Annotated in this window: 52 protein-coding genes, 1 pseudogene and 1 other annotated feature (1 of these 54 only partly in view); of the genes and pseudogenes, 12 read left to right on the top strand and 41 right to left on the bottom strand. The window is 59.3% G+C overall.

Annotated elements, in window-relative coordinates; translation table 11 throughout:
* Positions 1-430: 430 nt before the first annotated feature.
* The 28 genes and pseudogenes from ACK3SD_RS07090 to flhD form a co-directional block, all read right to left on the bottom strand.
* Entirely contained in the window at positions 431-898 is a 468-nt protein-coding gene (locus ACK3SD_RS07090; RefSeq protein ID WP_481127258.1) for a DUF6392 family protein, read from the bottom strand.
* Positions 895-1,332: a hypothetical protein gene (locus ACK3SD_RS07085; protein ID WP_481127257.1), complete on the bottom strand. Its 438-nt coding sequence runs from the start codon at positions 1,330-1,332 to the stop codon at positions 895-897. Before ACK3SD_RS07085 ends, ACK3SD_RS07090 begins: the two co-directional genes overlap by 4 nt.
* 94 nt (positions 1,333-1,426) lie before the next feature.
* A complete protein-coding gene (locus ACK3SD_RS07080; RefSeq protein ID WP_481127256.1) occupies positions 1,427-1,891 on the bottom strand; it encodes a DUF6392 family protein in 465 nt (154 codons plus the stop codon).
* Positions 1,888-2,337, bottom strand: coding sequence for a hypothetical protein (locus ACK3SD_RS07075; RefSeq protein ID WP_481127255.1), 450 nt, complete (start codon positions 2,335-2,337; stop codon positions 1,888-1,890). Before ACK3SD_RS07075 ends, ACK3SD_RS07080 begins: the two co-directional genes overlap by 4 nt.
* Before the next feature lie 91 nt (positions 2,338-2,428).
* Positions 2,429-2,680 carry a DUF7683 domain-containing protein gene (locus ACK3SD_RS07070; protein ID WP_481127254.1) on the bottom strand — a complete coding sequence of 84 codons (252 nt, stop codon included), beginning with the start codon at positions 2,678-2,680 and terminating at the stop codon, positions 2,429-2,431.
* Positions 2,680-4,305, bottom strand: a complete 1,626-nt coding sequence (locus ACK3SD_RS07065) for a colicin E3/pyocin S6 family cytotoxin (protein ID WP_481127253.1) — start codon at positions 4,303-4,305, stop codon at positions 2,680-2,682. Before ACK3SD_RS07065 ends, ACK3SD_RS07070 begins: the two co-directional genes overlap by 1 nt.
* Before the next feature lie 1,194 nt (positions 4,306-5,499).
* On the bottom strand, positions 5,500-5,967 hold the full coding sequence (locus ACK3SD_RS07060; RefSeq protein ID WP_481127252.1) for a DUF6392 family protein: 468 nt from the start codon (positions 5,965-5,967) through the stop codon (positions 5,500-5,502).
* A complete protein-coding gene (locus ACK3SD_RS07055; RefSeq protein ID WP_481127251.1) occupies positions 5,964-7,121 on the bottom strand; it encodes an S-type pyocin domain-containing protein in 1,158 nt (385 codons plus the stop codon). The genes ACK3SD_RS07060 and ACK3SD_RS07055 overlap by 4 nt, the downstream gene beginning before the upstream one ends.
* The gene (locus ACK3SD_RS07050; RefSeq protein ID WP_481127250.1) at positions 7,087-7,719 is read right to left on the bottom strand and encodes a PAAR domain-containing protein; all 633 of its coding nucleotides are present in this window, start codon (positions 7,717-7,719) and stop codon (positions 7,087-7,089) included. Before ACK3SD_RS07050 ends, ACK3SD_RS07055 begins: the two co-directional genes overlap by 35 nt.
* A 2,421-nt stretch (positions 7,720-10,140) precedes the next feature.
* Entirely contained in the window at positions 10,141-10,491 is a 351-nt protein-coding gene (locus ACK3SD_RS07045) for a flagellar protein FlhE (protein ID WP_481127249.1), read from the bottom strand.
* Entirely contained in the window at positions 10,491-12,569 is a 2,079-nt protein-coding gene (flhA, locus tag ACK3SD_RS07040; RefSeq protein WP_481127248.1) for a flagellar biosynthesis protein FlhA, read from the bottom strand. Before flhA ends, ACK3SD_RS07045 begins: the two co-directional genes overlap by 1 nt.
* On the bottom strand, positions 12,562-13,707 hold the full coding sequence (flhB, locus tag ACK3SD_RS07035) for a flagellar biosynthesis protein FlhB (RefSeq protein ID WP_481127247.1): 1,146 nt from the start codon (positions 13,705-13,707) through the stop codon (positions 12,562-12,564). The genes flhA and flhB overlap by 8 nt, the downstream gene beginning before the upstream one ends.
* A gap of 207 nt (positions 13,708-13,914) precedes the next feature.
* Positions 13,915-14,562, bottom strand: a complete 648-nt coding sequence (gene cheZ, locus ACK3SD_RS07030) for a protein phosphatase CheZ (RefSeq protein WP_137762881.1) — start codon at positions 14,560-14,562, stop codon at positions 13,915-13,917.
* 9 nt (positions 14,563-14,571) lie between these two features.
* A complete protein-coding gene (cheY, locus tag ACK3SD_RS07025) occupies positions 14,572-14,961 on the bottom strand; it encodes a chemotaxis response regulator CheY (RefSeq protein ID WP_137762880.1) in 390 nt (129 codons plus the stop codon).
* 60 nt (positions 14,962-15,021) lie between these two features.
* Positions 15,022-16,074: a protein-glutamate methylesterase/protein-glutamine glutaminase gene (locus ACK3SD_RS07020; protein ID WP_137762879.1), complete on the bottom strand. Its 1,053-nt coding sequence runs from the start codon at positions 16,072-16,074 to the stop codon at positions 15,022-15,024.
* A complete protein-coding gene (cheR, locus tag ACK3SD_RS07015; RefSeq protein ID WP_481127511.1) occupies positions 16,074-16,892 on the bottom strand; it encodes a protein-glutamate O-methyltransferase CheR in 819 nt (272 codons plus the stop codon). Before cheR ends, ACK3SD_RS07020 begins: the two co-directional genes overlap by 1 nt.
* A gap of 160 nt (positions 16,893-17,052) precedes the next feature.
* Entirely contained in the window at positions 17,053-18,729 is a 1,677-nt protein-coding gene (locus ACK3SD_RS07010; protein ID WP_481127246.1) for a methyl-accepting chemotaxis protein, read from the bottom strand.
* A gap of 119 nt (positions 18,730-18,848) precedes the next feature.
* Positions 18,849-19,886: a fimbrial protein gene (locus ACK3SD_RS07005; RefSeq protein WP_481127245.1), complete on the bottom strand. Its 1,038-nt coding sequence runs from the start codon at positions 19,884-19,886 to the stop codon at positions 18,849-18,851.
* 4 nt (positions 19,887-19,890) lie between these two features.
* Positions 19,891-20,616, bottom strand: coding sequence for a fimbrial biogenesis chaperone (locus ACK3SD_RS07000; protein ID WP_481127244.1), 726 nt, complete (start codon positions 20,614-20,616; stop codon positions 19,891-19,893).
* Between the two features lie 41 nt (positions 20,617-20,657).
* Positions 20,658-22,877, bottom strand: coding sequence for a fimbria/pilus outer membrane usher protein (locus ACK3SD_RS06995; protein ID WP_481127243.1), 2,220 nt, complete (start codon positions 22,875-22,877; stop codon positions 20,658-20,660).
* A 41-nt stretch (positions 22,878-22,918) separates the two neighbouring features.
* Positions 22,919-23,074 carry a hypothetical protein gene (locus ACK3SD_RS06990; protein ID WP_481127242.1) on the bottom strand — a complete coding sequence of 52 codons (156 nt, stop codon included), beginning with the start codon at positions 23,072-23,074 and terminating at the stop codon, positions 22,919-22,921.
* Between the two features lie 121 nt (positions 23,075-23,195).
* Positions 23,196-23,756: a fimbrial protein gene (locus ACK3SD_RS06985; protein WP_481127241.1), complete on the bottom strand. Its 561-nt coding sequence runs from the start codon at positions 23,754-23,756 to the stop codon at positions 23,196-23,198.
* Between the two features lie 272 nt (positions 23,757-24,028).
* Entirely contained in the window at positions 24,029-24,526 is a 498-nt protein-coding gene (cheW, locus tag ACK3SD_RS06980; RefSeq protein WP_137762872.1) for a chemotaxis protein CheW, read from the bottom strand.
* Between the two features lie 40 nt (positions 24,527-24,566).
* Positions 24,567-26,527 (bottom strand): annotated as a pseudogene (gene cheA / locus ACK3SD_RS06975) (chemotaxis protein CheA).
* A 2-nt stretch (positions 26,528-26,529) separates the two neighbouring features.
* Positions 26,530-27,582, bottom strand: a complete 1,053-nt coding sequence (gene motB, locus ACK3SD_RS06970) for a flagellar motor protein MotB (RefSeq protein WP_481127240.1) — start codon at positions 27,580-27,582, stop codon at positions 26,530-26,532.
* Positions 27,579-28,451 carry a flagellar motor stator protein MotA gene (gene motA, locus ACK3SD_RS06965; RefSeq protein WP_481127239.1) on the bottom strand — a complete coding sequence of 291 codons (873 nt, stop codon included), beginning with the start codon at positions 28,449-28,451 and terminating at the stop codon, positions 27,579-27,581. Before motA ends, motB begins: the two co-directional genes overlap by 4 nt.
* Before the next feature lie 149 nt (positions 28,452-28,600).
* The gene (gene flhC, locus ACK3SD_RS06960; RefSeq protein ID WP_137762868.1) at positions 28,601-29,182 is read right to left on the bottom strand and encodes a flagellar transcriptional regulator FlhC; all 582 of its coding nucleotides are present in this window, start codon (positions 29,180-29,182) and stop codon (positions 28,601-28,603) included.
* Entirely contained in the window at positions 29,182-29,535 is a 354-nt protein-coding gene (flhD, locus tag ACK3SD_RS06955; RefSeq protein WP_481127238.1) for a flagellar transcriptional regulator FlhD, read from the bottom strand. Before flhD ends, flhC begins: the two co-directional genes overlap by 1 nt.
* Positions 29,536-30,683: 1,148 nt before the next feature.
* Between flhD and rhaT the strand changes: the two genes are divergently transcribed.
* Entirely contained in the window at positions 30,684-31,718 is a 1,035-nt protein-coding gene (rhaT, locus tag ACK3SD_RS06950; RefSeq protein WP_481127237.1) for an L-rhamnose/proton symporter RhaT, read from the top strand.
* A 46-nt stretch (positions 31,719-31,764) separates the two neighbouring features.
* Here rhaT and ACK3SD_RS06945 read toward each other — a convergent pair whose 3' ends face one another.
* Complete coding sequence (locus ACK3SD_RS06945) at positions 31,765-32,598, bottom strand: SDR family oxidoreductase (protein ID WP_481127236.1); 834 nt, start codon at positions 32,596-32,598, stop codon at positions 31,765-31,767.
* 172 nt (positions 32,599-32,770) lie between these two features.
* On the opposite strand from ACK3SD_RS06945, the gene hisL reads away from it, so the two are divergent.
* From hisL to hisIE, 9 genes are all read left to right on the top strand, one after another.
* A complete protein-coding gene (gene hisL / locus ACK3SD_RS06940; RefSeq protein WP_481127510.1) occupies positions 32,771-32,848 on the top strand; it encodes a his operon leader peptide in 78 nt (25 codons plus the stop codon).
* Positions 32,824-32,949, top strand: a sequence feature (His leader region). It overlaps the preceding gene by 25 nt.
* 56 nt (positions 32,950-33,005) lie before the next feature.
* On the top strand, positions 33,006-33,905 hold the full coding sequence (gene hisG / locus ACK3SD_RS06935) for an ATP phosphoribosyltransferase (RefSeq protein WP_137762864.1): 900 nt from the start codon (positions 33,006-33,008) through the stop codon (positions 33,903-33,905).
* A 3-nt stretch (positions 33,906-33,908) separates the two neighbouring features.
* A complete protein-coding gene (gene hisD, locus ACK3SD_RS06930) occupies positions 33,909-35,219 on the top strand; it encodes a histidinol dehydrogenase (protein WP_481127235.1) in 1,311 nt (436 codons plus the stop codon).
* Positions 35,216-36,325 carry a histidinol-phosphate transaminase gene (gene hisC / locus ACK3SD_RS06925; protein ID WP_481127234.1) on the top strand — a complete coding sequence of 370 codons (1,110 nt, stop codon included), beginning with the start codon at positions 35,216-35,218 and terminating at the stop codon, positions 36,323-36,325. The genes hisD and hisC overlap by 4 nt, the downstream gene beginning before the upstream one ends.
* Positions 36,322-37,389, top strand: a complete 1,068-nt coding sequence (hisB, locus tag ACK3SD_RS06920) for a bifunctional histidinol-phosphatase/imidazoleglycerol-phosphate dehydratase HisB (protein ID WP_481127233.1) — start codon at positions 36,322-36,324, stop codon at positions 37,387-37,389. The genes hisC and hisB overlap by 4 nt, the downstream gene beginning before the upstream one ends.
* The gene (hisH, locus tag ACK3SD_RS06915; RefSeq protein ID WP_481127232.1) at positions 37,390-37,980 is read left to right on the top strand and encodes an imidazole glycerol phosphate synthase subunit HisH; all 591 of its coding nucleotides are present in this window, start codon (positions 37,390-37,392) and stop codon (positions 37,978-37,980) included.
* Positions 37,981-37,983: 3 nt separating this feature from the next.
* Complete coding sequence (gene hisA / locus ACK3SD_RS06910; protein ID WP_481127231.1) at positions 37,984-38,721, top strand: 1-(5-phosphoribosyl)-5-[(5-phosphoribosylamino)methylideneamino]imidazole-4-carboxamide isomerase; 738 nt, start codon at positions 37,984-37,986, stop codon at positions 38,719-38,721.
* A complete protein-coding gene (hisF, locus tag ACK3SD_RS06905; protein WP_137762859.1) occupies positions 38,703-39,479 on the top strand; it encodes an imidazole glycerol phosphate synthase subunit HisF in 777 nt (258 codons plus the stop codon). Before hisA ends, hisF begins: the two co-directional genes overlap by 19 nt.
* Positions 39,473-40,084, top strand: a complete 612-nt coding sequence (hisIE, locus tag ACK3SD_RS06900; RefSeq protein WP_481127230.1) for a bifunctional phosphoribosyl-AMP cyclohydrolase/phosphoribosyl-ATP diphosphatase HisIE — start codon at positions 39,473-39,475, stop codon at positions 40,082-40,084. Before hisF ends, hisIE begins: the two co-directional genes overlap by 7 nt.
* Positions 40,085-40,169: 85 nt before the next feature.
* Here the strand turns inward: hisIE and gndA are convergent, their stop codons facing one another.
* From gndA to rfbC, 8 genes are all read right to left on the bottom strand, one after another.
* Positions 40,170-41,576: an NADP-dependent phosphogluconate dehydrogenase gene (gene gndA, locus ACK3SD_RS06895; RefSeq protein WP_137762857.1), complete on the bottom strand. Its 1,407-nt coding sequence runs from the start codon at positions 41,574-41,576 to the stop codon at positions 40,170-40,172.
* 313 nt (positions 41,577-41,889) lie between these two features.
* The gene (locus tag ACK3SD_RS06890) at positions 41,890-42,702 is read right to left on the bottom strand and encodes a glycosyltransferase (protein ID WP_137762856.1); all 813 of its coding nucleotides are present in this window, start codon (positions 42,700-42,702) and stop codon (positions 41,890-41,892) included.
* A 13-nt stretch (positions 42,703-42,715) separates the two neighbouring features.
* The gene (locus tag ACK3SD_RS06885; protein ID WP_481127229.1) at positions 42,716-43,675 is read right to left on the bottom strand and encodes a glycosyltransferase family 2 protein; all 960 of its coding nucleotides are present in this window, start codon (positions 43,673-43,675) and stop codon (positions 42,716-42,718) included.
* 50 nt (positions 43,676-43,725) lie between these two features.
* Positions 43,726-47,736, bottom strand: coding sequence for a glycosyltransferase (locus ACK3SD_RS06880; RefSeq protein WP_481127228.1), 4,011 nt, complete (start codon positions 47,734-47,736; stop codon positions 43,726-43,728).
* A complete protein-coding gene (locus ACK3SD_RS06875) occupies positions 47,723-49,105 on the bottom strand; it encodes an ABC transporter ATP-binding protein (RefSeq protein WP_481127227.1) in 1,383 nt (460 codons plus the stop codon). The genes ACK3SD_RS06880 and ACK3SD_RS06875 overlap by 14 nt, the downstream gene beginning before the upstream one ends.
* Complete coding sequence (locus tag ACK3SD_RS06870) at positions 49,095-49,928, bottom strand: ABC transporter permease (protein ID WP_481127226.1); 834 nt, start codon at positions 49,926-49,928, stop codon at positions 49,095-49,097. The genes ACK3SD_RS06875 and ACK3SD_RS06870 overlap by 11 nt, the downstream gene beginning before the upstream one ends.
* An 86-nt stretch (positions 49,929-50,014) precedes the next feature.
* Entirely contained in the window at positions 50,015-50,887 is an 873-nt protein-coding gene (rfbD, locus tag ACK3SD_RS06865; protein ID WP_481127225.1) for a dTDP-4-dehydrorhamnose reductase, read from the bottom strand.
* Positions 50,888-50,988: 101 nt separating this feature from the next.
* Positions 50,989-51,522 carry a dTDP-4-dehydrorhamnose 3,5-epimerase gene (gene rfbC / locus ACK3SD_RS06860; RefSeq protein ID WP_481127224.1) on the bottom strand — a complete coding sequence of 178 codons (534 nt, stop codon included), beginning with the start codon at positions 51,520-51,522 and terminating at the stop codon, positions 50,989-50,991.
* 747 nt (positions 51,523-52,269) lie between these two features.
* On the opposite strand from rfbC, the gene rffG reads away from it, so the two are divergent.
* Both rffG and rfbA read left to right on the top strand, forming a co-directional pair.
* Positions 52,270-53,334 carry a dTDP-glucose 4,6-dehydratase gene (rffG, locus tag ACK3SD_RS06855; RefSeq protein WP_481127223.1) on the top strand — a complete coding sequence of 355 codons (1,065 nt, stop codon included), beginning with the start codon at positions 52,270-52,272 and terminating at the stop codon, positions 53,332-53,334.
* A 19-nt stretch (positions 53,335-53,353) separates the two neighbouring features.
* Complete coding sequence (rfbA, locus tag ACK3SD_RS06850; RefSeq protein ID WP_481127222.1) at positions 53,354-54,220, top strand: glucose-1-phosphate thymidylyltransferase RfbA; 867 nt, start codon at positions 53,354-53,356, stop codon at positions 54,218-54,220.
* Between the two features lie 53 nt (positions 54,221-54,273).
* Here rfbA and galU read toward each other — a convergent pair whose 3' ends face one another.
* The 4 genes from galU to ACK3SD_RS06830 form a co-directional block, all read right to left on the bottom strand.
* The gene (gene galU / locus ACK3SD_RS06845; protein WP_481127221.1) at positions 54,274-55,161 is read right to left on the bottom strand and encodes a UTP--glucose-1-phosphate uridylyltransferase GalU; all 888 of its coding nucleotides are present in this window, start codon (positions 55,159-55,161) and stop codon (positions 54,274-54,276) included.
* A 231-nt stretch (positions 55,162-55,392) separates the two neighbouring features.
* Positions 55,393-56,412, bottom strand: a complete 1,020-nt coding sequence (gene galE / locus ACK3SD_RS06840) for a UDP-glucose 4-epimerase GalE (RefSeq protein ID WP_137762846.1) — start codon at positions 56,410-56,412, stop codon at positions 55,393-55,395.
* 120 nt (positions 56,413-56,532) lie between these two features.
* Positions 56,533-57,513 carry a glycosyltransferase family 2 protein gene (locus ACK3SD_RS06835; RefSeq protein WP_481127220.1) on the bottom strand — a complete coding sequence of 327 codons (981 nt, stop codon included), beginning with the start codon at positions 57,511-57,513 and terminating at the stop codon, positions 56,533-56,535.
* Between the two features lie 7 nt (positions 57,514-57,520).
* On the bottom strand, positions 57,521-57,671 hold the 3' end of the coding sequence (locus ACK3SD_RS06830; RefSeq protein WP_481127219.1) for a polysaccharide pyruvyl transferase family protein. The gene runs 809 nt beyond the window's last position; the window shows 151 of its 960 coding nt (coding positions 810-960); its start codon lies beyond the right edge, outside the window; its stop codon occupies positions 57,521-57,523.

Genomic DNA, 57,671 nt, shown 5'->3' with positions numbered 1-57,671 from the left:
TCCACCCGCGCGCTCTGGGTGTCCCGGCTAATTATTGCCCGCTACCGCGGGTTCCCTCCGTCAGCTTCCGGCCTGTCGGGCTGTGTGCAAGACCCCCTGTTCAGCCCGACTGCTGCGCCCATCCGGTAACTATCGTCTTGAGTCCAACCCGGACGGACACACAAAACGCCACTGGCAGCAGCCACTGGTAACTGGAAGTTTGCGGGAATAGATCTTTGAAGAGGTCTTGATGTAGTGGCCTGACTGCGGCGACACTGAAAGAACAGTTTTGGTATCTGCGGTCTCGTATACCCAGTTACCTCGGTTCAGAAGAGTTACAGCTCAACTGATCCATCGAAAAGGCCGCCTTACCGGGTGGCTTTTTCGTTTACAGGACAAGAAATTACTCGCGATAAAAAAGGATTTCAAGAAGATCCTTTTTTATTATCAATCACCATCTCAGTTTTGATGTTGGAATAAAGCTTACAGTCTTAACCATATTTTCCATGTCAAATAGCACAATCATAGTAATTGGGATATGGAAATCCTCGATGGTAAACCGATCTCTCCATCCAAAGCTTCTTTTAAAAATAACTTCAGGGAGAATGCTTTTATCTGGCTCACCAAAAGTCTCATGAACCCAACTACGGGACATATTAGGCTGTAATGGTGTGGGTAGCTCATTCGGGAAAACCCAGTCTTTTTTATCTGTTTTAATACGTAGAGTTATGTCACTTAGTGATTTATCGTTGTCGTTATCAAACGATAAAAAAACACCTTCATTTTTCATATCTAATGTCAGAAAAGGATCACATTGTGTTCCCTGTGGCGGGGTTTTATACGTAATAATCCCTGCATCCCGGATAGCTTGATAGGGCTTTTCCAAGCTGTGCATCAATGCTTCAATATTCACCGTCATTTGTATAACCCCAGTTCAGTATTAATCCTGTGCATCTCTTTCCTTGCCGCTTCCAGGTGGGCGTCTTCCGCACCATATTCCTGCATCAGAACCGGCTTGATTTGATCAAAGTCCTTATCGATGGCAGCCCGCAGATTCTGTGAGTCTGGCCCCATCTGCGAGCGGTTTCGTCCGCCATAGGTTGCGCTGTCCTGACAGTGCACTTTCTCAGGGACCACAATAGCAGCCACATCATCAGCAATAGCTTTAACTTCTTCTGGTAGCAAGTAAGGTCTTTCACGCCGCAAAGCTTGCCGTGAAGGCATATGATCAACCTCATAGAGTCCCTGCCGCAAACGCCTGTTAAAGTCCCGGTACGGTGCCACTTCCAGCAGTTCGACAGGCGGCTTGCTCAGATAGATATATTCAGAAGAGTTAGCGCTCAACTGATCCATCGAAAAAGCCACCTTAGCGGATGGTTTTTTCGTTTACAGGGCTGGAGATTACGCCCGAAAAAAGGATCTCAAGAAGATCCTTTTTTATTTCAACTTACCACCTCAATTTAGCAGTCGGCAGAAACGTTACAGCTTCGACCAGTTCATCCATATCGTAATAAATACACATCGTCAGCGGAATATGAAAACCCTCGACAGTAAAACGCTCTATCCAGCCAATTTTTGTATTTAAAACTACTTTTGGCGGTTCGCTTTTATCAGGCTCACCAAAGTTATCATGCACCCATTGACGAGACATTTCAGCCTTCAGTGGAGTAGGAAGCTCATTCGGATATGCACCTTTCCTGCCAGATTTCAATTCCAGTGAAATTTCGCTCAAAGCCTGTAGGGAGTCATTGTCAAAAGAAAGGAAAATGCCTTCTTTTTTCATATCTAATGTCAGAGAAGGATCACATTGTGTCCCCTGTGGCGGGGTTTTATACGTAATAATCCCTGCATTCCGGATAGCCTGATAGGGCTTTCCCAGGCTGCGCATCAGCGCTTCAATATTCACCGTCATTTGTATAACCCCAGTTCAGTATTAATCCTGTGCATCTCTTTCCTTGCCGCTTCCAGCTGGGCGTCTTCCGCACCATATTCCTGCATCAGAACCGGCTTGATTTGATCAAAGTCCTTGTCGATGGCAGCCCGCAGATTCTGTGAGTCTGGCCCCATCTGCGAGCGGTTTCGCCCGCCATAGGTTGCGCTGTCCTGACGGTGCACTTTCTCAGGGATCGCAATAGCAGCTACTTGGTCAGCCATGTCTTTAACTTGTTTTTCACGTAAATTTGGATATTCACGTTTCAAATACAACACCACAGCCTGTCGTGACGGCATGTGATCTACATGGTAACGCCCCTGCCGCAAACGCCCGTTAAAATCCCGGAACGGTGCCATTTCCAGCAGTTCCACAGGCAGCTTGCTCAGATAGATATATTCAGAAGAGTTAGCGCTCAACTGATCCATCGAAATGCCACTTTACAGGGTGGCTTTTTCGTTTACAGAGCAGGAGATTACGCGCGATGAAAAAGGATCTCAAGAAGATCCTTTCCGGGAATTAGATTTCACCACCTGCAATCTGAATGATCATGCCCTCAGCATAAAATTTAATTCCTAATACGTTTTCCAAGGACAAGGCTTGTTCTTTCGTTACATTAAATCCACCTATTCCGCGAAAAAATGAAGTTTTTTCCAAAGTATTCCATTCCATTATTTCAGAAATGCTCTCTAGCTTCGATTTTGGTATTTCCACTTTGCGAATCAACTCTTCACTCGAAGAATCGAATAATTCAATATTATAAATAATCATTATTTTTCTACCCTTCTAGTTGGATCGGCCGGTTTCGTTTGTTCCCCTGTAACAGGATCAAATTCTCCTAAATGATTTCGCCCTGTTTGCCCATAAACTTCGACAGTTCCATGCTGCGAATCCCACTCATAAATCTTTCCTTTTGGGTCTTTCCATCTTGCTCGCAATCCTCCACCACCTTTTATCGGTGTTTTTCTCGGGGCCGGTTTAGCATCGGGGAAAGCTGGAAGCGGAGGGACAGTCTGAGGAGGACTATGATATTTATGGTTACTGCTCAGGTAGATATAAATTGGCGGATGCACATTCCCCGGAAACACCAGAATGTAGTCCCGGAAGTCCTTCTCCTCCGGCATCGGCAATGTAGTCACTCTGACGTCACCCACATCCGGATACTCCAGCCCGGGTATCGTCACCATGCCGGACTGCTGCACCTCATTGCCCGTATGCCACCCACCTGCGCCACTGCTGCCGGGGGCATCTTCCGGCGTCCAGGTGATCTGTATCTTCCCTCCCGGAGCATCGCCCCAGAACCGGTATTTCCCGTCAAACCGCTTCTCCATCAGCCCGACTTTCACCTGGTCACGCCCGCTTTCCGGCCCCGTGTGATAGCCTACCGCTTTCAGCCGTCCGCTTTCCGGGTCCTCCACCCAGTTGTAACGCACCCGCGTTGGCACCGTGCCGCCGCTCTGCGCTACGGCCATCAGCCTGTCAGCCGTCAGTAAGTCACTCTTCTCAGCTTTCAGCATCGAGTGCAGCACGGCCCCCATCATCACGAACGGCAGGTTCATTTCAAACCGGTTTTCCCAGACCTCCGGCCCTGACAGTCGTTTCATCCGGTACGTCAGCGCCTTCGCCGCGTCCTGATTCAGTTTCGCCGTGGCACCGCCCGCAGACGCCGCCATACCGGCTTCGGCCCCTCCGCCCAGCACCACCGGGGGCGGTGGCAGCGGCATCGCTTCTGCCTCGCCGAAGAAAAAGCCTGTAACTTTATCGAACAGTGTACGTTTTTTCTCCGGCGCGACCACCCCCGACTTTTCGACATCGGGCTTTTTCTTCTTCGCCGTCTGCGCATGCTGTTCAGGTTCGCTGTTGCCTGCCGGAGTTGAGGGCGCCGCGGAAGGGGGTACAGGCTGCGACTGGTAAAAACTCATCGTGGCAAAGTTTTCCTGCGGCTCCTCTGCCGTACCCGCGTCGTTACATCCAGCTCCGCGCAGGCAGGATTTTGCAAAAACCGGAACGGGTGCGGGGATCATCTCATCAGGCTTCTCCCTTTTTTCCGTCTGCTTTGCCGCTCTCTCCCTCTCTGCCACGCGCCCGGCGTTGCAGTCACTGTCATAGGTATGCGAGAGGACTGACGGAATAAACCGGGCGCGACAGGGGCAGGAGCTGTAGCTGTCCAGCGAACCCGCCCACTCTTTCAGCTCTCCGCCCACCTGGTAGGTATCCCCCATGCCGCCGCAGACGCGGAAGCGTCCTTCATGCTTCCCACAGGTCACCGGGTCACCCTCCCTGACCTGCTGCCTCACAATGCCGCCTATTTCGTAGGTGTCATCAGAGGCACCGGCAAGAATGCGTCCCCCGCAGGTCGTTTTATCCAGGTGATATAGAAAAAATCCCGTCGCCATAATCCCTCATGAATAACGTGGTTATAAAGTCAGCGCATCATACACCCGGCACGACATAACCCGCCAGGATCGCGCTGAGAGATTCTTACGGGCATGGATGGCTATGCACCGGACTGACTGCCAGACGGTTTCGCAGCTTTTTCTGCCCCGGAGGCTTCTTTTCGCGCCTTCCGGTATCGCTTCCCAGTCAGCCTCACCCGCGTCCATTCCCGGTCAGCTTCCGTCGTTTCGTCCGCAGGCTCTCCGGCCAGGCTGAACCTTTCAAGACCCTCCGACATCGCCAGAACGTAGCCATATAATCAGTGATCCCAATCGTCAGCGGTTTTGGCGCGATGAAGCTGAACGCATCAGGCCAGAATCCCTCCAGAAGCGCCCGGGCCTCCCGCTGGTGCTGCTGTTTTTCTTCCTGTGTCGCTATGCGGACTCCCTGCAAAAATTTTTTCGCAGTCTGACAGAAGTGTCGGTAACGGTGAATGGGGCGCAATTTATTGTGCAGCCGTGAGGCGTTGGACAAGCGACAGCGCGGCTGCCACTTTCGCGCACATCCCTGTGCGCTCATCCGGCCCGGAATCCTCCGTCGGCAATAATTGAACGCCCCCACCTCCTCTGCAAATGCTTGGCTGTGTGAGGGGGATAATTTAGCCATCGTGGGTGCCTGTGGGCGCGCTTAGGCCGGAGCAGGGTTTCGGTTGTTTGGGTTCCTCTTTCTACCTGTACGCCTGCGCCTCAACCGAGCAGGGCCTGCCGGCGCGCCGGCCCTCCACCCGCGCGCTTTGGGTGCCACGGCTAATTATTGCCCGCTACCGCGGGTTCCCTCCGTCAGCTTCCGGCCTGTCGGGCTGTGTACAAGCCCCCCGTTCAGCCCGACTGCTGCGCCCATCCGGTAACTATCGTCTTGAGTCCAACCCGGACGGACACGCAAAAACGCCACTGGCAGCAGCCACTGGTAACTGGAAGTTTGCGGGAATAGATCTTTGAAGAGGTCTTGAAGTAATGGCCTGACTGCGGCGACACTGAAAGAACAATTTTGGTAACTGTTCCCGCGAAGAATCCAGTTACCTTTGAAATAAAGAGTTGGTAGCTCTGAACTCCGGCAAACACACCACCGTTGGTAGCGGTGGTTTGTTTGTTTACAGGGCAGAAGATTACGCGCAGAAAAAATGATCTCAAGAAGATCCTTTGTTTAATAGCGAATTACCACCTCAGCCGATGAGAGGGGAGAAACGTTACCGTCTCAACCTTTTCATCCATGTCGTAATAAACACACATCGTCAGAGGTATATGAAAACCCTCGATAGTAAAACGCTCAATCCAGCCAATTTTCATTTTCATAAAAACTTCTGGCGGCGTGCTCTTATCTGGTTCACCAAAAGTTTCATGCACCCACTGACGGGACATATTTTGTTGAAGAGGTGAAGGTAATTCATTAGGAAATACCCAGCCTTTTTTGTCGGTATGTATATTCAAAAGTATTTCACTGAGGGATTTATCTGCATCATTATCGAACGTTAAAGATACCCCCTCGTTCTTCATTTTAAGTGTCAGAACTGGATCACTCCGCGTCCCCTGCGGCGGGGTTTTGTACGCAATAATTCCCGCATCGCGGATCGCCTGATAGGGCTTATCCAGATTACGAATCAGCGCTTCAATGTTTATTGTCATTTGTACAATCCCAGATCCGTATTGATTTTGTGCATTTCCGTCCGTTTAGACTCCAGTTCGGCCTTTGTCATACCACGTTTCTCCATCAGTGCAGACTCCACCGTATCAAAGTTTCTGTCCGTTGCTTCCCGCAGACTCCGGGAATCGGGTTCTTTCTGCGAGTGATTTCTGCCAGCATACGTCATGCTGTCTTTACGATGAATATCCTTCGGTATCACCATCGCTGCGACTTGATCAGCTATATAATCAATTTGGTCTTGGTTTAAATTTGGCCGTTCACGCCGCAAATACAACACCACTGCCTGTCGTGACGGCATGTGATCTACATGGTAAAGCCCCTGCCGCGAACGTCCGTTAAAGTCCCGGTACGGTGCCACCTCCAGCATCTCTACCGGCGGCTTGCTCAGGTAGATATAAATTGGCGGATGCACGTTCCCCGGAAACACCAGAATGTAGTCCCGGAAGTCCTTCTCCTCAGGTACTGGCAACGTAGTCACTCTGACGTCACCCACATCCGGATACTCTAGCCCCGGTATTGTCACCATGCCGGACTGCTGCACCTCATTGCCCGTATGCCACCCACCTGCGCCACTGCTGCCGGGCACATCTTCCGGCGTCCAGGTGATCTGTATCTTCCCTCCCGGAGCATCGCCCCAGAACCGGTATTTCCCGTCAAACCGCTTCTCCATCAGCCTGACTTTCACCTGGTCACGCCCGCTTTCCGGTCCCGTGTGATAGCCCACCGCTTTCAGCCGTCCGCTTTCCGGGTCCTCCACCCAGTTGTAACGCACCCGCGTTGGCACCGTGCCGCCGCTCTGCGCTACGGCCATCAGCCTGTCAGCCGTCAGTAAGTCACTCTTCTCAGCTTTCAGCATCGAGTGCAGCACGGCCCCCATCACCACGAACGGCAGGTTCATTTCAAACCGGCTTTCCCAGACCTCCGGCCCTGACAGTCGTTTCATCCGGTACGTCAGCGCCTTCGCCGCGTCCTGATTCAGTTTCGCCGTGGCACCGCCCGCAGACGCCGCCATACCGGCTTCGGCCCCTCCGCCCAGCACCACCGGGGGCGGTGGCAGCGGCATCGCTTCTGCCTCGCCGAAGAAAAAGCCTGTAACTTTATCAAACAGTGTACGTTTTTTCTCCGGCGCGACCACCCCGACTTTTCGACATCGGGCTTTTTCTTCTTCGCCGTCTGCGCATGCTGTTCAGGTTCGCTGTTGCCTGCCGGAGTTGAGGGCGCCGCGGAAGGGGTACAGGCTGCGACTGGTAAAAACTCATCGTGGCAAAGTTTTCCTGCGGCTCCTCTGCCGTACCCGCGTCGTTACATCCGGCTCCGCGCAGGCAGGATTTTGCAAAAACCGGAACGGGTGCGGGGATCATCTCATCAGGCTTCTCCCTTTTTTCCGTCTGCTTTGCCGCTCTCTCCCTCTCTGCCACGCGCCCGGCGTTGCAGTCACTGTCATAGGTATGCGAGAGGACTGACGGAATAAACCGGGCGCGACAGGGGCAGGAGCTGTAGCTGTCCAGCGAACCCGCCCACTCTTTCAGCTCTCCGCCCACCTGGTAGGTATCCCCCATGCCGCCGCAGACGCGGAACCGCCCTTCATGCTTCCCACAGGTTACCGGGTCACCCTCCCTGACCTGCTGCCTCACAATGCCGCCTATTTCGTAGGTGTCGTCAGAGGCACCGGCAAGAATGCGTCCCCCGCAGGTGGTTTTATCCAGGTGATATAGAAAAAATCCCGTCGCCATAATCCCTCATGAATAACGTGGTTATAAAGTCAGCGCATCATACACCCGGCTCGATATAATCCCAACTTCCCGCTACAGCTCCAGTGACGGTCCTGTATAGTTGTTTGGGTTCCCTTGTCTGCCTGTGCTTCAGAGCCTCAACCAAGCAGGGCCTGCCGGCGCGGGCGTGTTAACCTTCGGTTTGTTCATGTCTTTTTCTGCTTTGGCTTTCGTGGTTATTTTTGGCCTCGCTGAGGCCGGAGCAGGGTTTCGGTTGTTTGGGTTCCTTTTTCTACCTGAGCCTTGGAGCCTCAACCGAGCAGGGCCTGCCGGCGCGCCGGCCCTGCACCCGCGCGCTCTGGGTGCCTCGGCTAATTATTGCCCGCTACCGCGGGTTCCCTCCGTCAGCTTCCGGCCTGTCGGGCCGCGGCAGACGCGCTCCCAGCGCGACTGCCACTTTCGCGCACATCCCTGTGCGCTCACCCGGCCCGGAATCTTCCGTCGGCAATAATTGAACGCCCCCACCGTTTCTGCAAATTCTTGGCTATGTGAGGAAAGAGTTGGGGGGATTTTTATTTGTGGGGTGTTGTGGGTGGGCATGGCGGGTGCCTGTAGCCGCGCTAGGCCAGAGACGGGTTTCGGTTATTTGAGTTCCTTTTTCTGCTTTGGCTTCTTTGTTGTGTGCGGCCTCGCTTAGGCCGGAGCAGGGTTTCGGTTGTTTGGGTTCCTCTTTCTACCTGAGCCTCGCAGCCTCAACCGAGCAGGGCCTGCCAGCGCGCCGGCCCTGCACCCGCGCGCTCTGGGTGCCTCGGCTAATTATTGCCCGCTACCGCGGGTTCCCTCCGTCAGCTTCCGGCCTGTCGGGCCGCGGCAGACGCGCTCCCAGCGCGACTGCCACTTTCGCGCACATCCCTGTGCGCTCACCCGGCCCGGAATCTTCCCTCGGCAATAATTGAACGCCCCCACCGTTTCTGCAAATTCTTGGCTATGTGAGGAAAGAATTGGGGCGGAATATGGGGAAATTATTTCTGTTTAAAGGGTTCTGGGTTTTGTGCGGCCGGGTATGTGAAATTGGTCAGCCATATTTAGAAATTAAATACAATCAGCTCCACAGCCAATCCATTCCACCTTCCAATATAAAAACTCCCCCCAACTATTTCCTCACATACTTACAGCGCGCAGAGGAGGTAGGGGCGTTAATCATTGCCGAGTGAAGTCGCAGGGCCGGGTGAGCGGGCAGGACGCCCGCGAAAGGGCCAGCCGCGCCGGGAGCGCGTCTGGGCCGGCCCGCAAGCCCGGAGACGCAGCGAGGGTCACCCGCGAGAGCGGGCAATGATTAGCCATTCCCCCAACGCGCGCGGGTGCAGGGCCGGCGCGCCGGCAGGCCCTGCTCGGTTGAGGCGCAGGCGTACAGGTAAACAAAGGAACCCGAACAACCGAAACCCCTCTCCGGCCCTGACGAGACCACAGGCAATAATAATACTCCCGCGATACTCCACATATATAACGAACTCCCCTATTCCTTCCTCGCATAGCCAAGCATTTGCAGAAACGGTGGGGGCGTTAATCATTGCCGAGTGGAGGCGCAGGGCCGGGTGAGCGGGCAGGACGCCCGCGAAAGGGCCAGCCGCGCCGGGAGCGCGTCTGGGCCGGCCCGCAAGCCCGGAGACGCAGCGAGGGTCACCCGCGAGAGCGGGCAATGATTAGCCATTCCCCCAAAGCGCGCGGGTGCAGGGCCGGCGCGCCGGCAGGCCCTGCTCGGTTGAGGCTCCGAGGCTCAGGTAGACAAAGGAACTCGAACAACCGAAACCCTGCTCCGGCCTGACGAGACCACAGGCAATAATAATGCTCCCGCGACACTCCACATATATAACGAACTCCCCTATTCCTTCCTCACATAGCCAAGCATTTGCACAATGGTGAGGGCGTTAATCATTGCCGAGTGAAGTCGCAGGGCCGGGTGAGCGGGCAGGACGCCCGCGAAAGGGCCAGCCGCGCCGGGAGCGCGTCTGGGCCGGCCCGACAGCCCGGAGACGCAGCGAGGGAACCCGCGAGAGCGGGCAATGATTAGCCACTTCACCCAAAAGCGCGCGGGTGCAGGGCCGGCGCGCCGGCAGGCCCTGCTCGGTTGAGGCTCCGAGGCTCAGGTAGAAAGAGGAACTCAAACAACCGAAACCCTTCTCCGACCTAAGCGAGGTCGCAAATCATCAAAGAAGCCAAAGCAAAAAATACTAAAAAGATAAACCGAAGGTTAAACCGCCCGCGTGGTGCAGGGCCGGCAGGCCCTGCTCGGTTGAGGCTCGGGAGCACAGGTAGAAAGAGGAACCCAAACAACCGAAACCCCTCTCCGCCCCCAGCGCGCCCACAGGCATCCGCCATGCCTACCCCCTCATCACCAATAATTCACCCCCACCTCCTGCCGCACCACCCGCACGGGTGGATTCAGCACCCCTTGCCGCGCACGCGGAACACCAGCCGCAGGGGCTGGGTGGCGGGCTCGCCGCGCAGGGCGTGGGTGACGCCGCTCTGCCCCTCAATGGCCGTGCAACGCTGTGGCGTGCAGAGTGACACCAGCAGCCCAGCGGGCGGCGGGGAGAGCAAGCGGTAGCGCCAGCTTATGGAGACTACCAGCCCGCTGCCGATGGGGGCGGCAGCGGGTGGGTGCAGCAGCGGCGTGCTGCGGGACTGGTTGCGCAAGGGCAGCGTCACGCCCTCACTGGCGGCGTGCCAGGTGCCAGCGGCGGCGCAGAGGCCGGGAAGCAGCCCGGCCAGCCACAGCATGGTGCGCAGCATTACTGACCGCCGATGGTGGCGGTCATGCGGATCTGGCGGTTGTCGCTCAGCTCCAGGTTGGAGAGCACCACCATCGTCGGCAGCGTGCGGCGCAGGAAGCGCGCCAGCAGCGGACGCAGTGCGGCATTCACCAACAGCACCGGCGGCGCGCCCAGCATCTCCTGACGCTGCAACGCCTGCCGGGCCTGCTCGAGCAGGCGATCCGCCAGCCCCGGCTCCAGCCCGCCGCCCCCCTGCAACGCCTGCAACAGCAACCGCTCCAGCGGCGTGTCCAGCCCGATGATCTGGATCTCGCCATCGCCCGGATACCACTGCTGGGTAATCGCCCGGCCCAAGGCCACCCGCACCACGGTGGTCAGCTCCTGCGCGTCGCTCTGCGCCGGTGCGTGCTCCGCCAGCGTCTCCAGAATGGTGCGCATGTCACGGATAGATACCCGCTCCGCCAGCAAATTCTGCAACACCTTATGCAGGGTGGTCAGGGTAATCACGCCGGGGATCATATCCTCCGTCAGCTTCGGCATCTCCTGCGTGACGCGATCCAGCAACTGCTGCGCCTCCTGCCGACCAAACAGCTCGTTGGCGAACTGGCTGATCACATGGTTGAGGTGCGTCGCCACCACGGTGCTCGACTCCACCACCGTAAAGCCCTGAATCTGCGCCTGCTCGCGCAGCGCTGGCTCAATCCACACTGCTGGCAGCCCGAAGGCTGGGTCTTGCGTCATCTCGCCCGGCAGCGTGCCAGCGGCATTGCCGGGGTTGATCGCCAACCAGCGGCCCGGCTGCGCCTCGCCCCGCCCCACTTCCACCCCTTTCATCAGGATGCGGTAGGCGGCTGGGGCCATCTCCAGATTGTCGCGGATATGCACCACCGGCGGCAGGTAACCCATCTCCTGCGCGAACTTCTTGCGGATGCTGCGGATGCGGCCGAGCAGTTCGCCGCCCTGCTGGGTGTCCACCATCGGGATCAGGCGGTAGCCCACCTCCATGCCGAGCGGATCCTCAAGCTGCACATCCGCCCAGCTGGCTTCCACCGCCGCCGGGGTGTCCACCGTGGCGGGCGCATCGGTGCGCGCCGCCGCTTGCTGTGGCTGGCCGCGCTTCCACCACGCCAGCCCCAGCAGGGCCGCGGTGAACAGCAGGAACACCAGATTCGGCATCCCCGGCACCAGCCCGAGCAGGCCGAGCACGCCAGCGCTCAGCATCATCACGCGCGGGTTGTTGAACAGCTGCCCCACCATCTGCTCACTGACGTTCTGGTCAGTGCCGACGCGGGTCACGATCACGCCCGCCGCGGTGGAGATCACCAGCGCCGGGATCTGCGCCACCAGACCATCACCGATGGTCAGCAGCGTGTAGCTCTCGGCCGCGTGGCCCAGCTCCATGCCGTGCTGCACCACGCCCACCAACAGGCCGCCGACCACGTTGATTACCATGATCAACAGGCCCGCGACGGCGTCACCGCGCACGAATTTACTGGCACCATCCATCGAGCCGTAGAAGTCCGCCTCTTGCGTCACCTCGGCACGGCGGCGCTTCGCCTCATCCTCGCCAATCAACCCGGCGTTCAGGTCGGCGTCGATCGCCATCTGTTTGCCCGGCATCCCATCCAGCACAAAGCGCGCGCCCACTTCGGCAATGCGCCCCGCGCCCTTGGTGATCACCATGAAGTTGATCACCACCAGAATCACAAACACCACGATGCCGATGGCAAAGTTGCCGCCCACCAGAAAGTGGCCGAACGCCTCCACCACCTGCCCGGCGGCGGCGGAGCCGGTGTGCCCCTCCATCAGGATGATGCGCGTTGAGGCGACGTTCAGCGACAGGCGCAGCAGGGTCGAAAACAGCAGCACTGTCGGGAAGGCGGCAAACTCCAGCGTGCGCTGGGTAAACATCGCCACCAACAGCACCATAATCGACAGCGCGATATTGAAGGTGAACAGCAGATCCAGAACAAAGGGCGGCAGCGGCAGCACCATCATCGATAGGATCAGTAGGATCAGCACCGGGCCGGCCAGAACCTGCCACTGTGAGTCTTTCATGTTTGCGGGCAACCGCAGGAGTGAGGCCAGATTAGCCATTCGACGTGCTCTCTTTAAAATCCAGTGCGTCCGGCACCGGCAGGTGTACAGGTTTCTTCGGGATCAGGCCGCCGTGGGTACGCCAGCGCTTCAGTTGGTAGACCCAGGCCAGCACCTCCGCCACCGCGGCGTAGAGCGTGGCCGGGATCTGCTGGCCAATCTCGCTGTGGCGGTAGAGCGCACGCGCCAGCGGCGGGGCCTCCAGCAGTGGCACCCGGTGCTGGCCGCCCAGCTCACGGATGCGCAGCGCCACCTCCCCCGCCCCCTTCGCCAGCACTTTGGGCGCGCTCATGCGATCGTTGTACTGCAACGCCACCGCGTAGTGCGTCGGGTTGGTGACGATGACATCGGCCTTCGGCACGTCAGCCATCATGCGCCGCCGCGCCATCGCCCGCTGTTGCTGGCGGATGCGCGCCTTGATGTGCGGGTCGCCATCCTGCTCCTTGTGCTCTTCGCGGATCTCCTGCTTGGTCATGCGCAACTTTTTCAGGTTGCTCCAGATCTGCCAGAAGACGTCAAAGCCGACCATCGGCAGCAGGCCGAGCAGGATCAGCAGCGCGCAGCCGGCGATCATGCCGAGGGCGTCGCCCAGCGCTGGCAGGGTCGGTGCGGCCATCAGCCGCAGCATCGCCGGCCAGTAGTGGTCAAGGAACAGCCAGGTGACCCAGCCGACCAGCAGCGCCTTCAATATTGCCTTCAGCAGCTCGGCGCCCACCTGCGAGGAGAACAGCCGCCCCAGCCCGGCCACCGGGTTGAGACGGCCAAAGTTGGGTTTCAGCGCCTCGGTGCTGAACAGGAAGCCACCGAGCAGCAGCGGCGCGGCCAGCGCCATCAGCACCAGCCCGCCAAAGATTGGCAGCATCGCCCAGAAAGCGCACTCCAGCAGCGAGGAGAGGCGGCGCAGCATCTGCCGGTCATCGTTGATCACGCTGTGGTCAAAATGCATCCCGTTTGCCACCATTGACGCCAGCCGCCGCGCCATCGGCTCACCAGCCAGCCACAACAGCGCCACACCGGCGGCCAGCATCAGGATTGAGGTCAGCTCGCGCGATCGCGGCACCTGCCCCTTTTCACGGGCTTTGTCCACCCGGTGGGGGGTGGGGGCTTCGGTTTTTTCGAGGTCGCTCTCTTCAGCCAAGGCAACACTCCTTCAACGCGCTGACGGCCAGGCAGGGATAGAGGCGTAGCATGACAAACTTCGTTCCCGCTAATGGCGAGAAAAAGGGGGATAAATGGCGGTTATTTCCGGCATGGCGGCACAGGGCGTGCAAAAGCCCGCCCGGCAGGGGGCGCCGGGCGGGGGGAGTCGCCTCCCGCAGGCAGCCTGCCGGGAGGGGGGCGGGGATCAGAAGCCGAGGCTGTCGAGCAGGTCATCCACCTGCGCCTGGCTGGCAACAACACCCACGCCATTCGCATCGAGTTGCGGGCCATTGAGCAGACCCTCATTTTCGCGCTTCGGTTTCGCCACCTGTTCGGCAGGGATGTTCTCCATCAGCACCATCAGCAGCTGGTTCTCAATCTCCTGCACCACGTGCATCATGCGCTTGATCACCTGGCCGGTCAGATCCTGGAAGTCCTGCGCCATCATGATCTCCAGCAACTGGGCGTTGGTGAAGCCGGTGTGCTCCGGCACCGCGCCGAGGTAGCGGCGGGTTTCGGTCACCAGCTCGCGCGCATCCGCCAGCTCGATCGGGTTCTCAAACCATGCGTCCCAGCGGGTGGTGAGCGCCTTGGCCTCAGACTCCAGCAGGTTCTGGCGCGGCTGCGCGGCCTCCACGCTGCTCAGGGCGCGCTCGGCGGCCTGCGCGGTCATGGTGACCACATAATCCAGCCGGTCGCGCGCGTCCGGGATGGCCTCCGCCGCTTGGGCGATGGCCTGATCCAGCCCCAGCTCGCGCATACTGTCGCGCAGCATACGTGTCAGTTGCCCGATGCGCGAAATGATATCGCCAGCGGAGGCGGCATCCAACGCGGGCGTGTGTTGTTCTGCCATACCCTCTCCTTACATCCCGAGTTTTTCGAAGATCTTATTCAGCTTCTCTTCCAGGGTGGCGGCGGTGAACGGCTTGACCACATACCCACTCGCCCCGGCCTGCGCCGCGGCAATGATGTTCTCTTTCTTCGCTTCGGCCGTGACCATCAGTACCGGCAGCTTGGCCAGCGCGGCATCCGCACGGATGGTTTGCAGCAGTTGCAGGCCATCAACGTTCGGCATGTTCCAGTCAGAGACCACGAAATCAAAGGGCGCGGCGCGCAGCTTGTTCAGCGCGTCCGCGCCATCCTCTGCCTCTTCCACGTTGTTGAAGCCCAGCTCTTTCAGCAGGTTACGTACGATGCGGCGCATGGTGGAGAAGTCATCCACCACCAGGAACCGAAGATTCTTATCTGCCATTGTCACTCCTAAAGTGTGTTGCTCATAAATAAGCGCAAGTGTTCAAAAAAAGGGCGCGCGTCAGATGCGCAGCGCCTGTCCGGCTGAGATTTGCGCCAGCATCCGCTGGCTCATTTGGCTCAGGTCCACCACTTCGCTGACGCCGCCAGCGTTGATGGCTTCACGTGGCATGCCGAATACCACGCAACTGGCCTCATTCTGGGCGAGGGTGTAGGCACCGGCGCGGTGCATCTCGAGCATCCCGGCCGCGCCATCGTTCCCCATGCCGGTGAGGATCACCCCCACCGCGTTGCGTCCGGCAAACTGCGCCACCGAGCGGAACAGCACATCCACCGACGGCCGGTGGCGGTTGACCGCCGGCGCGTCGGTGATCCTGATCTGGTAGTTAGCACCACTGCGCGCCAGCTCCATATGCCGGTCACCCGGCGCGATGTAGGCGTGGCCCGGCAGCACGCGCTCGCCATCCTCCGCCTCCTTCACCGTGATCTGGCACAATTTGTTGAGCCGCTCGGCAAAGGAGCGGGTAAAGCCCGGCGGCATGTGCTGGGTGATCATCAGCGCCGGGCTGGTGGGCGGCAGCGGTTGCAGCACGTGGCGGATCGCCTCGGTGCCGCCGGTGGAGGAGCCGATGGCGATCAGCTTCTCACTGCTGAGCAGCGGCCCGTGGCTGAGCATCTTGGGCCGCGCGGCAGCCGGTGCCTGCTGAGTCAGCCGCGCCTTGGAGGCGGTGCGGATCTTGTCGGCGATCATCTCGCTGTAGCCCAGCATCCCTTCACGGATGCCAAGCTGCGGCTTGGTGACAAAGTCAATTGCCCCCAGCTCCAGCGCGCGCAGGGTGATCTCCGAGCCTTTGCCGGTCAGGGAGGAGACCATCACCACCGGCATCGGCCGCAGGCGCATCAGCTTCTCCAGGAAGTCCAGCCCATCCATGCGTGGCATCTCCACGTCGAGGGTCAGCACATCCGGGTTATATTTCTTGATCAGATCGCGCGCCACCAGCGGATCGGGCGCGGTCGCGACCATCTCCATGTCCGGGTGGCTGTTGATGATCTCGGTCATCAACTGGCGCATCAGCGCCGAGTCATCGACGCTCAATACCCTGATTTTACTCATCACTTCTCCTTGGCCAGGCCATACACGGTCTGCCCGCGTAAGTAGAACTCGCGGCTGATCTGGCTGAAGTTTTCAGAATGGCCGGCGAACAGCAGCCCGCCCGGCTTCAGCAAGGGAACAAAGCGCCGCAGGATGCGCTCCTGGGTCGGCTTGTCGAAGTAGATCATGACGTTGCGGCAGAAGATGGCGTCAAACTGCCCCGGCAGTGACCACTCCGGCGCCAGCAAGTTGAGCGGCTGGTAGGCCACCAGCCCGGCCAGCTCCGGCCGCACCCGCACCAGCCCCTGATGCGGCCCGGTGCCGCGCAGGAAGTAGCGCTGCAACTGCTGCGGACTGAGGGTGCGCAGCTCCTCCTGCCGGTAGACGCCAGCCACCGCCTTCTCCAGCACCTGGGTGTCGATGTCAGAGGCGATCACCTGCGCCTGCCCGACCCGGTTGCCGAGCGCCTCGGTCAGGGTCATGGCGATGGAGTACGGCTCCTCGCCGGTGGAGGCGGCAGTGCTCCAGACGCTGTAGTGGCCGCCGCGCGTGCGGGCGTGCTCCGCCAGAATCGGGAAGTGGTGCGCCTCGCGGAAGAAGGCCGTCAGGTTGGTGGTCAGGGCGTTGATAAACGCCTGCCACTCCGCGCTGTTTGGCTCATTCTCCAGCCGCGCCAGATACTGGCCGAAGTCGTTTAGCCCCAGCGTGCGCAGGCGGCGCACCAGCCGGTTGTACACCATCTCGCGCTTGTGATCGGCCAGCACGATGCCAGCACGCTGGTAGATAAGCTGGCTGATGCGGCGGAAGTGCACATCCGACAGCGGCAGCCGCTGCGCCATCTGCGCCAGAGTGGCCGTGTCAGGCAGGGGGAGTGCTGGTCTGGTCATAGAACCGCCTTAACGCGCAAACCACGCGCTGTAGTAGTGCCCAATCTTGCTCTTTCCTTGTCACGCGGGCGGGATGCCTGCCGGGGGGCAGGCATCCGCACGGGCGTCAGCGTCAGAAGGTTTCCCAGTTTTCACTGGATGCTGACGCGCTCGCCAGCACCGGCTTTTTCAGCACGGGCGCGGGGGCAGCGGCTTTCGGTGCCAGCTCCGCCAGCGCCTCTTTCTGCTGCTCGCTGGTGAGGCGGAATACCGCGACCGACTGGGTCAGCAGGCTGGCCTGCTCCTCCAGCGCGGCGGCGGCGGAGGCGGACTCCTCCACCAGCGCGGCGTTCTGCTGGGTGACGCGGTCCATCTCCGTGATGGCCAAGCCAACCTGCTCAATGCCGCGGCTCTGCTCATCGGAGGCGGAGGCGATTTCGCCCATGATGTCGGTGACGCGGGTAACGGCGTTGACGATGTCATTCATGGTGTCACCGGCGCTCTCCACCAGCGTGGAGCCAGCGTCAACGCGCGCGACGGAGTCATCAATCAGCCCCTTGATCTCTTTGGCGGCCTGGGCGCTACGCTGTGCCAGGTTGCGCACCTCGCCCGCCACCACCGCAAAGCCACGGCCCTGCTCGCCAGCACGCGCTGCTTCTACCGCGGCGTTCAGTGCCAGAATGTTGGTCTGGAAGGCGATGCCGTCGATCACGCCAGTGATGTCAGCGATCTTCTGCGAACTGCCGGCGATGTCATGCATGGTCTGCACCACGTTCGCCACCACCTTGCCGCCCTTCTGCGCGGTTTCGGAGGCGCTCAGCGCCAGCTGGCTGGCCTGACGGGCATTCTCAGCATTCTGCTTCACGGTGGCGGTCAGCTGCTCCATGCTGGCGGCGGTCTCTTCCAGAGAGGAAGCCTGCTGCTCAGTACGCGAGGAGAGATCGTTGTTGCCGGCGGAGATTTCGCTGGCACCGCTGTAGATGGCGTCCGCACCGTGGCGCACGCCACTGACGGTGTTGATCAGCTCACCCTGCATGTGTTGCAGGCTGGCGGCCAGCTGCCCCATCTCATTGCGCCCTGCCCCTTCGACCGCGTGGGTCAGGTCACCGGCGGCAATGTGGCGGATGTGGGCAATCAGGCGGTTGAGCGGCGCGATCAGCGCATGTTGGATGCCAAACCATGCCGCGACGATCAGCAGCACCACCAGCGTCCCGACCGTGCCCAGGATCCACATGGCGCGGCCAAAGGAGGATTCGCTGTCATTGACCGCTTTGTTGTAAAGCTTGTCGTTCTGGTCGATGTAGCTGACATAAGCCTGCTCAAAGCCATTCTGGTAGCCCTGCGTCGGCTGGTCGAAGAAGTCATTGATGCGGCCGATGCTGATCAGTTCAATCAGTTCAGAGAGCGCGCCATGCAGGATGTCGTAGTGTTTCTTCACCTCTTCGGCGTAGCGAGCGTCCTGGCTGGGGTCACGCGGCACCTTCTGGTAGTTGGCATAGTGCTCGCCCGCCGTCTCCAGCGCCTGCTGCGCCTGTGCCACCAACTCTTTCACGGTCGCGCCGCTGCCCATCTGGTTGGCGTCCAGCATGTAGCGGATGCCGGCCCGGTTTAGGGTGTTGCGGGTCTGCAACAGGTAGATCCAACTGGCGTTCAGCTCCGCCTGCTGCTGGCGGATCAGCTGCGAGGTGGTGAAGTTCTCTTTATCATTCTTCAGCGCCGAGAAGAACAGGCCGCCCGAGGCCAGCTGCAATGCGCCGAACAACACCAGCATGATGACCAGGCTGGTGACCACTTTCATTCGCTTTAACATGGTGTCCCTTTAGTGAGGTGTTTCAACTGAACAGGTTATCGGCACCAGAGAGGGGAACTTTATGCGGCTTTTATTGAAAAGCGCGCGGCAGGCCGGGTGAGCCTTGCCTGCCGCCACGTTTAGTAGTAAGAGACCTTGAAGATCACTGTGCTGCTGAAGGGACCGGGCTGGATAGTGCCGCCGGGCGCAGGCGAGATGCGCGCCTGATAGCGGCGTTCCCAGCTCATGTTGCCGCCGGTGAAATCGGCAAAATCGGTGTAGGTGTTGAAGGTCAGCGGTTGCTCCTGCTCTAGGATTTGCAGCATCAGACCATTTTGCAGATCGATCGCCTGCCGGTCGCTCAGCAGAGGCGCGTCGGTATAGAACTCCGCCGTCATCTTGAAGCCTTCACTGCATGTCGCATCCTGCACCTTGTTGGCCTTGACGGTGAAGTCACGCTGGAGTGGCTGCGCCTGCACATTCTTGCTGCTGAAGGCACCGAAATCCACCACCTGATCTGGCGGGAAGATCGAGAACGTCGCGCCGCAATCCAGCACCCGGATATTGTTCAGCCCAGTGACCCGGTATTTGAGGTTTTTGGCGTCGGCCAGCGTGTTGACGCCCCCCTTGCCATCAAATTGCACCACCGTAAAGTTCGAGGGCAGCGTGGTGACATAGCCGGGCGGCGGCATCGCCTTCAGTTTGACGTAGAGCAAGAAGCGCGCCGGCAGGCTGGCACCAAAGGTCATGCTTTTGGGCGAGCCGCTGCACAGCTTGTCATATAGTTCAGGCCAGGGCACAGTGTGGGTAAAAGCGTTATTGTCAATGCAGACGCCGGAGTCCAGCCCGACCGGCGCGCCAATGGCGTCATAATCCGCGCCATTGTAGGTGACGCCAAGCTGATAGTAGGGATCAGAACTGCCGCCATAGGGGTCAATCCACGCGTAGATGTCCTCTTTCTCCATATTGTCGGCGTAGTTATGGGTGCAGTAGACGGTGATGTTGAACTCGCTGCTCTCCCAGATTTTCTCGCCAGCCTGCGCATTGGAGGGCACCGCAAAGGGATCGACGGTGGCGGTGAACTCCACCGGCCCCCCCTCATTGTTCAGGTAGCAATCCATCGCGAACGCCGGGCCGCCCAGCAGCAGCCCCAGCAGCACTATCCAGATCTTGACCATGCTGTCACCTCGAGGTCGACCGGGTCAGGGTGCAGCGTTCCCCCGCCGTACAACGGGTTTCAAGCAGCATCAGAGCGCCGAAGTCATTGATGTAACCCAGGTTGAAGCGCTCATGCAGCGCTGCCGTCCCCTCGACCTGCTCACTGCCAAACGGCTTGAGCATCACGCCAGCAAACTGCGCCAGCCCCTTCTGCCCCGGATTGCCGGCATAGCCCAGCGTCACGTAGTACGGCGTGGGATTATGCAGCGTCATGCCCGAGCTACTGCGCGTCACCTCCAGCCGCTCCTGCCAGGGGGTATCCGGCACTTTGGCCAGTGCCGATGGCCGGTAGAACAGCTTGATGCGGCTTTGCGTCGCCACCTGCAAGACGCTCTCCTTGTCGCTCTTGGGCGGCACTTCGCGCACGTTGAAGTAGAACAAGCTCTCGCGATCCTTGGGCAGGGCATCCGCACCCGGCTGGCGCACCAGCCTGACCTGGCTGCGCGCCTGCGGCTCCAGCCGCTGCAACGGCGGCAGCACCATGAACACGGCGCTGTTTTTCTGGCCCGCCTCATCCTCCACCCAAGACTGGGCGAGGTATGGCAGGTGGGTACTCTGGTTGTTGAGCGTCAGGCTGACTGACTTTTCGCCCTCCGTGGCAATGATGCGGGTACGGTCAAGGTTGATGGCCGCCTGCGCGGCCAGTGGCAGCACGCTGAGCATGGCTAACGCCAGAAAACGTTTCATCATGGTTTACCTCCGGTCAATGCCGGCCAGGCCGGCGAAAATGGTTAACGGCATGGCAGCAGCAACATGCCCTCGCCGCTGAAGGTCTCCGGCAGTGTCAGGCTGCACCCCGCTTCGCCCCACCGCAGGCGGTAGCGGTGGCCGGGGGTGACGCCCTGTAGATAGACCTGCCCTTGTTCGCTGACCATGCCAGCCGACACGCCGCTGGCCTCATCCACCACCTCGGATCCCAGCGGCGGATAGGCGCCGTTCTGTAGGGTGATGACCGCGGTGGCATAGCGGCCTTTGACCGCCTTCAGGGAACGATAGCCGATGGCGCCCTCGGTCAGCGTCTGGCGTATCACATTGTTGCGCACATCTACCCCGTCAGGCAGGTGGTTGACATCCACCTGCGCCTCCGTCGGCAGGTAGCTGGACAGGGAGGGGATCACCGCCACGCCAAAGCGGTTGGTCACCGCCACGCCACCGTTGATCGGGATACCGGCCACACCGTCGCCGTCTACCATCAGCCGTGGCGCGTCGGCGGTGCTGTTGCGGTGCAGCGCCGCGCCGTGGCGGGTGGCGGTGAAGGAGCCGCTCCAGCCAGCACTGAGGGAGTTGTAATCCTCACGCTTGTAGCTGCCGGCCAGCGACAGCTCGCCGAGCGCGCTGCGGTGCTGGTAGTTGGCGCGTGTCAGCACGCCGTTGCCGTCGGCCTGATCGCCAGCGCTGAGGCTCCAGTTGGTGTTCGGGTTTGGGGTGCTGGAGTAGGTCAGGGTGTTATCCACTCCGTCATCCTGTTGCAGGGTGTAGCCAAGGCGGCCGGTCTCGCTGAGCGGCACGCTGACGGTCAGGTAGATCTGGCGATCGGCCTTCCCCTCCTCATCCTCCGTGCGGTTGAGGGAGAGCGAGGCGGAGATGTTGCGAAAGCGGCCAATGTTAAAGGAGCGGCCCAGCGTGGCGCTGTAGGTGTTGCTGGAGCTGCCCTCCCAGTAGGTCTGGTTGCGCAGGCTAAGCAGCAGCGAGAGCGAGAGCGGCTGGATCATCTGGCTGAAGGTGAGGCTGAAGGTCTCCTTTTCAGTCTCGCCGGGTTCCGGGCCGCCGCGGGTAAAGTCCTGCATCGACATAAAGTCCCGGCTGGCGTGGCGGTAGCCGGCCAGACTCACCTCGCTCTGCGAGCCGGCAAAGCGCTTGTTGTAGTTGATGCGGTAGCTGTTGCCGCGCTGCGCCGCCCGGTGCGGCAACTGCGCCTGCGACTGGGTGATGTCAAAGGAGATGGCGCCCAGCCAGGTCATGTTCTGCCCCACCCCCACGGAAGCGGCGCGGTAGTCGCTGTCGCTCAACAGCAGGCCACCATAGAGCGAGGTCTGGCTGAACGCCCCCCAGGAGAACTCGGCGCTGGTGAAGGCTGGCTTGACCCAGGTGTCGCCCCCCTGCTCATCCACGCGGCCCCCAGCCAGGCTGTAGCGTACCTGGCCCTGGCGGGTCAGGAACGGCACCGAGGCGGCCTCCACCTTGAAGGTGTTCACCTGCCCATCCTCCTCCTCGACCCGCACATCCAGCGTGCCCTGAATCGCATCGCTCAGGTCGCGGATCACAAAGGGGCCGGGCGCGACGTCGGTGCGGTAGAGCACGCGGCCATTCTGGCTGACGATCACGTGGGCGTTGGTTTTGGCCAGCCCACTCACCTGCGGGGCGTACCCGCGCAGGTTATAGGGCAGCATCCGCTCGTCGGTTTGCAAGGTCGCGCCAGTGAAGGAGAAGCCATCAAAGATGTCTGAGCGCAGCGTGCTCTGCCCCAGCGTCAGCCGCGCGCCCAGCGACGGCAGCGGCCGGTAGAGGTAGAGCTGCGGCTGGCTGAAGTCTTGGCTGGTGCCGCCCTCTTCCGAGCTGTCGGCGCTGTATTGCAGATCAGAGCGCAGCCGCCACGCGCCAAGGTTGATGCCCGCGGTGCCATAGCCACTCAGGCTGCGGCTCACGCCGGTGTCATGGGAGTGGGTGCGGCTGGCAAACAGGTTGTAGTCGAGAAGCACGCCGCTAACGCCCGGATCCCAATGGGAGGGCGGCGTCCAGTCACGCGGGTTGTAGGCCAGCCACGCCTGTGGGATGCGCACCACCAGCCGCTGGTTGGCCTGATCGAGGGTGAAGGTGATTTCCGGGCGGCTGTCGAACGCGACGCAGCCGTCACGCAACGGCAGCGCATGCAGAATTTGCGGCTGTAGGCCGAGCATGCCCGCCAGCGACGGCGGCACACAGAGTTGCGGCACCGGGTTATTCGGCACCATTCGCCAACGCAGTAAATAGCGATCCGGCAGGGGTTCGCCATTCAGGGTGACAGCAGGTAGTCGCCCGGTGCAATATTTCCCGCCTGTGCGAAGGCGGCGAGGTTGATATTCCCCCGCACATCCGCATCGATGGCGTTAATATTGAACTCAACGGCAGGTGCTGGCGCGGCATGTAACATCATCGCCAGCACCGCCATTATTACACCCTGGCGAATAACGCACGTGGACGCGCTCATAATAGTGGGGGCACCAGCAAGTGAAATTAATTTAGGTGCCGGAAGTCACCCTCCGGCAATAAATTACTTACCATCGTATTCATTATAGATAATTAAGCACATAGGTGGCATTGGCTTCGACGGCACCTGGGGTTGGCAAGCCAGATGGCAGAGTTTCCATGTGCGCCTTGAAGGTCAGAACCTGTACTTCATTCATGCCGACCAGCGACACGTCTTGCTCCACGCCCAAATCAATGTGGCTCTCATCCTCTTTCAGCAGGCGTACGCCGACGTTGTGCGCCCCTTCCAGCCCACGGGTGTTCGCCAGAATGTTGGGAGAGGTAGCCACAACGCTGCTGCTGTTGAAGGTGACGCCAACCTTGGTGGCTACCGGGGTGCCCGACCCATCATCCAGCTGGCAATCCTGCAATTTGATCTTGAAGCTGACCGGGGCGGTGGTGCCTGCCTTCAAGGACGCCGTGGAGGCTTCACCGAGGTTCACGTCCATATCTACGCTGTCTGGCGAGATGGAGCATGGCGCGTCAATCACCACACCTTTAAAGGTAATTTTCCCTTGGCCCTGGCCTGCGTCAGCCAATGCGCCACCGGCAACCAGCAGAGTCGATGCCGCCAGACAAAGAAGACTTTTTTTGAAAGATAACATATATTCCTCACAAAATTAATAAATTTCGGCACGGGCACTCGTCAAAGCACCCCTATTGAATTCACGCAAAGAATAAATAAGCAGGCTGACGTTTTCAATTTAACAATTAACAATAATTGATTAATTAGCGCTGAAATTAACCACTCCAGACCCTTCAGAAAAATCGTAACGGAAATAATGCGGAAAAATTCAATAGGCCCGCGATTTACTTATTAATAGAGAGAAATAGAGAGGGGGTAAAATAAAAAACCCCCTTGGCGGGGGTTGATTTATCAGGCTTTGGCGACGCTCTCAATCAGCGCCATCTCCTCGCTGCTGAGCAGCCGCTCAATGTCCACCAGAATCAGCATCCGCTCACCCAGTGAACCGAGGCCGGTGAGGTACTCGGTCGCCAGCGTAACCGCAAACTCCGGTGCCGGGCGGATCTGCTCAGCCGTCAGCGAGAGCACATCCGAGACGCCATCCACCACGATGCCCACCACGCGCTGCTCCAGATTGAGCACGATCACCACGGTGTTGTCATTGTACTCCACACCCTGCTGGGCGAACTTCACCCGCAGGTCGATGATCGGCACAATCACACCGCGCAGGTTGGTGACGCCCTTGATAAAGGCCGGGGTGTTGGCGATGCGCGTCACCTGATCGTAACCGCGGATCTCCTGCACCTTGAGGATATCAATCCCATACTCTTCGTCACCGAGCGTGAAGATCAGGAACTCCTGCCCTACCGTCTCACCCGCCAGTTTTGTCACAGTTGCCAGTCCAGCCATGTTCATTTCCTACCTATGTTGCGATGGGATCAGGGTCGCCTCAGGCGGCGACCGTCACCCGCTTTTCCCGGTTCAGCGCCTGAAGCGCGGAGACATCAACGATCAGCGCCACGCTGCCGTCGCCCAGAATGGTGGCCGCGGAGATCCCCGGCACCTTGCGATAGTTGCTCTCCAGATTCTTGACCACCACCTGGTGCTGGCCAATCAATTGATCAACCAACAGGGCGTAGCGTCGCCCGGCGCTCTGCAGGATCACCACGATGCCCTGCGTCGCCTCGGTGCGGGCGCCTGCCACGTCAAAGACTCGGAACAGCTCCACCAGCGGCAGGTACTCGCCGCGCACCTGCAACACCCGCTCGCCGCCAGCCAGTGGGTGGAGATCCTCCGCCAGCGGTTGCAGCGACTCCATCACCGCATTCAGCGGCAGGATAAACACCTCGTTGCCTACCTTGACCGACATGCCGTCGAGGATCGCCAGCGTCAGCGGCAGCAAGATGCGGATGGTGGTGCCTTTGCCCTGCTGGGAGTGGATCTCAACGTGGCCACCCATCTCCTGAATGTTCCGCTTCACCACGTCCATGCCGACGCCACGGCCGGAGACGTCCGTCACCTGCTCGGCGGTGGAGAAGCCCGGCGCGAAGATCAGCATCCCGACCTCTTCATCGGTCATGCTGTCGCTGACCGGCAGGCCGGAGGAGGCGGCTTTCGCCAGAATGCGCTCGCGGTTGAGGCCCGCGCCGTCATCAACCACCTCGATGCAGATGTTACCGCCCTGATGCTCCGCCGAGAGGATCAGGTTGCCCACCGGGCTTTTGCCGTTGGCTTGCCGGGTGGCGGCGTTCTCAATGCCGTGGTCGAGGCTATTGCGCACCAAGTGTGTCAGCGGGTCGATGATGCGTTCAATCAGGCTTTTGTCCAGTTCGGTGGAACTGCCCTGCAATGTCAGCTCCACCTGCTTGCCCAGTTTGCTGGCCAGATCGCGCACCAGACGCGGGAAGCGGCTGAAGACGTACTCCATCGGCATCATGCGGATCGACATCACCGACTCTTGCAGGTCACGCGCGTTGCGCTCCAGCTGGCCCATGCTGTTGAGCAGGTCGCCGTGGTTGACCGGGTCGAGGGTGCCGGAGCGCTGCGCCAGCATCGACTGGGTGATCACCAGTTCGCCCACCAGGTTAATCAGCTGGTCGACCTTCTCAACCGCCACGCGGATGCTGGTAGATTCGGCGGGTTTGGCGGCGGCGCGCGCCTTGGCTGGCTCGGCGGCTTTCGCCACGGGCGCGGCGGTCTCCACCACAGCCGGGGCGGCGGCCGGGGCTGGCGGCGGCGGTGCGCCAAAGCTTATCTGGTCTGGCTCCAGCACAAAGCAGAGCACGGCGCTAATATCATCCTCGCTGACCGAGCTATGCAGCGTCGCCTCCAGACTGTTCTCCCCTGCTGCGCATCGGTCACCTCACCGAGGTTGCCCAACTCCTCCAGCATCAGCGGGATCTCCTGCGGCTTCAGCCCAGTCAGGCAGACGCGCAGGCCGCCGTTGGCGGCAGGTTGCGGCGCGGCGGCCACCGGCGCGGGGTGGGCGGCCGGGGCAGGCGCCGCGGCCGGTGCGTCACCGCCCTGCGCCTCAAGGGCCAGCTGGCGCAGGGCTTCGCAGATGTAAGTGAAGCTCCCGGCGTCCGGGTCCTGGGAAGATTTATACGCGTCCAACTGCTCCTGCATAATATCTTTGGTTTCCAAAAACAGGTTGATAATCTCGGTGCTTAGCTGCATCTCGCTGCGGCGCGCCCCATCCAGCAGGTTCTCCAGCAGGTGGGTGGTCTCCTGGAGCACTGAAAAGCCAAAGGTGGCCGCCCCGCCCTTGATCGAGTGCGCCGCGCGGAAGATCGCGTTGAGCTGCTCAATGTCCGGGCTGTGCGGATCGAGCAGCAGCAGGTGCTGCTCCATGTCCGCCAGCAGTTCATCCGCCTCGTCGAAAAACGTCTGGTAAAAATCACTGATATCCATGCTCACGGTGTCACCTCTGCTGTGAGTCGCGGCTGACCGGCCGGGCTGGCTGGGGCGGCCGGCAGCGCGGCGCTGGGCGGCGCGTCCGGGGCCGCCGCCGGCGCAGGCGCCGTCACCGGGGTCGGTTGTTGAGTCTGTGGCGGGGTAGCCGCTGGCGCACCGGCCTGACCGGCCGGGGTCATCGCTGACAGCGCGCCGGGCTGGCTCAGTGTGACGCCGCTGCCCTCGCTGTTCTCCCGCTCAATGTTTTGTTGCGCCTCTTTGTTCAGCACCAGAATGCTGATGCGGCGGTTGATGGCGTCACCCGCCTCGTGGTTGCGCAGCTGCATGGTGGCTGCCAGCCCCATCACCCGCAGTACCTTGCCCTCGCTCAGGCCGCCGTAGACCAGCTCGCGCCGGCTGGCGTTGGCGCGGTCAGCAGACAGCTCCCAGTTGCTGTAGCCGCGCTCGCCGGTGACATAGGGGATGTCATCGGTATGGCCCGCCAGACTGATTTTGTTCGGGAAGTGATCGAGGATCGGCCCGATGGCGCGCAAAATGTCACGCATGTAAGGTTCCACCTGCGCGCTGCCAGTGCGGAACATCGGCCGGTTCTGGCTATCGATGATTTGGATGCGCAGCCCCTGCTCGGTCAGGGTGATCAGCAGGTGCGGCCGCAGGGCGCGCAGGCGCGGATCGGATTCCAGCAGCTGGTCGAGATCCTCATGCAGCTTTTGCAGCCGGGCGTTCTCCTCAATCTTCTCTGAGCGCTCCACCACCTTGTGCACCTCGCCCTCATGGCGCGTCGGGTCATCGCCGCCGCCGGGGATCGGGCTTTCGCTGTCGCTGCTGCGCTGGCCGCCGCTCAGCGCCACCTTCAGCGGCGTGCGGAAGTACTCGGCGATCTGCGTCAGCTCTTTCGGGCTGGCGATGGAGATAAGCCACATCACCAGAAAGAAGGCCATCATGGCAGTCATAAAGTCGGCATAGGCGATCTTCCAGGAGCCGCCGTGGTGGCCGCCGCCATGTTTAGCCCGCTTGCGCTTGATTACCACGCGTGCGTCTTGCTGTTTCATGCATCCCCGCCCGGCGACTTCACTTTGCGCACGTGCTCCTCCAGCTCCATAAAGGAGGGGCGCTCGCTGGTGTAGAGAGTCTTACGGCCAAACTCCACCGCGATCTGCGGCGCATAGCCATTGATGCTCGACAGCAGCGTCACCTTGATGCACTGCATCATCTTGACGTTCTCGGCGCACTTCTGGCGCAGTACCGCCGCCAGCGGCGAGATGAAGCCATAGGCCAGCAGGATGCCGAGGAAGGTGCCGACCATCGCGTGGGCAATCAGCTCCCCCAGCTCGGCGGCCGGGCGGTCGGCGGAGGCCAGCGCGTGCACCACCCCCATCACCGCCGCCACGATGCCGAATGCCGGCAGGGAGTCGCCAATCATCGACAGGCTGCCCGCCGGCACCTCGCTCTCATGCTCGAAGGTTTCGATCTCTTCATCCATCAGCGCCTCAATCTCGTGGGCGTTCATGTTGCCGCTCACCATCAGGCGCAGGTAATCCGTTAAGTACTCCATCAGCACTTTATCGGCCAGGATGCGCGGATAATTAGAGAAAATTTCACTCTCCGGCGGCGAGTCGATATCGCGCTCCAGCGACAGCATCCCCTGCTGGCGTGATTTGGCCAACAGGCGGTAGAGCAGCCCCATCAGATCCATATAGAGCGCCTTGTTGTACTTCGAGCCGCGCATCAGCTTGGGAAGCGCCCGCAGGGTGGCCTTGATCGATTTGCCGTTGTTGCCGACAAAGAAGGCGCCGATCGCCGCGCCGCCGATGATCACCAGCTCAGAGGGCTGGTAAAGCGCACCCAGCTCGCCGCCGACCATCATGTAGCCGCCGAGAACCGCGCCGAGGACCACGATGTAACCTATGATAACTAACACGATGATTCCTTAATGTATGTGGTTGAAAGGCGGGGTGTCACGCACAGGGGAGCGCCGCGGCATAGCGCCACGGGCACGGAACGTCGGGGGGATACTTGCTACCGGCCGGGCCTGGTGGCCCGCCCGGATTGATGGCGCCGCTCGTCCGCTTAAACTGCGCGCTTGACCTTCTCGTCCAGCAGTTCAGGGATAATATCGGCCAGTTGCGGCGAAAGTTTACGTCTTTTTACCGCGCGGGAGGGCGGCTGGCACAGGCTACAGACAAAGCCCTGCGCCGGGTGGTGGGCGTGGGTGATAAAGGTGCCACCGCAGCAGGTGCAACCCGACATCTGTAACATGCCGCTGTCAACAAAGCGCACCAGCGTCCAGGCGCGGGTCAGTGCCAGCACCGGCGGCGCGTCCGGCTGTTGCGGGCACTGTTCCAGATAGAGGCGATAGGCTTTGATTACCGCCTCCACGCCGCTGCACCGCCCCTTCTGCACCAAAAACTGGTAGGCGTTGTAGAACATCGAGGAGTGGATGTTCTGCTCCCAGGTCATGAACCAGTCGGTGGAGAACGGCAGCATCCCCTTCGGCGGCGGGCTGCCGCGTAGCTCTTTATAGAGCTTGATTAGCCGGCCACGGCTCAGCTGGGTTTCACTCTCCAGCATTTGCAGGCGCGCGCCCAGGGTGATGAGTTCCATGGCCAGCTGGATGTCCCTGGCCTCCTGGACGATGCTCTTTTCGCTCATTACCCTGCCCTTTTCTTCGCGAGTCCGCCGTCGGCCAGGGCGCCGCGTCTCACCAGGTCACTGGAGAGCAGGATACCGGTGTGGATCTGCTGGAGGTCATCTACCCGCGAGGCCTGGGTCAGGCGCGAGATAGAGGTGTGGTCGTCGAAGCGGAACTGACAGAGGAGCTGGTTGGTTTCAGCCAGTTTTACCATTTGCGGCAGGGTCAACTGCGCCAGCGCATCCGCCATGGCCTCATCAATTCCCAGCCGAAACATGGCTGAATCCTTTTCATCATTGATTAAACGCTGTGCTAAAAGCAGATACGACAAATTAATGTCATATATATGTTTGAGCAATTCGGACATATCCATTAACCCCGCCCAGCCAGTGATGTTTTTTCACATCTTCCAGCTAAAAAAATATTTCATACTTCAGGCTATCCCAAAGCAGACCCTGTCGATCAGGCCGTCCATCGGCACCCAATCCTAATCCTGGTATACAACTAGAAAAATTAAATTGTGTAACTGTGAGAACTGACCCGAAGGTCAAAAAAAACTTACGTTTTGGGGAGGCCCTTCCACATCTGAACGCTTCGTCGCTGAAACGCTTTTACACATTTAATTAGGATTAATCCTAATCGGCGCAACTCTACTCTTGAAGGCGGTGAAGACACAACGAGGGATGTATTCCCTTTTCGAAAAAATGTGATGTACATCACAAAAATGAACTATTTTTACGGCTGCAAAGCGTAAAAATTCCGTTTAGGTGGCTAAAAAGTGAGTTAAAAATCAGGGCGATGTAAAAACCTGTCTAAAAAGACTGCCTTAAAGGCAAATATTTGCGCATTTTGAGATCATTTCGAACATCTGCATAGAAAAACGCAATTTACAGTTTTTTATTCTAATAGAGTGCGGTTTATACAGAATTACCCACCGACCATAGGGTTACTGTCACGGGCTGAAACGAATCAGTGAGATAGCCTCTGTCTGACAATTGAGGTTAATGGAGCAGATGATGCTGATGCTTTAAACAGCAGGTGATAAGGGAAGGTTAAGGATGACGACAGGACGATCGCAACAAGGCGGCATATGTAACTAAGTGTTACTTCAGTATGGCACTGATATGACAAATTCCCCTGATGGCCGGTAGGGACAGGAGGAGAGGGAAAGTAGTTGCGGTTAGTTATTATCAATGGGATTGAAGGGATATTATCGGCACTATTTCATGGAACTTTAATGAATCAGCAAAAAAAGCGAAAAAATTTTCCCCTCTGTTATTTTCCCGCGTTGCCCAACTGGCCGCCCTGCCCGCTTTTTTAACGCGAACCGCGTGCCGTCGCGGTTCTGTGACCCCTCTCACGGCGACCTTCTGAATTCTGCCATCCGTGGCGCGGCGATGGCACTGTATGGAAGGTGGCGACCTTGCCGCGCGCCCTACACTGCCGGACAGCGTGCTAGCACGCCCCTTACCTCGCCGCCCAGCGTCGGCGGCCTCTGCCAACAACAACAAAGGGTTCTCTATGAGCAGTTCTATCGTACTGGGGATATTCTGGCACTTTGTCGGCGCCACCAGCGCCGCCTGCTTCTATGCCCCCTACAAGAAGGTGCGTCACTGGTCCTGGGAAACCATGTGGTCACTCGGCGGCCTCTTCTCCTGGATCATCCTGCCGTGGGGCATCAGCTACTGGCTGCTGCCTGACTTCTGGGCCTACTACGGCAGTTTCAGCGCCAGCGTGCTGCTGCCGGTGTTCCTGTTCGGCGCGATGTGGGGCGTCGGTAACATCGGCTATGGCCTGACGATGCGCTACCTCGGCATGTCGCTCGGCATTGGCATCGCCATCGGCATCACCCTGATCATCGGCACCCTGATGACCCCCATCATCCAGGGGCGCTTCGGCATGATGATTGGCACCCCCGGCGGCCGCATGACGCTGCTCGGCGTGCTGGTGGCGGTGGTGGGCGTCGGCATTGTCACCTACGCTGGCCTGCTGAAGGAGCGGGCGCTCGGCATCCGTGCCGAAGAGTTCAACCTGCGCAAAGGGCTGGCACTGGCGGTGATGTGCGGCATCTTCTCCGCTGGCATGTCCTTCGCGATGGACGCTGCCAAGCCGATGCATGACGCGGCAGCCCAGATCGGCATCAGCCCTCTCTATGTGGCGCTGCCGAGCTACGTGGTGATCATGGGCGGCGGCGCGCTGATTAACCTGGGCTTCTGCATCCTCCGCCTGATGACGCGGCGCGATCTCTCGCTGCGCGCCGATCTCTCGGTGGCCTCCTCGGTGCTGCTGACCAACGTACTCTTCTCGGTGCTGGCCGGGGTGATGTGGTATCTGCAGTTCTTCTTCTACGCGTGGGGCCACGCCAGCATCCCGGTTAAGTATGACTACATGAGTTGGATGCTGCACATGAGCTTCTATGTGCTGGGCGGCGGCATCGTCGGGCTGCTATTGAAGGAATGGCTGAGTACTGGCACCAAGCCGACGCGCATCCTCTGCCTCGGTGCGCTAGTGATTGTGCTGGCGGCCAACATTGTCGGCATGGGCATGGCCTCCTGACCCTAATGCGCCATGAAAAAGGGCAGCCCGTGGGCTGCCCTTTTTATTAGCCGTTGACCGGCATCCGGTCGGGATCGGGGTAGCGGTAACTGAACCCCAGTTCCCGGCAGATCAGCTCACCTTCGACGATTTTCCCCTCACTGCCATCATCCTCCAGAAACTCCGGGCGCGGCACGCCCAACCGGTCGGCGGCATGGCGGTAGAAGTCCCGTTTCGGCGGGTGCTGCGGCGCGCAGAGGTTGTAGGTATGGCCGCCCTGCGGCTGGCGCAGCAGCAGCTGGATGGCAGCGATCACATCATCCTGATGCACCAGATTGACGCCGTGGGAGCCATTTTTCAGCCCCAGCTTGCCAGAGAGGAACCGGCCGGGGTGGCGGTCCTGCCCCACCAGCCCGCCCAACCGCAGGATGTCCACCGAGGTGTTCGGCAGCTGGTGCAGCCACTCCTCCAGCGTCATCAGCGCCTTGCCGCTGTGGCTGGCCGGCTCAAGCGGCGAGGACTCCTGCCGCCGTCCCGGCGCGTCGCCATACACCGCGGTGGAGCTGGTGAGGACAATGCGCGGCACCTGATGCGCCAGCGCGCTGTCCACCAGCAGTTGCACCGCGTGCAGGTAGTGGGCGCTGCCCTCCGGCGTGCGCCGCGCCGGCAAGGTGACCACCAGCGCGTCCACGTTCAGCAGCGCCGACAGGTCATCGGCGTCGCACGCTATCTCCCCCTCTGGCGTGATCTCCAGCAGGTAGCTCTCAATGCCGGCCATGCGGGCGGCATCCACGCCATCGGGCGTGGTCTTGCTGCCTACCACCTGATAACCCTCGGCTTTCAGCGCCATGGCCAGCGGCAGGCCAAGCCAGCCCAGCCCGATGATTGCCACGTTTTTCATACTCTCTCCTGTGTGGCCTGTTGGTGGCCCCTACGCTAGCGTGTGCCGCGTGACGGGGCAAGCCGTCGCGCATATGGCCCATCATGAAAATCGGTCATGCCCTGAAAAAAAGGTTGCGCGACGCGTCGTCGATGGTTTAGGTTAATTGACAGTTAAATATTGAACGGCTTTTATGCCGGCCACCAAATTAGACGAGAAATTTATGAACCGCGTTCCATTCAACCACCATCATCACCATCATCCTGACTAGTCTTTCAGGCGATGTGTGCTGGAAGACGTTTAACGAATCTTCCAGCGGCGGCGGAACGCGATCGAAAAGCCCCCGGAAGATTCTTCCGGGGGCTTTTTTTTAACCCCTTCATCACAAAGATTATTTTTACATCACATTACGGGTAAGAGGGTTCACCATGCTGGATAAAACACGTTTACGGATAGCAATGCAGAAGTCAGGCCGCCTGAGCGAGGACTCCCAGGAGCTGCTAGCGCGCTGCGGCATTAAGATCAACCTGCAACAGCAGCGTCTGATCGCCTTCGCGGAAAATATGCCGATCGACATTCTGCGCGTGCGGGATGATGACATCCCCGGTCTGGTGATGGATGGCGTGGTCGATCTCGGCATCATCGGCGAGAACGTGCTGGAAGAGGAGTTGCTGACCCGCCGCGCCCAAGGTGAAGACCCGCGCTACACTACCCTGCGCCGTCTCGATTTTGGCGGCTGCCGCCTGTCGCTGGCCACCGCCCTCGATTTTGACTACACCGGCCCGCGCAGCCTGCAAAATGCCCGCATTGCCACCTCCTACCCGCACATCCTGAAACAGTACCTCGACAAGCAGGGCGTGGAGTTCAAATCCTGCCTGCTGAACGGCTCGGTGGAAGTGGCGCCGCGCGCCGGTCTGGCGGACGCCATCTGCGATCTGGTCTCCACCGGCGCAACGCTGGAGGCCAACGGCCTGCGTGAGGTAGAGGTGATCTACCGCTCCAAAGCCTGTCTGATCCAGCGCGACGGCGAGATGCCGCAATCGAAACAGCTGCTGATCGACAAGCTGCTGACCCGCATCCAGGGGGTGATTCAGGCGCGTGAGTCCAAATACATCATGATGCACGCGCCGAATGAGCGGCTGGAAGAGGTGATCGCCCTGCTGCCGGGCGCGGAACGCCCGACCATCCTGCCGCTGGCCGGTGACCAAAACCGCGTGGCGATGCACATGGTCAGCAGCGAAACCCTATTCTGGGAGACAATGGAGAAGCTGAAGGCACTGGGTGCCAGCTCCATTCTGGTGTTGCCGATTGAGAAGATGATGGAGTAAATGATGCGTGCCTTTGACCAGATCATTGATTGGGCGCAGTGCAGCGCCGAGGAGCAGCAGGCGCTGCTCACCCGCCCGGCGGTCTCCGCCTCGGCCCGCATCACCGAAACGGTGCAGGCGATCCTCGCCCGCGTGAAGCAGGAGGGCGACGCCGCGCTGCGCGACCTGAGCGCCCAGTTCGACAAGACCCAGATTGACGCTATGCGCGTCAGCGAGGCGGAGATTGCCGCCGCCGCTGCGGGCCTCAGCGATGAAGTGAAGCAGGCGATGGCGGTGGCGGTGCGCAACATCGACACCTTCCACAATGCGCAGAAGCTGCCGCCGGTGGACATCGAAACCCAGCCGGGCGTGCGCTGCCAGCAGCTGACGCGGCCGATTGACGCCGTGGGCCTCTATATTCCGGGTGGCTCTGCACCACTGCCCTCGACGGTGCTGATGCTCGCCACCCCGGCGCGTATCGCCGGTTGCCGCCGCGTGGTGCTCTGCTCGCCGCCGCCGGTAGCCCCTGAGATCCTCTACGCCGCGCAGCTGTGCGGCATTCAGGAAATCTTCCAGTTGGGTGGCGCGCAAGCGATTGCTGCGATGGCCTTCGGCACCGAGAGCGTGCCAAAAGTGGACAAGATTTTCGGGCCGGGCAATGCCTACGTCACCGAGGCGAAACGTCAGGTGAGCCAGGGGCTGGATGGCGCGGCCATCGATATGCCGGCTGGCCCCTCCGAAGTGCTCGTCATTGCCGACAGCGGCGCTACCCCGGCCTTCGTTGCCGCCGATTTGCTGTCACAGGCGGAGCACGGCCCGGACTCCCAAGTGGTGCTGCTGACGCCGGATCGCGCCATCGCGCAGGCGGTGGCCGAGGCGGTGGAGAGCCAGCTCGCCACCCTGTCGCGCAGTGAGATTGCCCGTCAGGCGCTCGCCGCCAGCCGGCTGATTGTGGCGCGGGATTTGGAGGAGTGTTTGGCGATCAGCAACCGCTACGGGCCAGAGCACCTGATCCTGCAAACCCGTGAGCCGGAAGTGCTGGTTGAGCGCATCACCAGCGCCGGTTCGGTGTTCCTCGGTGACTGGTCACCGGAGTCCGCTGGCGATTACGCCTCCGGCACCAACCACGTGCTACCGACCTATGGCTACACCTCGACCTACTCCAGCCTTGGGCTGGCCGATTTCCAAAAACGCATGACGGTGCAACAGCTGACGCCGCAGGGCCTGCTGCAACTGGCACCGACCATTGAGACCCTGGCGCAGGCGGAACAGCTGACCGCCCACAAAAATGCCGTGACCCTGCGGGTCGCCGCCCTGAAGGAGCAGCAGCCATGACCGATGAGATCTTCGCGTTGGCACGTGCCAACGTGCGCGAACTGACGCCCTACCAATCGGCGCGCCGCCTTGGCGGCAACGGCGACGTCTGGCTGAATGCCAATGAGTACCCGGAAGCGCCACAATTCGCGCTGACCGCCCAGACCTTCAACCGCTACCCGGAGTGTCAACCGGCCACGGTGGTGGCGCGCTACGCCGCCTACGCTGGCCTGTCCACCTCTCAGGTGCTGGTGAGCCGGGGCGCGGATGAGGGGATCGAACTGCTGATCCGCGCCTTCTGTGAGCCGGGCCGCGATGCGGTGCTCTACTGCCCGCCGACCTACGGCATGTATGGCGTCAGCGCCGAGACCTTTGGCGTCGAGCGCCGCACGGTGCCAGCGCAGCGTGACTGGCAGCTCGACCTGCCAGCGATCAAAGCCGCGCTGGATGGCGTGAAGCTGATCTACATTTGCAGCCCGAACAACCCGACCGGCAATCTGGTCGACCCGCAGGCGATCCGCGCGGTGCTGGAGATGGCGCGCGGCAAGGCGATCGTGGTGGTGGATGAGGCCTACATTGAGTTCTGCCCGCAGGCTACCGTCACCGGCTGGCTGGCCGAGTACCCGCACCTGGCGGTGCTGCGTACCCTCTCCAAAGCCTTCGCGCTGGCCGGGCTGCGCTGCGGCTTCACCCTGGCCAACGCGCCGCTGATCGCGCTGTTGATGAAGGTGATCGCCCCCTACCCGCTCTCCACGCCGGTGGCAGACATCGCCGCGCAGGCGCTGAGTGAACGTGGCATCGCCACCATGTATGAGCGCGTGGCTGGCCTGCTGGAGAACCGCGCCGAATTGATGGACGCGCTGGCTGGCTGTGCCTGCGTTGAGCAGGTTTTCGCCAGCGAGAGCAATTATGTGCTGGCGCGCTTCACCGACTCCGCCAATGTCTTTAAATCCTTGTGGGATCAGGGCATTATCTTGCGAGACCAAAACAAGCAACCGGGACTGGCCGGCTGCCTGCGCATCACTGTTGGCACCCGTGAAGAGTGCCGCCGGGTGATTGATGCGCTCAAGGCGCTGCCGGCGGTGTCCGCCAATACCATGACCAGCCCCAGCAAGGAGCCGATGTGAGCCAGAAGTTTCTGTTTATTGACCGTGACGGTACGCTGATTGCCGAGCCGCCCGAGGATTTCCAGGTTGACCGGCTGGACAAGCTGGCGCTGGAGCCGGATGCCATCCCGGCCCTGCTGGCACTCCAGGAGGCGGGCTTCCGGTTGGTGATGATCACCAATCAGGATGGCCTCGGCACCGCCAGTTTCCCGCAGGAGACCTTTGATCCGCCGCATAACCTGATGATGCAGATCTTCACCTCGCAGGGCATCCGCTTTGATGACATCCTGATCTGCCCGCACCTGCCGGATGACCACTGCGCCTGCCGCAAGCCACGCACCGCGCTGGTGACCGGCTACCTTGAGGGCGGCGTGATGGACTCCGCCAACAGCTATGTGATTGGCGACCGCGAGACCGATATCCAGCTGGCGCAGAACATGGGCATCACTGGCCTGCGCTACCAGCGCGATACGCTGAACTGGAAGGCGATTGAGAAGCAGCTGACCCAGCGTGACCGCCACGCCCACGTCAAGCGCGTGACCCGCGAAACCAACATCAACGTGGATGTCTGGCTCGATCGCGAGGGCGACAGCAAGATCAAGACCGGCGTCGGCTTCTTCGACCACATGCTCGACCAGATCGCCACCCACGGCGGCTTCCGCATGAACGTTGAGGTGAACGGCGATCTCTACATCGACGATCACCACACGGTGGAGGACACGGCGCTGGCGCTGGGCGAGGCGCTGAACAAGGCGCTGGGCGACAAGCGCGGCATTGGCCGCTTCGGCTTTGTGCTGCCGATGGATGAGTGCAAGGCGAGTTGCGCGCTGGACATCTCTGGCCGCCCGCACCTGGAGTTCAAGGCGGAGTTCAGCTACCAGCGCGTCGGCGACCTGAGCACGGAGATGGTGGAGCACTTCTTCCGCTCGCTCTCCTACGCCATGGCCTGCACCCTGCACCTGAAAACCAAGGGCAAGAACGATCACCACCGCGTGGAGAGCCTGTTCAAAGCCTTTGGCCGCACCCTGCGTCAAGCGATCCGTGTTGAGGGCAACACCCTGCCCAGCTCGAAAGGAGTGCTGTAAATGAACGTGGTGATTCTGGATACCGGCTGCGCCAACCTCTCCTCCGTCAACTATGCCATCCAGCGCCTCGGCTATACGCCGCAGGTGAGCCGCGAGGCGGACATTGTGCTGCGCGCTGACAAGCTGTTCCTGCCGGGCGTCGGCACCGCGCGGGCGGCTATGGACCAGCTGGAGGAGCGTGATCTGATTGACCTGATCAAAGCCTGCACCCAGCCGGTGCTGGGCATCTGCCTGGGGATGCAGTTGCTGGCCAGCGCCAGCGAGGAGAGCGGCGGCGTGCCGACCCTCGGCATTATTGATACGCCGGTCACCAAAATGGTGGATCACGGCCTGCCGCTGCCGCACATGGGCTGGAACAAGGTCACTGCCAACGCAGACAGCCACCTGTTCCGCGGCATCAGCGACGATGCCTACTTCTACTTCGTTCACGGATACGCCATGCCTGTATGCGCCCATACCATCGCGCAAGCCAACTACGGCGAACCCTTCACCGCCGCCGTCGCCAAAGACAACTTCTTCGGCGTGCAGTTTCACCCGGAGCGCTCTGGCGCGGCGGGCGCGCAACTGCTGAAAAACTTTCTGGAGATGTAAGCCATGATCATTCCCGCATTGGACTTAATTGACGGTAGCGTGGTGCGGCTGCATCAGGGCGACTACGGCCAGCAGCGCGACTACGGCAATACGCCGCTGCCGCGTTTGCAGGATTATCAGCAACAGGGGGCGCAGGTGCTGCATCTGGTTGACCTGACCGGCGCGAAAGATCCGGCGGCGCGCCAGATCCCGCTGTTGCGCAGCCTGCTGGCTGGCGTCGGGGTGCCGGTGCAGGTCGGCGGCGGCATCCGCAGCGAGCAGGATGTCGAGGCATTGCTGGACGCTGGCGCGGCCCGCGTGGTGGTCGGCTCCACTGCCGTCAAGCAGCCAGCCACCGTGCAGCGCTGGTTTGACCGCTTCGGCGCGGACGCGCTGGTGCTGGCGCTGGATGTGCGCATCGGCGACGATGGCGCCAAGCGCGTGGCGGTCAGCGGCTGGCAGGAGGCGTCTGACGCCACGCTGGAGCAGCTGGTGGAGGCCTACCTGCCCTTCGGCCTGAAGCACGTGCTCTGTACGGACATCTCGCGGGATGGCACCCTGGCCGGTTCCAACGTCGAGCTTTACCGCGAGATCAGCCAGCGCTACCCGCAGGTGGCGTTTCAGGCCTCCGGCGGTATTGGCAACCTGGATGACATCGCCGCCCTGCGCGGCAGCGGCGTGCAGGGGGTGATCGTCGGCCGTGCCCTGCTGGAAGGCAAATTTAACGTGAAGGAGGCGATCGCATGTTGGCAAAACGGATAATTCCCTGCCTCGACGTCAAGGCGGGTCAGGTGGTCAAGGGCGTCCAGTTCCGCAACCATGAGATTATTGGCGACATCGTGCCGCTGGCGCAGCGCTACGCTGCCGAGGGCGCGGATGAACTGGTGTTCTATGACATCACCGCCTCCTCCGATGACCGGGTCGTCGACAAGAGTTGGGTGGCGCGCGTGGCCGAGGTGATTGACATCCCATTCTGCGTGGCTGGCGGCATCAAGAGTGCCGAGGACGCGGCGCAGATCCTCTCCTTCGGCGCGGACAAGATCTCCATCAACTCACCGGCGCTGGCCGACCCATCGCTGATCACCCGTCTGGCCGATCGCTTTGGCGTGCAGTGCATCGTGGTGGGCATCGACACCTGGTTTGACGCCGACAGCGGCCTGTATCATGTCAACCAGTACACCGGCGACGAGAGCCGCACCAAGGTCACCACCTGGCAGACGCTGGAGTGGGTGAAAGAGGTGCAGGCGCGCGGGGCGGGCGAGATTGTGCTCAACATGATGAATCAGGATGGCGTGCGCAACGGCTACGATCTGGCGCAACTGCGTCAGGTACGCGAACTGTGCCATGTGCCGCTGATCGCCTCTGGCGGCGCGGGCACCATGGAGCACTTCTTGGAAGCCTTCCGCGACGCGGGCGTCGATGGCGCGCTGGCGGCCTCGGTGTTCCACAAGCAGATTATCAATATCGGTGAGTTAAAAGGCTATTTGGCCGACAATGGCGTGGAGATCAGAACGTGTTAAGCGAACAACAGAAGGCCCAACTCGACTGGGAGAAGACCGGTGACCTGATGCCGGTGATTGTCCAACACGCCGTCTCCGGCGAGGTGCTGATGCTGGGTTACATGAACCACGCGGCGCTGGCAGCCACCGAGGAGAGCGGCCACGTCACCTTCTGGTCACGCACCAAACAGCGCCTGTGGACCAAAGGCGAAAGCTCCGGCCACTTCCTGAACGTCGTCAGCATCACCCCTGACTGCGACAATGACACCCTACTGGTGCTGGCAAATCCCATCGGCCCCACCTGCCACCTCGGCAACAGCAGCTGCTTCCACCCTGCCGCCAGCGACTGGGGCTTCCTCTACCAGCTGGAGCAGCTGCTGGCAGAGCGCAAGAGCGCCGATCCGGCCAGCTCCTACACCGCCCGCCTCTACGCCAGCGGCACCAAGCGCATCGCTCAGAAAGTGGGTGAGGAAGGCGTGGAGACCGCACTGGCCGCCACGGTGCATGACCGCGAGGAGCTGACCAATGAGGCTTCTGACCTGCTCTATCACCTGATGGTGCTGTTGCAGGATCAGGATCTCTCGATGAGCGACATCATCGCCAACCTGCGCCAGCGCCACCAGTAAGCGCTAACCTGACGCAAGGTATAAAAAAAGCCGCCGGATTATCCGGCGGCTTTTTCATGGGCGGTGTATCAACCCCAGGTGGCGATTAGTCCAGCCACTCGGTGTGGAACACACCCTCTTTGTCGATGCGCTTGTAGGTGTGCGCGCCGAAATAGTCACGCTGCGCCTGAATCAGGTTCGCCGGCAGTACCGCGGAACGGTAGCTGTCGTAGTAGTTGATTGCCGCAGAGAAGGTCGGGGTCGGGATGCCGTTCTGCACCGCGTAGGCAACAACGTCACGCAGTGCCTGCTGGTACTCGTCAGCGATGTTCTTGAAGTACGGCGCCAGCAGCAGGTTCGCGATAGAGGCGTTCTCAGCGTAGGCATCGGTGATCTTCTGCAGGAACTGGGCACGGATGATGCAGCCAGCGCGGAAGATCTTGGCGATTTCGCCGTAGTTCAGGCTCCAGTTGTTCTCGTCGGAAGCCGCTTTCAGCTGGGAGAAGCCCTGTGCATAGGAGACGATTTTGCCCAGGTAGAGCGCGCGGCGCACTTTCTCAATGAACTCAGCCTTGTCGCCTTCCACCGCTTTCACGGACGGGCCGCTCAGCACTTTGGACGCGGCAACGCGCTGATCTTTCAGGGAGGAGAGGTAGCGGGCGAACACGGATTCCGTGATCAGGGTCAGCGGCTCGCCGAGATCCAGGGAGCTCTGGCTGGTCCACTTACCAGTACCTTTGTTGGCTGCTTCGTCAAGGATGACGTCAACCAGATAGTTACCCTCTTCATCTTTCTTGGTGAAGATATCTTTGGTGATGTCGATCAGGTAGCTGCTCAGCTCGCCTTCGTTCCACTCGCTGAAGGTTTTCGCCAGCTCTTCGTTGTTCAGGTTCAGCGCGCTTTTCAGCAGGGAGTACGCCTCTGCGATCAGCTGCATGTCGCCATACTCGATGCCGTTGTGCACCATCTTCACGTAGTGGCCTGCGCCGTCCGGACCGATGTAGGCCACGCACGCTTCGCCTTCTGCACGGGCAGCGATCTGCTCGAGGATCGGGGCCACCAGCTCATAGGCCTCTTTCTGGCCGCCAGGCATGATGGATGGGCCTTTCAGTGCGCCCTCTTCACCGCCGGAGACGCCGGTGCCAATGAAGTTGAAGCCCTGCTCAGAGAGTTCACGGTTACGGCGGATGGTATCTTTATAGAAGGTGTTACCGCCATCGATCAGGATGTCACCTTTATCCAGGTGCGGCGTCAGGGAGGCGATGGTTTTGTCGGTGGCTTCGCCCGCTTTTACCATCAGCAGGATGCGGCGAGGCTTCTCCAGCGACTCAACAAACTCTTCAACCGTGTAGTGCGGCACCAGATTTTTGCCTGGGTTCTCAGCGATAACTTCGTCAGTCTTGTCGCCAGAACGGTTGAAGATAGAAACGGAATAACCACGGCTTTCGATGTTAAGCGCGAGGTTACGGCCCATGACCGCCATACCGACAACGCCGATCTGTTGTTTGGACATTAGCAACTCCTGTCTGAAATATACGATAGCCCGCAACTGCATAACCCTCTGTTATCAGGGGATTTAACGCGCCGGGCCTCACAGATGAACACCCGCATTGTACATGAGAAAAGGCGCCCGTGTACCTATCGCAGCCATTACATTCATCTTACAATGCCTGGCCGCGTGACACGTGCCTGCCCCCGCTCACCCTGCGGGCCTGCCGGATTACTTTACCGGTAACATTAAAAAAATACAGAGCAAAATGCGCCGGGATGCGGTTAATTTTAGCCGCTGGCGGCCAAAAGGGGCAGCCAGACCGCACCCGGCGCGGCTATTTCGGATTCGGCAACTGGGCCAGACAGCGCTGATTAAGACTTTTACGCTGTTGGTCACTGAACCAGCCCCACTTATTGAAGTAGCGCACCGCCGACGTCATGTGGAACAGCAGGAAGCGGAAGTCCCGGTAGGAGCGGCGCTGCGACTCATGGATCACCACCGCCTCCGGGCAGTAGCTCACCAGATGCTGCGCCTGGCAGACGCGGCGCGAGAGATCCACATCCTCTAAATAGAGGAAGAAGCGGGTATCAAAGCCCACCACATCCGCCAGCGCGCGGCGACTGAGCAGCATAAAGCAGCCGGAGAGCGAGGGCGCGAAGAACGCCTGACTGTAGTCAGCGTTGCGCAGTTCATACTCGGTATTAATATTGCTGGAGAAACGCGACACGAACCGCCGGATCAACAGTTGGTAGGGTGATGGCAACAGCTTGCAGCCATGTTGCAAGCTGCCATCCGGGTAGATCACTTTCGGGATCGACAGCCCGGTCTGGTGGCGCACGCTGAACGCGTACAGTTTATCCACCTCACCGCGGTTGAACGCGATGTCCGGGTTGCAGATCAGGATAAACTCCGCCGCCTGCCGGTAGCGTTGCAGCACAGCATTGTGCCCGGCGCCAAAGCCCCGGTTGACCGGCAGGGTGATGATCTCCAGCTTCTCATGGGTCAGGGTGGCCAGCCAGCCACAGCAGGCGCCATTATCCACGATAACGACTTTCGATATGCTCTCCTCGTAGAACAACGAGTGGAGCGTTTCCTCAACATCCTGATAGGTATGTTTATACAACACCAGAGAAGCAATTATTTTCACCAAGGACACCAAATTAAAGTCTATTAAGCAGCACATACGTGAGCGTGGTCAGCATACCTATCGCCTGCTGATGGTACACACCCGCCTTACGGCACAGTCGCAGGCGGGCCAGCAGGCCATGCTGGCGGATCTGCCGGAACGCCGCCAGTTGGCTGGCGCTCTCTGCGGTCAGGTCATCTGCCACGCACATCAGTGCCTGATAATTACGATCGTTCCAGCCCGCCGCCCGGCCAGCGTGCGCGGCCATAAAATTGCGTAGCCGCCGCAGGGGCGACATGCCATTGCCTATCTGGTTATTACCATGCTGGCGGTAGAGCACGGTCGGCGTCGGGTCGAACCGAACCACGCCACCGCAGCCGCTCACGATTTGGTACAGCGACCAGTCATGTACCACCAGCGGCGCGCCGCGCGCCTTTTGCAATAACGTCCTTGCCTTATGATTGAAGACCATGGTGTTGCCGCTGGCAATATTCTGTAGCAATGCATTGCCAAAACCGGGAGGTTTGCAGTAATCCGGTGAAAAACCAACCAGATTGCCGGCCTCATCCGTGAGCCGGGTACGCGAACAGTAGAGCGCCGGCACCGCCGGATCGACCTGCTCAAGCCAGGCCACCGCCCGGCTCAATTTGTCATTAAGCCAGACGTCATCCTGATCGGCGAAGGCATAGTACTGCGCCTCAATATCCGGATGGCTGATCAACGACATGAAGTTTTCACAAAAACCGCGTTGCGGCCCGGCCAGACAGTGCCCAGCCACACCCGGCTGTGCCAGAAACGCCTCAATTAGCGCTGGCGTGCCGTCGCTTGAGCCATCATCTGACGCCCATAACGTCCAGTGTGGATAGGTTTGCGTGCGGAAAGAGTCCAGCTGCGCCGCCAAATGGCCCGCACCGTTGTAGCAGCCCATGAGGATGGCGACCTGCGCCGGAGGCGGGTCAAAATGTGGCGTGTTTGTGGGAAGCAGAGAATCCATCGCTTATGCCTCTGAGAACAGAGGAGGGCTTGCGCCCTCCCCGATCGTCTTTATTCACCGGATTTCCGGGGTGGGAATGACAGCGTAAAGTGATGGTTCATCAAATCCAGATTGGGGTTGAAGGCGGGATCACAATCCAATTCATGCCGGTGGGCACTCTCCATATAGGCAATTTCACGCTTGAACCGCTCAATTTTTTCCGGTGCCAGATCGTTACCGCGGGTGGCGGACTCATGGTGGTAGAGTTCGGCAAACGGCGTCCACAGGTTGCGGTAGCCCGCATTGCGCACCCGGATGCAGAAGTCGACATCATTGAACGCCACCGTCAGGTTCTGCTCCTCCAGCCCATTGACCTGCTCATAGACTGACTTGCGGATCACCAAACAGGCTGCTGTCACGGCCGAATAGTTCTGCACCAGCCAGGCGCGGCCAAAGTAGCCTGGGTTCTCACGGGTAATGCCCAAGTGGACATGCCCGGCCACCCCGCCCATCCCCAGTACCACGCCAGCATGTTGGATGGTGTCATTGGGATACCACAGGCGTGCGCCGACGGCACCAATTTCTGGGCGCAGGGCGTGGCTGACCATCTCATCCAGCCAATCAGGAGAGATGACCTCAATATCGTTGTTCAGCAGACAGATTAGCTCACCGCGTGCCGCTTTAACCGCCTCATTGTTCAGTGCAGAGTAGTTGAAAGGACGATCGTCACGCAGCACCGTGACGTTGTCACGCTGATTCAACTCGGCAAAATAGGTGATGGCCTCGGCATCATCACTGCCGTTATCCACCAGAATGATCTCGTAATCGGGATAGGTGGTTTTCTGGGTAATGCTGTCAATGCACTGCTGCACCAGATTTTTGCCGTTACGGGTAGGAATGACGATGGAAACCCGTGGCGGTACTGCTGGCAGGGCATACTTCACCCGCAACATGTTCATCCCTTCAACGGCCTCATCCACCTCGGCACGGATACCCTGCCTTTCCAGATGCTCCCGCACCACTTTCATTGCCGCCAGGAATGCATAGGGCTTCTCACCACCGCTGGCTGCCGTACTGCCTGGAATGATCCGCCAGTGGTAGAGCACTTTCGGGATATGGCGCACCGTCTCATGCCCTGCCTCTTCGAGACAACGCAACGCCAGATCGTAATCCTGGCTACCTTCAACCCCCAGACGGAAGCCGCCCACCTTCTCAATCAGGCTGCGTTTATAGACGCCCAAATGCGAGAACATGTTCTGCGACAAGAAGAGATCCGGGTTCCAGTCAGGTTTGAAATAGGGGTGGCAACGCACGCCCTGTGGATCAATCTTATCTTCGTCACTGTAGAACATGCTCGCCTCGGGATGAGCCAGCACGGCTTTGGTGACCTCAAACAGGGCGTGCGCCGGCAGCAGATCGTCATGGTCAAGCAGGGCAATGTACTCCCCGGTGGCCAACGCCAGTGCACTATTACTGGCGGCCGAAATGTGTCCGTTCTGCTCACGCAGACAGATTTTGATGCGCGGATCCTTGGCGGCATAGGATTTAAGCATCTGCTGCACTTCCGCATTGGGCGAACAGTCATCGGCGATGCACAGTTCCCAGTGGGGGTAGACCTGATTCCGGACGGACTCGATCGCCTCGCTCAACAGCGCTACCGGTGGGTTATAGGCCGGCATCACCACGCTGATGACCGGGTAACGGTCAAAGTGCTCAATCTCCTGCAACGCCTGCTCACGCCGCGTTGCGTCAAAGGTGTCATACAGCCCAACCCACTCTTCGTAATCAGAGCGGCGCTGTGCCGGCGTAATGATCGCCGCCTGATTCAATTTGCCACGCGCACGTGCGAGGATGCCGCCAACCCCTTCCCGGCGTAATGTGCGGTAGACGTAGTCGGCCAGAGGCTTCCAGCCGCCCATTTCGCGGGCATATTGCGGCGCATTTTTCGCCAGCCGCCCCACAGAGTGGAATTTGTGCACGGCAAAATGGGCGTATTTGCGCTTATCGGCCGGCATTCGGCGGCTAATCGCCCGCATTGGTGCCGTTGCGCGCCAGCTGGCGGAGCGGTATACCCCTGCCAGATTTTGGTCCAGGTTGACCGCATGCTGGTTTAGCTCAGCGAGATGATGGTGGAGATCGTTGGCTTGCTGGTTCAGGTGGGCAATTTGCAGGTTGAGCGCGTCCACCTCCTCCTGCGAGGGGCTGATAGCGTCTCGGCCCCCATTCAACCGGGCGAGTTGCTGCTCAAGAATCCGATTCTCCTTGATCAGCACATGCTGCACCTGCAACAACAACTCTTTCTCGTGGTTCAAGCTGGAGAGATCGTCCTGGCGGGCCATCCGCTCCTCTTCAACGGCAGCCTGTAAGAGCGTGATGTGATCGCCTACCTGACCAAGGTCGACGCGGATCCGCAGGCTGACGTGGCGCAACTGTTCAGCAATCGGCTCAGGCTCTTTATTCTGGATGCGCGCCATGAAGGCAGCATCCTGCTGCAAATAGGTCATGCCATCCTGCTCATCGCACTCAAAGCCTACGGCCTGCATCAGGGCCAGCGTCAACTCAAACACATTGTGGCTACACTCCGGTGGCAGGGAGGCCAGCGAGGTGATGCGGAACAGGGAGTGATAAAGGCCGCGGTACGCAATATAACCCAATGAAACCGTCTCTTCCGGCTCCCACTCCAGGTCGAAGTAAACAATCTCCCCTTCCGGGGTGCGCATGGTGTTGAAGGGCAAAGCATCCTGATACTCCGGTGGCAGCACCAGCGCTTTGTCATACGCGCCTACCGGGTGGCTAGCACGCGTCAGCAGGCTATCCAGCCAGCTAGTCGCCCATGCTTTCAGATCATCGAACGTCCAGCCGGTGCGGTTGACCTGTTGCAGCAACTCTAGCCACAGGGAGGCACCGTGAATAAAAGCGTTCTCTTTTGGCTGGTTATGGCAGATAAAGCTGGTCTCACTAGCGGCCTCCACCATTGGGCCGGTGTAGACCTGCAGCCCGCCTTCGCCAGTATGATCAAAACGGGTAATTTTGTTGAAGGCCGGAATGCGGCCATCGGTAAAGTGGTAAGCCGCCGTCTGTGGGTGCAGCGAGGGCGCTTGCGGTTGCTTGCTGCACACCATCAGGAAGGAGTTGGTCAGATCGGGCGCGGCGCCATTCTCCCAGACACTTTTGGTCGCCTGCTCCAGCGAGAAGAGATAGAGCGGGATTTGTTGAGGATCCTGGTGTACGGACTCAATCACCAGCGGCGTCAGGGAGGTCGCGTGTTGCTGCCATCCCAGCGGAGTGACCATCGTCACTGGCAATTTGTAGTCCGGCAGCGGCAGGTACTCCTGTACCTCACCAAAGCCGCTGCGTGTCATCAGCGCCAGAAGATCCCGGCGACCGAGGGTGCTGACGCCATTTCTGTCGTAGGCATTATTGATGCCAATCATCGGTTGCCCGAGATGATCCTCATTGGCTCCGGAAAAGTACTTCAGGCCCAGCTTATTTTCGATGGCAACAAACAGACGCCCATCAGCGGTCAGGCGGCGCTGGCAATCTTCCAGCAAACGTTGCTGCCCGTTTGGCCCAAGGAACATATTGGCGTACTCCAGTACGCCCACCAGCAACACCGCATCAAACTCCCCTAAATCGGGCAGGGTATCGCTTGGCGCAGAGACAACCGTGACATTAGGTAAATCACGGGTACGTTGACGGGCAATCTGCGCCCGGCGCAGGCTGCCCTCGACGGAGACCACCTCCGCACAGGACTCACCCAGAAAACGGCTAATGGCCCCACAGCCACAGCCAATTTCCAACACCCGCTTGCCGTTAAACCACTCTTTGAAAGGCAACAGCAGGTTTGAGCGGCGCGAAATCAGGTGATAGGTGGAGGGCCAATCTTTCATCTTTTCACTCAACTCCAGTGAATAGACGCCTAAGTCGCTGGCTTGGGTAACCGCATCCAGAACGTAGTTCTCAATTGCATCGCCGTCGTTGTAACCAAAGGTCTGTTTTGTATCCTGGCACCATACACCGGTGGGTTCATTCAGAACAAAATCGTGCGCAGAGAGGCTGTGATGTGTGTCAATCTGTTTCAAATTTAATTCTCGCATTCAGATCAGCTAAACCGGTGAACGTCCCTACCGGCTGCACAGTAAGATGGATTGAGTCATAACGGCGGTCGTGCGGAATGATTTCACCGCTGGCGGAGCAGCTGGCGATCCCAACTGACACAAAGTAGTCCCCCTCATACAGGGTGACAGGCATCACCACCGTAACCAGGGTCTCGGCACCGGGCTTACCTTCATTCAGCAGTTCAATATGTTGAATTTCAGAGTTGGTGTTATAGATAGTGACCCCCTCCTTGGTTTTGACGGCAAAGCCAAAGATTGGGCGCACCACCAGCGCATTGAAGCGTACCCGGAAGGTAAAACGGATCTCCTCACGCGGGATCAGGCTGACTGGATAGGCCTCGCCCGCCTGCTCAAGATGGAAATCGACCAGCTCAGCCGCGCGGTCACCCCAGCGGTACTCCGCTGGATTGTAGTTCACCCGCTCATCATAGCTGCCTGTCACCAACGCTTTCAGCGGTAGGCGCGCTGGGGTTGTGCCCTCCTCACGTGCCGAGCGTTCGGTTTCTCCGACCACCGCCTCCTCAATCAGCGCTGCCGCCTCTTCGCGCGCGCCCTTCTCTTTTTGCGGCTTACCAAACAGGATATCCAGGTAGCGGTTGACCACGTCACGCGGCTTGCCCTGCACCTGCACATGACCGCCATCGAGCAGCAGCGCGCTGTCACAGTGGGTGACAATCTGTTCAGTGGCATGCGAAACAAAAAGAATAGAGGTGCCCTGCTCTTTCAGCTTTTTCAGGCGCGCGAAACATTTCGCCTGAAATTTGGCATCGCCGACGGCCAGCGCCTCATCAACGATCAAAATTTCTGGGTCAATTTGCGCCTGCACCGCAAACGCCAGTCGCACCAGCATACCGCTGGAGTAGGCGCGCACGGGCGAGTCGATAAAGTGGCCAATGTCGGCAAAGGCGAGGATGTCATCCAGTTTGGCGTCGGTTTCTTCGCGGCTCAGCCCCAACAGCGAGGCGTTCAGGTAGACGTTGTCCCGGCCACTGAAATCATTGTTGAACCCAGCCCCTAGCTCCAGCAGCGCCGCTACCCGGCCATTGACTTTGACATCACCGGCAGTGGGCGTCAGCGTACCAGCGATGATTTGCAGCAACGTCGATTTGCCTGAGCCATTGCGCCCGACAATGCCCATGGTCTGCCCGCGCGGTAACTCCAGCGAGACATCGCGCAGCGCCCAGAAATCCTGATGATAGACTCGCGGCTGTCGGCCAAGACGTCGATCAAATTGTGGGACGATAAATTGTTGGAGCCGGCGAATGGGGCTCTCATACACCTGATAGCATTTGCTTATATTTTCAATGCGGATCGCATAATCATTAGAGGACATCTGCAAATCCCTTTCTCGTCTTTTGGAACCAGGCATATCCCAGCCACATCACCACCATCGCCACCAAGGTATAGGCCCCCAGGCCCGCAAAATCAGGCAATTTGCCCCAGATCAGCACCGCCCGCGCCTGCTCGATAATGAAGGTGAGCGGGTTGAGCAGGATCACTGGCTGCAACTCCTCTGGCAGCGCGGCAATCGGGAAAAACACGGTGGAGAGGTACATCATTACAATCATCAGCAACGAGACCGTCTGTCCGACATCGCGCACAAAGACCCCAAGCGAGGCGACAAACCACGCCAGCCCGAGCGTCATGAGCAGCAGCGGCAAAAACACCAGCGGCGCAAACAGCGCTGTCCAGTAGAGGTGGCCGTTGAAGATGAAAAAGGCCACCAGCAGTACCAGCAGACTGATCAGGCTGTGGAACAGCACCGAGCAGAGGGCGACGATGGGCAAAATCTCCAGCGGGAACACCACTTTCTTCACATAGTTGGCATTTTGGACAATCAGGAAGGGCGCGCGATTGAGCACTTCGGCGAACAGGCCGTGGGTGATTAATCCGACAAACAGAATGATGGCAAAATCCATTTTCGATTCACTGGCATCCGCCCCGGCCCAGCGAGCCTTGAAGACCACGGAGAAGACCAGCGTGTAGACCGCCAGCATGAAAATGGGGTTGATGAATGACCAGAGCAGGCCCATGACTGAGCCTTTATAACGCCCGATCACATCCCGTTTGGCCATCTGATAAATGAGGTTCCGGTGTACCCAGGTGTTGGCTGCCAATGAGAGCAGCGAGGCGGGCTTGCGCGAATGTGGATTCATTACCTTTCTCTTACCTTGCTTCCTGTTGATGGCTCCCCGGCCAGGCCGGGAAGCACTCTCCTTACGTGGCGGCGCGGCTGGCCCCGTCAGGCATAGGGTGCGATGTCACGCAGCGCTGCCTGCCAGTCACTCGGGGCGATGCCGAACGCTGCCTCAATTTTGCGGCAATCCAGCCGGGAGTTGGCCGGGCGCCGGGCAGGCGTGGGATACTCTGCCGTGGTAATAGGACGAATATCCGGCAGACGGGCGACATAGCCGGCCTCAACTGCCTGCTCAATCACCGCGCGGGCGAAGTCAGCCCAGCAGGTGTAGGGGGCACCGCTGTAGTGGTAGATGCCCCAAGCGACATCCTGACCATCCGCCACCCGGCGGGCGAGGGTCAGCAGCGCCAGCGCGATGTCACCGGCATAGGTTGGGCTGCCGAACTGGTCACCCACCACAGAGAGTTGGTCACGATCCTTGGCTAGCCGGATCATGGTTTTGACAAAGTTGTGGCCGTGAGCGCCAAACACCCAGGCGGTGCGCAGGATGATGTGACGCGGACAGGCGGCCGTTACCGCCTCTTCGCCCGCCAGTTTGCTGGCGCCGTAAATGCCAGTTGGGCCAGTCGGGTCATCCTCGCGGTAAGGCGCTGGCTTGTCGCCAGGAAAGACGTAGTCGGTGGAGATGTGCAGCAGTGCCGCACCACAGGCCTGCGCAGCGGCGGCCAGCGCGGCCGGGCCATCCCGGTTAATGGCATAGGCCAGCGCCGCTTCGCTCTCGGCACGATCAACGGCCGTATAGGCCGCCGCGTTGATTATGACGTCAGGGTGGAACGCTGCCACCCGCTGGCTGACCTGCGCGGCATCGGTGATGTCCAACTGCTGGCGATCTACGGCCAGAACCTCCCACTCCGCCGGCGCGCGCTGCACCAGCTCTTTACCCACTTGTCCCGCACTGCCAACGATCATCAATTTCATAGTTATACTGGCTACCCTGAATAAAGATCGAACACCCGGCCTCCAGAAGGGAAAAGGCCCCGGGGTTCCTCCCGGGGCCTTGCTGCGAGGCGAGCCTGTTATCAAAAAAGCTCTGAGAACGCTTTGCCCTGCTGATCCTTGGCCGAGAGCTTCGGCTCGGCGATCGGCCATTCAATACCTATCTCCGGGTCGTTCCAGATGAGGCATCCCTCATTGGCCGGATCATAGTAATCGGTGCATTTGTACTCAAAATCGGCAAACTCTGAAATCACCACAAAGCCGTGCGCCAGACCCGGCGGTACCCACAGTTGATTCTTGTTGGCCTCAGAGAGGGTCACGCCAACCCACTGGCGGAAGGTCGGGGAGTCCGGGCGGATATCCACCACCACATCAAACACTTCGCCGCGTACCACGCGCACCAGCTTGCCTTGCGGATGGGCCGTCTGGAAATGGAGGCCGCGCAGTACCCCCTGGCTCGACCGGGAGTGGTTGTCCTGCACAAACTCGAGGTCGATATCCAGCAACTTTTGATAACGATCTTTCTGGAAAGTTTCCAGAAAGAAGCCGCGCTGGTCGCCAAACACGGTTGGCTGTACCAGCTTCACACCTTTGACCCGGGTCTCAATCACATTCATTTCACTATTCACTCTTATACTGACGCACGTTGGGTGCTTCCAATATTTATGCCATTGGGAAAAGACTCTATCAAAAGCCAAATCATTATGCTTCTGATTGTTACGGAAATAATCCCAGTATGTTAGCACAGCTTAATTGTTGCGACAGAAAACCCACTGTGAAATTAACCTCAACCTATTGCTAAGCCAGGCACCATGCTAGCAGCTTTCTTTTGCCCTCGCTTTTAATAGTACCGAGATGAATGCAAAAGAAAATAGCCAAGCAATGGTTAAATCCAGAACGCGATGAATTTTTTTGATAAAAATCAAAGGATTAAAATGGTTACCCGATTTACCTTTGCAATTGCATTTAAGATGGCAGCCAAAGTACATTGCTCTAATAGCAGAGGTTTAGTAATTCACCTTAAGAAAATTCTTAAAGATCACCGCTTCAGATAATTCCTCACCTTATGTTTCTCTAATCAATATTCATGCCAACTTTAACTTGCGTAAGTATTGGTTTAAGATTTTGTGCTTTTACTGTAAAATCATGTACGAATAATCCGAAAATTCAGTTTTTTTTAACAATGGGAAAGTTTTTGATTTCCTCTTATTTACTGTTCAGCATATCTTGCCAACAGTATAATTCAGCGGTTTTGTATCAGATTGGCAGTGGGCGCAAGGCAGCAGGCGGCGCGCCTCCCAAGGATACCCCTGAGAGACTCACGGTAGCGTGAGGATAAAAATTCCAGATATGAGTCTAATGTTATGAAAATTTTGGTTACGGGTGGTGCTGGTTTCATCGGTTCGGCGGTAGTGCGCCACATCATTAACCACACGGACGACAGTGTTCTGGTGGTAGATAGTCTCACCTATGCAGGGAATTTGGAGTCGCTGGCAGGGGTGGCCGAACATCCCCGTTATCGCTTTGCCCAGGTCAATATTTGCGATCGCACGGCGCTGGACACGCTGTTTGCGGAGTACCAGCCGGATGCCGTGATGCATCTGGCGGCAGAGAGCCACGTTGACCGCTCAATCGATGGGCCGGCGGCGTTTATCGAGACCAATATCATTGGTACTTACAGCCTGTTGGAGGCGGCACGCCACTATTGGGCGGCCCTGGAGCCAGCACGCAAGGCGGCGTTCCGGCTGCACCACATCTCCACGGACGAGGTGTATGGTGACCTGCATGGCACCGATGACCTGTTCACCGAGACCACGCCATATGCGCCGAGCAGCCCCTACTCCGCTTCTAAGGCCTCGAGCGACCATCTGGTGCGCGCCTGGCAGCGTACCTATGGCTTGCCGACGCTGGTGACCAACTGCTCCAACAACTATGGCCCCTATCACTTCCCGGAGAAGTTGATCCCGCTGATTATCCTGAATGCGCTGGCCGGCAAGCCGCTGCCGGTGTATGGCAATGGCCAGCAGGTTCGTGACTGGCTGTATGTGGAGGATCACGCACGGGCGCTCTACAAAGTGGTCACCGAAGGGGAGATTGGCGAGACCTACAATATCGGCGGCCATAATGAGCGCAAAAACATTGATGTGGTGAAGACCATTTGCGGCATCCTGGACGAGCTAATCCGCGAAAAGCCCGCAGGCGTGGCCCATTTTGCCGACCTGATCACGTATGTGACAGACCGCCCCGGCCATGATATGCGTTATGCCATTGATGCCAGTAAGATCGAGCGCACCTTGGGCTGGAAACCAGAAGAGACCTTTGAAAGCGGTATCTTGAAAACCGTGCAGTGGTATCTGGACAATAAAGAGTGGTGGCAGCGCGTACAGGATGGTTCGTACGCCGGCCAACGATTGGGCCTGCAAAAATAACTCCCTGGAAGGTGTATTAATGAAAGGCATCGTTTTAGCGGGCGGCTCCGGCACCCGCCTTTATCCGATTACACGTGGCATCTCAAAACAGCTGCTTCCGATTTATGACAAGCCGATGATCTACTATCCGATCTCGGTGCTGATGCTGGCGGGTATCCGCGACATCCTGGTGATCTCCACCCCGGATGACCTGCCGGCCTTCAAACGCCTGCTGGGCGATGGCTCACAGTTTGGCGTCTCTTTCTCCTATGCTGAACAGCCGTCGCCAGACGGTTTGGCGCAAGCTTTCATCATTGGTGAGGAGTTCATCAATGGTGAACGCTGCGCGCTGGTGCTGGGTGACAACATCTACTTCGGTCAGGGGTTCGGCCAGAAGCTGGAGAGCGTGGCCGCGCGCACGCAGGGTGCCACTGTCTTCGGCTATCAGGTGATGGATCCCGAGCGCTTTGGCGTGGTGGAGTTTGATGACAAGTTCAACGCGCTCTCGATTGAAGAGAAGCCGGTGAAGCCGAAATCCCACTGGGCGGTGACTGGCCTCTACTTTTACGATGAGCATGTGGTGGAGATGGCGAAACAGGTCAAGCCCTCCCATCGTGGCGAGTTGGAGATTACCACGCTCAATGAGATGTACCTGCAACAGGGAAATCTGAAGGTCGAGCTGCTGGGACGTGGCTTTGCCTGGCTGGATACTGGCACCCATGACAGCATGGTGGAGGCGTCACAGTTCATCCACACCATTGAGAAGCGTCAGGGCTTCAAGGTGGCCTGTCTGGAGGAGATCGCCTTCCGCAAGGGCTGGCTGAGCGCGGGCCAGGTGGCGGAGCAGGCACAGCTGCTGGGCAAAACCGCCTATGGTCAGTACCTGAAAGGGTTGATCATGGAGTGATGCCGCATGGCGGCAAAAAAAAAGCACAGCCAAGGCTGTGCTTTTTTATTGGCTCAGGAGGCCTGCATCTGCTTCAACCAGGCGCTGAACGCCTCGCCCTGCGTCGGGTGGCGCATCCCATATTCCACGAAGGCCTTCAGGTAGCCGAACTTGTCACCGCAGTCGTGGGAACGGCCCACAATGGAGTAAGCCTCCACCGGGTTGTTCTCCATCAGCATGGCAATGGCGTCGGTCAGCTGGATCTCATTACCTGCACCGTACGGTGTGACCTGCAACAGCGGCCAGATTGCTTTGGAGAGCACGTAGCGACCTACCACCGCGAGGTTGGAGGGGGCCTGTTCGATTTCGGGCTTCTCGACGATGGCGTGCATCGGCGCGGTGGCACCGCTGGCCGGCATCTGCCCGGCGCAATCGACGATGCCATATTTTGAGACATCCTGTTCCGGCACCGGCTCCACCATAATCTGGCTGGTCTGAGTCTCTTCAAAGCGTGCCAGCATCGCGGCCAGGTTGTCCTGTTTCAGGTCACATGCCACGTCGTCCATCAGCACGTCCGGCAGCAGCACGGCAAACGGCTCATCGCCAATCAGCGGGCGGGCGCAGAGAATGGCATGACCCAGCCCCTTGGAGTGGCCCTGACGCACGTTCATCACCGTCACCCCTTTCGGGCAGATGGACTGCACCTCCTCCAGCAGCTGGCGCTTGACGCGGCTCTCCAGCATACTCTCCAGCTCAAAAGACGTATCGAAATGGTTCTCAATGGCGTTTTTGGAGGAGTGGGTGACCAGAATGATCTCTTTGATGCCCGCGGCGGCGCACTCATTGACGATATACTGGATCAGGGGTTTATCCACGATTGGCAACATCTCTTTCGGGATGGCCTTGGTGGCGGGCAGCATACGGGTGCCAAGGCCAGCGACGGGGATAACGGCTTTCATCATGAAACTTGCCTCTTGGGTAACGATGGGACGGTGGGTGCCGGGCGCCGGCCGGGCTGGCGGCCCTTCACTGCTTTGCGAATAATCCGAATTCGCCAAGCAGTATACACACTGCCATCCGCTTGACCAGCCCCCCTCCCCTCACAATTATTGGCCGCTAACCCCCTGCCCTGTCAGCATAAATTGTCAGATAAAAAAAGGGCGCCCGCAGGCGCCCTTTGGCTTTTCCAACCCTTACTGGCTTTTGTAGCCATTCGGGTTTTTGCTCTGCCAGTTCCAGGTGTCACGCATCATGGCGTCGATGCCACGCGTCACTTCCCAGTCCAGATCCTGTTTTGCCAGACGGGCATCGGCCCAGAAGGCCGGCAGGTCGCCATCACGGCGCGGTTTGATGGTGTAAGGCACGTTGCGGCCAGAGGCTTTCTCAAACGCCTGCACCATCTCCAGTACCGAATAGCCAACGCCAGCGCCCAGGTTATAGGCCTTGTAACCCTGCATCTTGGCCAAATGATCCATCGCCTTCAGGTGCCCTTCGGCCAGATCCACCACGTGGATGTAGTCACGCACGCCAGTGCCATCCTTGGTGTCGTAGTCGCCGCCAAAGATGCCGAGCGACTCCAGCTTGCCGATCGCCACTTGGGCGATGTAGGGCAGCAGGTTGTTCGGGATACCATTCGGGTCTTCGCCAATCAGCCCCGACTCATGGGCGCCAACCGGGTTGAAGTAACGCAGGGCAATAACGCGCAGCTTCTCATCGGCTTTCGCGTAATCCTTCAGGATCTGCTCCACCATCAGTTTGGAGGTGCCATAGGGGCTGGTGGTGCCGCCGATGGGCGTGGTCTCCACGTAGGGAACCGGCGCGTCCGTACCGTAAACGGTGGCGGAGGAGCTGAAGATGAAGTTGTAGACGCCGGCGTTGCGCATCTCTTCCAGCAGCACCACGGTGCCGCTGACGTTGTTCTCATAGTACTCAAGCGGCTTGCGGGTTGACTCCCCCACCGCCTTCAGCCCGGCAAAGTGGATCACGGACTCAATCTGGTGCTCGGCAAAAATCGTTTGCAGGATTTGGCGATCCAGAATGTCGCCCTGATAGAAGGTGGCGGCCTTGCCGGCCAGCTGCGCCACACGGTTCAGCGATTCAGCGGAGGCGTTGGAGAGGTTATCCAGCACCACTACGTCGTCACCACGTGACAACAGGCTGAGTACGGTGTGGGAACCGATATAACCGGCGCCGCCGGTAACGAGAATGGACATAATCACTCCTGATTGGCCCATGGGCCTGACTGGCGAAAAGTTGGATAGGTAACGTGTTGCAAATTCACTCTTTTTTCATCATACCCCACGCTATCCCAGACGTGTAGCGCTATGGCGCGCTTAGCTGCCAAGTAACTGTTTCGCCCGCCGTTGGGCAAATTTATAGACACGCAGGGCAAACAGGCTACGACCCGCCAGCTTGACCTGAGGCGTGCTGTTGCGCGCCAGCAGCGCCGAGAAGCGCTGGTCGCTCTCCGGTGACAGCACCACCCCCTCCTCCTTGGTAATGCGATAGATGGCGATAATGTTGTTCAGGATACGATTGGCGAGGTTATCGATCACCCGGCTCTCTTGGGCATTGGCCTTCAGCCCCTCAAGGCTATGGATGCTCTCGATATAGCCAATCACATTCTTTTCGCTGCGGTTGCTCTGCATGATGGATCCCATGCGCACCCGGCGGCGGAACAGCACCTCCGTGGAGGAGATCACCTGCTGGGCGGCGAAGAACAGACGTGGCGTGAACTCCTCATCCTCATGAATGATGGGTTTGAACCAGAGGTCATGGTCAACGATCAGGCCACGGCGAAACACATACAGCCAGGCATTGGGGTAGAAGGTGTTATTCTCAGAGAGAATGTTGAAGGCGCTGATGCCATTCTCAAAGGTCTGGTTGAGCTGGCGATCGTACTGCGGCAGCATTTTGGCGGCCTCGGGATCCTCTGGCACCACATCCCAGAAGGAGGCGGCGGAGAAGCAGTAGATATCGAGCGCCGGATGCTGCTCCAGATAGTGGTAAAAGCTCTCCACCAGCGTGGGGACGGCCACATCATCCGAATCGAAATAGTAGATGTAGTCGCCGGTCACATGGCGGTTGCCTTCGTTGCGGGCCTCGCCAAGGCCCCGATTCTCTGTATGCACGATGCGTACAAAGGGAATATGCCCGTACAACTGCTCCAGCATCTCGCCGGAGCCATCGGTGGAGCCATCATCAACAATCACCACTTCAGACGGCAGCACCGTCTGATTGAGGATTGAATCGATTGCGGTCTCCAGGTAATTCTTGACGTTGTATACCGGGATAACGACTGACAATCTAGGCATATGATAATTACTCGAATGGAATTAGATCACAATTAGGGACTTTATTCGTCCACGACTCGTAATAACCAGAGTTTTTACCATATGAATTATCCAGCACTTTGGTTTTTACGCCTAACAGTGCGCATAAAATATGCCCATGCATACGCGAGGTGACCACC

This window comes from Chimaeribacter sp. YP20170169, assembly GCF_056739715.1.
The sequence above is the reverse complement of the archived record's forward strand: the minus strand, read 5'-3'. Positions and strand labels throughout refer to the sequence as shown.

Excerpts from the sequence above, each read along its gene's own strand:
- ACK3SD_RS07090 (WP_481127258.1), bottom strand. The coding sequence starts at position 898 with ATGACGGTGAATATTGAAGCATTGATGCACAGCTTGGAAAAGCCCTAT.
- ACK3SD_RS07085 (WP_481127257.1), bottom strand. The coding sequence starts at position 1,332 with ATGGATCAGTTGAGCGCTAACTCTTCTGAATATATCTATCTGAGCAAG.
- ACK3SD_RS07080 (WP_481127256.1), bottom strand. The coding sequence starts at position 1,891 with ATGACGGTGAATATTGAAGCGCTGATGCGCAGCCTGGGAAAGCCCTAT.
- ACK3SD_RS07075 (WP_481127255.1), bottom strand. The coding sequence starts at position 2,337 with ATGGATCAGTTGAGCGCTAACTCTTCTGAATATATCTATCTGAGCAAG.
- ACK3SD_RS07070 (WP_481127254.1), bottom strand. The coding sequence starts at position 2,680 with ATGATTATTTATAATATTGAATTATTCGATTCTTCGAGTGAAGAGTTG.
- ACK3SD_RS07065 (WP_481127253.1), bottom strand. The coding sequence starts at position 4,305 with ATGGCGACGGGATTTTTTCTATATCACCTGGATAAAACGACCTGCGGG.
- ACK3SD_RS07060 (WP_481127252.1), bottom strand. The coding sequence starts at position 5,967 with ATGACAATAAACATTGAAGCGCTGATTCGTAATCTGGATAAGCCCTAT.
- ACK3SD_RS07050 (WP_481127250.1), bottom strand. The coding sequence starts at position 7,719 with ATGGCGACGGGATTTTTTCTATATCACCTGGATAAAACCACCTGCGGG.
- ACK3SD_RS07045 (WP_481127249.1), bottom strand. The coding sequence starts at position 10,491 with ATGCTGCGCACCATGCTGTGGCTGGCCGGGCTGCTTCCCGGCCTCTGC.
- flhA (WP_481127248.1), bottom strand. The coding sequence starts at position 12,569 with ATGGCTAATCTGGCCTCACTCCTGCGGTTGCCCGCAAACATGAAAGAC.
- cheZ (WP_137762881.1), bottom strand. The coding sequence starts at position 14,562 with ATGGCAGAACAACACACGCCCGCGTTGGATGCCGCCTCCGCTGGCGAT.
- cheY (WP_137762880.1), bottom strand. The coding sequence starts at position 14,961 with ATGGCAGATAAGAATCTTCGGTTCCTGGTGGTGGATGACTTCTCCACC.
- ACK3SD_RS07020 (WP_137762879.1), bottom strand. The coding sequence starts at position 16,074 with ATGAGTAAAATCAGGGTATTGAGCGTCGATGACTCGGCGCTGATGCGC.
- cheR (WP_481127511.1), bottom strand. The coding sequence starts at position 16,892 with ATGGCGCAGCGGCTGCCGCTGTCGGATGTGCACTTCCGCCGCATCAGC.
- ACK3SD_RS07010 (WP_481127246.1), bottom strand. The coding sequence starts at position 18,729 with ATGTTAAAGCGAATGAAAGTGGTCACCAGCCTGGTCATCATGCTGGTG.
- ACK3SD_RS07005 (WP_481127245.1), bottom strand. The coding sequence starts at position 19,886 with ATGGTCAAGATCTGGATAGTGCTGCTGGGGCTGCTGCTGGGCGGCCCG.
- ACK3SD_RS07000 (WP_481127244.1), bottom strand. The coding sequence starts at position 20,616 with ATGATGAAACGTTTTCTGGCGTTAGCCATGCTCAGCGTGCTGCCACTG.
- ACK3SD_RS06995 (WP_481127243.1), bottom strand. The coding sequence starts at position 22,877 with ATGGTGCCGAATAACCCGGTGCCGCAACTCTGTGTGCCGCCGTCGCTG.
- ACK3SD_RS06990 (WP_481127242.1), bottom strand. The coding sequence starts at position 23,074 with ATGGCGGTGCTGGCGATGATGTTACATGCCGCGCCAGCACCTGCCGTT.
- ACK3SD_RS06985 (WP_481127241.1), bottom strand. The coding sequence starts at position 23,756 with ATGTTATCTTTCAAAAAAAGTCTTCTTTGTCTGGCGGCATCGACTCTG.
- cheW (WP_137762872.1), bottom strand. The coding sequence starts at position 24,526 with ATGGCTGGACTGGCAACTGTGACAAAACTGGCGGGTGAGACGGTAGGG.
- motB (WP_481127240.1), bottom strand. The coding sequence starts at position 27,582 with ATGAAACAGCAAGACGCACGCGTGGTAATCAAGCGCAAGCGGGCTAAA.
- flhC (WP_137762868.1), bottom strand. The coding sequence starts at position 29,182 with ATGAGCGAAAAGAGCATCGTCCAGGAGGCCAGGGACATCCAGCTGGCC.
- flhD (WP_481127238.1), bottom strand. The coding sequence starts at position 29,535 with ATGGATATGTCCGAATTGCTCAAACATATATATGACATTAATTTGTCG.
- rhaT (WP_481127237.1), top strand. The coding sequence starts at position 30,684 with ATGAGCAGTTCTATCGTACTGGGGATATTCTGGCACTTTGTCGGCGCC.
- ACK3SD_RS06945 (WP_481127236.1), bottom strand. The coding sequence starts at position 32,598 with ATGAAAAACGTGGCAATCATCGGGCTGGGCTGGCTTGGCCTGCCGCTG.
- hisL (WP_481127510.1), top strand. The coding sequence starts at position 32,771 with ATGCCGGCCACCAAATTAGACGAGAAATTTATGAACCGCGTTCCATTC.
- hisG (WP_137762864.1), top strand. The coding sequence starts at position 33,006 with ATGCTGGATAAAACACGTTTACGGATAGCAATGCAGAAGTCAGGCCGC.
- hisD (WP_481127235.1), top strand. The coding sequence starts at position 33,909 with ATGCGTGCCTTTGACCAGATCATTGATTGGGCGCAGTGCAGCGCCGAG.
- hisC (WP_481127234.1), top strand. The coding sequence starts at position 35,216 with ATGACCGATGAGATCTTCGCGTTGGCACGTGCCAACGTGCGCGAACTG.
- hisH (WP_481127232.1), top strand. The coding sequence starts at position 37,390 with ATGAACGTGGTGATTCTGGATACCGGCTGCGCCAACCTCTCCTCCGTC.
- hisA (WP_481127231.1), top strand. The coding sequence starts at position 37,984 with ATGATCATTCCCGCATTGGACTTAATTGACGGTAGCGTGGTGCGGCTG.
- hisF (WP_137762859.1), top strand. The coding sequence starts at position 38,703 with ATGTTGGCAAAACGGATAATTCCCTGCCTCGACGTCAAGGCGGGTCAG.
- gndA (WP_137762857.1), bottom strand. The coding sequence starts at position 41,576 with ATGTCCAAACAACAGATCGGCGTTGTCGGTATGGCGGTCATGGGCCGT.
- ACK3SD_RS06885 (WP_481127229.1), bottom strand. The coding sequence starts at position 43,675 with ATGGATTCTCTGCTTCCCACAAACACGCCACATTTTGACCCGCCTCCG.
- ACK3SD_RS06875 (WP_481127227.1), bottom strand. The coding sequence starts at position 49,105 with ATGTCCTCTAATGATTATGCGATCCGCATTGAAAATATAAGCAAATGC.
- ACK3SD_RS06870 (WP_481127226.1), bottom strand. The coding sequence starts at position 49,928 with ATGAATCCACATTCGCGCAAGCCCGCCTCGCTGCTCTCATTGGCAGCC.
- rfbD (WP_481127225.1), bottom strand. The coding sequence starts at position 50,887 with ATGAAATTGATGATCGTTGGCAGTGCGGGACAAGTGGGTAAAGAGCTG.
- rfbC (WP_481127224.1), bottom strand. The coding sequence starts at position 51,522 with ATGAATGTGATTGAGACCCGGGTCAAAGGTGTGAAGCTGGTACAGCCA.
- rffG (WP_481127223.1), top strand. The coding sequence starts at position 52,270 with ATGAAAATTTTGGTTACGGGTGGTGCTGGTTTCATCGGTTCGGCGGTA.
- rfbA (WP_481127222.1), top strand. The coding sequence starts at position 53,354 with ATGAAAGGCATCGTTTTAGCGGGCGGCTCCGGCACCCGCCTTTATCCG.
- galU (WP_481127221.1), bottom strand. The coding sequence starts at position 55,161 with ATGATGAAAGCCGTTATCCCCGTCGCTGGCCTTGGCACCCGTATGCTG.
- galE (WP_137762846.1), bottom strand. The coding sequence starts at position 56,412 with ATGTCCATTCTCGTTACCGGCGGCGCCGGTTATATCGGTTCCCACACC.
- ACK3SD_RS06835 (WP_481127220.1), bottom strand. The coding sequence starts at position 57,513 with ATGCCTAGATTGTCAGTCGTTATCCCGGTATACAACGTCAAGAATTAC.